The organism is Microcystis sp. Msp_OC_L_20101000_S702 (genome assembly GCF_007095705.1).
Taxonomy (GTDB): Bacteria; Cyanobacteriota; Cyanobacteriia; order Cyanobacteriales; family Microcystaceae; genus Microcystis; species Microcystis ichthyoblabe_A.
Genome location: NZ_SFBO01000135.1, coordinates 1 through 57,301, shown reverse-complemented (window position 1 = coordinate 57,301; position 57,301 = coordinate 1). Strand labels below are relative to the sequence as shown.

Here is a 57,301-nt window from a genome sequence, read left to right as displayed (position 1 = left end):
ACTAATTAGGATTTTTTGTCTTGATTTGCCAACGACTTGACAAATTTGGGCTCTAAAATGGTTGTTAGATCGGGGACTTTTTTAATAAAGCCAACTTCCCTCATAAAACCAGCCATTTTTTGAGCGGCAAAGGGCATATTTTTCATGGTTTTCCCCGGACTAAAAGCTTCTAGGTTTTCTTCTAAGGTGAAAAACTTCGTTCCCTCTTTATATAAGGCCAATTCTTCTGGGCTAATGCCGGCACGCTTGGCCATAATCTCATCGGCTTTTTGGGGATTTTTAGCCATAAACTCTCGAACATCAAACCAGGTTTTGACAAGAGCCTGAACCTGTTCTGGTTTTTCTTTGATTAATTTGGCACTGACAACTAATAAATCAGGAATAGCACCGGGAAAAGCTTTGGAACTAATTAATTCTTTAGAACCTTTTCTTTTAAGGGCTGTTGACCAAAAAGGTGGAAAAGCACCAACTGCATCTACTTTTCCCGATGCAAAAGCGGCAGCAGCAGACCCTGTTTCCATGGGGACAATTTGCACATCTTTACGGCTCATTCCTTCTTTTTCTAGAGCTAAACTGAGGAGAAAATCACCGACAACGCCTTCTTCAGCAGCAACTTTTTTGCCTTTTAAATCTTGAATCGTTTTAATCTCTTCTGTGACAATAACTTTGTCATTTCCTGACGAGTTATCATTAACTAAAACAGCAACTTGACCATTCACTGCATCTCCCGCAAAAGCGATTGTATCGTTGAGAGTTTGGCTATTTCCATCTAATTGTCCGGCAGCTAAAGCTTGCAAGGATTCAAGATAACCATCAAACCATTTCATTTGAACATTAGCCCCATTTTTAGCAAATAATCCCTCTTCTTCAGCGATCGCCCATGGCCACCAACCGGCCCAATTACTATAACCGATGACAATGGGGGCAGTATTACTCAGAGAACTACTTGCATTGGGGGTTTGCTGAGGAGCTTGATTACAACTAATGGTCAGGAGTAAGCTACTAAAAAAAACGAGAAGTAAGGAGAAAAAATTGCGCCGTTTCATAGGTAATAGCCTAATAGCCTTTAGAGGTGACAGATAGTAAGTAACGAAGATAGATTTTGCCTTTGATCCCCCCTTAATCCCCCCTTGATAAGGGGGGTGCTAATAGACGGGGGGATACCCCCTTGATAAGGGGGGAATCTGAGAATTTTTAACACCTACCTAATTAAAACAGAAATAAATCTCAAAAACTGTTACTGATTAACAATTCAAAAACCTCGGAATATTGACTTGGCTTTTTAGCCAATTTAACCAGTCTTCTAAACCTTCTCCTGTTTGAGCAGAAAGAGCGATAATCTTTACATCGGGATTCATAGAACGAACATTTGCTTCTAAACGTTGTAAATCAATCTCTAAATAAGGAGCCAGATCTAATTTGGTAATAATCAGACAATCCGCTTCTTGAAACATAATTGGATATTTGAGGGGTTTATCTTCTCCTTCAGTAATACTTAATAGAGCAACTTTAGCGTGTTCCCCTACCTCAAATTCGGCGGGACAAACTAAATTTCCCACATTTTCCACCAACAATAAATCAAACTCTTTGGGGTTATAATCTTCTTTGAAACGATGAATTCCCCCAGCTACCATTTTGGAATCTAAGTGACAGGAGCGACCCGTATTAATGGCAATCACGGGAACTCCATATTGTCTCAGGCGCTCTGCATCTAGTTCTGTAGTCATATCTCCTTCAATAACAGCCATTTTTAATTGATCTTTTAAGGCTGCGAGGGTTTTTTCCAATAATACAGTTTTACCCGCACCAGGACTACTCATCAGGTTTAAACAGGTGATGCCCCACTCGTCAAAATGTTCCCGGTTGTGATCGGCTCCTGCTTGATTGGCATGAAGTAGATTAATTTCTAGGGCCGCGTCAAAAGTTTGGTGCATTTTAGTTGAGAATGAATAATTGATCATCGAACTTGTAGAAGCGATCGCCCAACTTTGTTTAAGAATCTAAAGAATATTCAATGTGGTCAATTTTTAACTCTCGACCTGAACGAATATCCTCCATCGGCGATCGACAAGTTGGGCAGGAATATTGCTGGCCAATTTGGGGTTGATAATCCTTTTGACAGCAATGACAATAAGCAATTAGGGGAATATTTTTAATCGCTAATTCCACGCCAGCCAGAAAAGTATTGGCAGTTTGAACTTCAAAGGCAAATTGTAAACTGACCGGTTCGACACAGGTAAATTCACCAACCATGAGATGAATTTTTTCAATTTTGAGCTTTTCAGGTTGGCTATCATACCAATCTCGAACTGTCATAATTAACGCCTTGGTCATATCAGTTTCGTGCATAGGAAATTACTGCCAGGGTTCGTCAACGGCCAGATTGGCATCAGGATGAATATAATAGGGCTTTTCTTTACGCGGTAATTGACCTGAAATAACCAGATGAGCCATGGCATCACAAATAACACGGGTAGCCATCAAAGAGGTCATATCACTAATATCGTAGGGAGGGGAAACTTCCACCACTTCCATACCACAAATGGGAGCTTTTTGGATAATTTTACCCAATAAAGCTAAGGCTTCACGGGGTAATAAACCCCCCGGTTCTGGCCAACCCGTGCCGGGGACAAAACCGGCATCAATGCAATCAATATCAAAACTAATCCAAACGCAATCCGTACCATCTAAAGCTCGTTCTAAGGCAAATTCGGCGGCCGCATCAATGCCTCGTTCTACAATGTCGGTGACGGTCAAAATATTAGTGGCCCGCTCGCGGCAAACTTTAACACCTTGACGGGGAACTTGCCAACCACCAATCCCTAATTGGACGAGATTTTTAGCGGGAGCATTTTTCATATTGGTGGCATGAAACCAGGGGCAAGTGTGCATCCGTTCATCTAAATCCGTTTCCTGGGTATCCACATGGCGATCAAAGTGAATAATACCAACTTTTTTATTCCCTAAATGCCGACAAATACCCCGCACTGTCGGAAAACCAATAGAATGATCACCCCCTAAAATAATCGGCAAGGCACCGGAACTAAAGACATGGGCAACCCCTTTAGAGATTTGATCAAAGGACTTTTCATTATTAGCAGGAATGGTGAAAATATCCCCTAAATCACAGAGCGTAATTTGTTCGCGCAGATCTACCCCTAATTCAAAATTGTAGGGCGTATAAAGGGCCGAAATCCGCCGAATTCCCTGGGGTCCAAAACGAGTTCCGGGTCGGTAAGTTGTCCCCGAATCATGGGGAACACCGACGATGGCCACGTCATAATTGCCCACATTCCGCACATCTTCCAAATAGGGGGCCTTCATAAAGGTGTTAATTCCCGCATAGTGGGGTAACTCACCCCTGGAAAAGGTGGGAATACTGCGATCGCGAATACTATCGGCCGCCTCTAAACCGTAGGTTAACCCCTGAGAAACTTCCTGTTGCCAACCGGTTAGGGGCAAATGGCGTTCTTTTTCTAGGGCCTGTTCAGCTTCGGTTAAATGCGGGGTTTGAAAAGTAGATTCCTCGGACATCATTTCACCTCAAAATACAATAACCCGGGAGTCTTCAAAGACACTGCCTCAAAACAGTTACCCTTAAAGTCTCCCGGGCTTTTATCCCGCCGTGTAGCCAGCTTAGATGGAAAAAATTTTTGATCCGATCATTTAAGACTAGCTTGCTCCTCTCGGACCTGACATTTAAGGACGCTTAAATCGGAACCCTAGAAGCAATTTCCTTGAACTTAGACGATCTCAATCCCAAAAACAGTATCATAGACTACACAAAAGGGGATTTTTCCCGCTTAAATATGGTTTGCTGAATAATTAGGTGGGTATTAAAAACTTTCAGATGCCCCCCTTATTAAGGGGGGATCCCCCCGCCTTCGGCTTCCCCCCTTATCAAGGGGGGCTAGGGGGGATCGAACCTAAAATCCATTTTTAATTTAATTATAACCAGCTACTTATATAATAAAAAGTATCTCCAGAGAATGATTTTTCCTGTCTCTATGCAACACCCCTCTCTGACTCGCTTTGAACCTGCGACTACTCTTGATGAAATCCATTTAACTATATCTCCTGAACCCCTATTAACTCAGAAGGAAATAGATGCTTTTTATCGAGAAGAAATGAATAAGGTGAGAGGGGAAGATAAAATTCAGCGTCTAAAATTAGGGTTAAAACGGGTCATAGATACGCAACAATATTACAAAGCCTGTTTAATGGGACACACGGGGGTAGGCAAATCGACAGAATTAACTCGTTTAATTAATGATCATGAGATTAAACAGCATTTTGAACCCCTGCGATTTAGTGTTTTAAGTGAACTCGATGCGATTAATTTCAGTCCCCTTGATGTGTTTCTCTTTATGGTGGTGGAAATTGTTGAGAAAACCGCTAAAATTTCTCGACAACCCAGTAATGAAAATTTACAAAAGCTTTGGGATTGGTTTAGTTCTGAAGAATTCACCCGCAAGGAAACCAGAGAAAGTCAAATCAAAACGGAAGCAGGAGCGGGAGTAAAGGAAGATTCTTTCTGGAATAAAATTCTCGGACTTTTTGCCTCTCTCAAGGGAGAATTCCGGTTTGCTTCCTCGCGAGAGAAAAAAGTTGTTGAATACCGTCTTTCCCGTTCCAGAGATTTAATTAATATTGCTAATCAACTCCTGAAAGAGTGTAATCAGAACTTACAGGAAACTATGCAGAGAAGCTGGTTAATTATTGGAGAAGACTTCGATAAAGCTGGTGTTTCACAAGAAGCGGTCAGGGATTTATTTTTAAACTATTCTAACATTTTCAAAGATTTAGACATTCACATTATTTTTAATATTCCGATTGGATTGTATAATTCATCTCCTGGGATTAACCTCACTTTTGACCATAATCTCCTGATTCCCGATACTCCAGTTTTTTGCCAAAAAGATCATACTCCTAACCAAAAAGGACGGGAAGCAGTGAGAAAAGTTTTAGAAGCAAGAGTTAAATCTAATTTATTTGAAGATGGACAAATAGAGCGGGTTATTATTGCCTCTGGTGGCAATATCAGAGATTTATTTTATTTAGTTAGAGAAGCTTCTGATGAAGCAATTGTCAATAAACAAAACCTGATCATGTCTAGTCATATTAGCAGGGCAATTCGCAGTTTAAGAACAGAATATGAAAGACGTTTAGGCCAAAATCCTTATGATATCGATTCTGTTAGTTATGGGGATAAGGTAGCATTGTTAAAACGAATTTATGATGCTAATCCGGAAGCACAAATTCCCAATGAGATATTATACGCTTTATTAAATGATCGAGCGATTCAAGAAGTAGATGGAGACGGGGAAAGATGCTTTATGGTGCATCCCCTTGTGGTTGATATTTTAAATGCTCAAGGTCATATTCCTACTGGTCCCGATGGAGGTGTCCCCGGTGGTACATCAAGTTAATCAAACTAATCGATCGGAGTTAGAACCGGGTACTATTTCCCATACGGCAGCTCGTTTGCTATTATGGGGACGAAGACCATCTAGAGGTTTAGCTAGGGTGGAATTTTATGATGATTTTTCCCGTCAGCAAGTAGTTAGAGAATTAGAGAATAAACTGCAAGAACAAGGCATTATTTTTCATAAAATTGTCTTACCAAGATGGGAAAAACCCTCTTTTGTCTTGAACTTCTTGTTAACACAATTGGCAGAATTGGAGTCGGGAGTAGTATCAATTACTGGTTTTGAAACCGCTTTTTCTAATGCTTCCCTAGTAGATGCCTTGCAATTAATTAATTTCAATCGAGAAAATTTAGCTCGCTTTAATCTCCGACAAATTTGGTGGATGAATCATGATTTTACTAACAAAGTTATTCTCTATATGCCAGATTTAAATTCTTGGTTTTTCCTGCGGTTATTTTTAACAGAAAATTCAACCCAAGCTACCAACTATAATCAGCTATTTACCGATAAAAATACCGTTCATGATCCCTATAATTTACCAGGAACAGCAGTTAACTTTGTTGGTAGAGAACAGGAATTATCCCGGATTCATCAAGCTTTTCAGCAATCTTCCCCAATTGTTTTAAGTGGGATGGGAGGTTCGGGAAAAACTGAATTAGCTTTACAGTATGCTTGGCAACATAAAGGGGATTATCCTGCGGGTATTTGTTGGATAAATGTCCTTAACAGTGACCCCGGTTTGGCTATTTTATTTTTTGCCAGAGAATACCTGGGTTTAAACATCCCCAATCAGGGAACCTTAAGTGAACGAGTGCGTTACTGTTGGCAAAATTGGCCCGAGGGAAATGCTTTAATTATTTTTGATGATGTGCGTGACTACGACCAAATTACATCTTATCTACCACCGGGAAAAGAATCTCGTTTTCGGGTTTTAATTACCACTCGCTTTAGTTACTTAGGGGTATCGCTATCAACGATAAACTTAGATGTTCTCACAGCAGCGCAAGCTTTAGATTTACTGCAAACCTACTTAGGAAAAGAACGTCTAACCGCGGAGTTAGAGGCAGCCAAGCAACTTTGTCAGTGTTTAGGATATTTGCCTCTAGGATTACAATTACTAGGCAGTTTTCTGAGACAAGCAACCACTGAAACTTTAGCAAATATCAAGGAAAAATTCCCCAAAAAAGGCTTAAAATATCTCAACTCTGATAAGGAGGAAGTCCGCAGTATTAAAACAATTCTCGATCTCAGTTGGCAACTGTTAGAAACAGAAGAACAAAAATTAGCTCTTTGTCTCAGTTTATTTGCTTCGGCACCTTTTCCCAAGCACTTAATCATCAGTTTATTTTCTGATGAAGCTAAAGACGAGATAGAAAAATGGTTAACCGATAGCTTGGTTAAGCTTAATTTGCTGAAATCTTTAGGCAATGAATGGTATCAACTGCATCCCCTCATCCGTCTTTATCTACGGGAAAAATTAGAAGGTTCCGAGATAGCCAATACCGCAAAAAGTCGTTATTGTACGGTGATGACAGATACATCGAGAACAGTCCCCCAAACTCTCACTCTAGATATTATTCAAAATCTGACTCCCTTAATTCCCCATATTGAACAAGCTGTCAGGGAATATCCGGAATATATCGCTGATAAGGATTTAGTTTCGTCCTATACGGGTTTAGCTCGGTATTATGAAGGACAAGGATTGTATGCTATTGCTGAACCCTACTATCAAGATTGTTTAACCGCAACTCGAACCCACTTAGGAGACAATCATCCCGATGTGGCAGCTTCCCTCAACAATTTAGCAGCATTGTACCGTTCCCAAGGCAGGTACACAGAAGCGGAACCTCTCTATCTAGAAGCTTTAGATTTGTTAAAACGACTCTTAGGAGACAATCATCCCCATGTGGCAACTTCCCTCAACAATTTAGCAGCATTGTACCGTTCCCAAGGTAGGTACACAGAAGCGGAACCTCTCTATCTAGAAGCTTTAGATTTGAGAAAACAACTCTTAGGAGACAATCATCCCCATGTGGCAACTTCCCTCAACAATTTAGCAGCATTATACTATTCCCAAGGCAGGTACACAGAAGCGGAACCTCTCTATCTAGAAGCATTAGATTTGTATAAACGACTCTTAGGAGACAATCATCCCTCTGTGGCACTTTCCCTCAACAATTTAGCAGCATTGTACGATTCCCAAGGCAGGTACACAGAAGCGGAACCTCTCTATCGAGAAGCTTTAGATTTGGATAAACGACTCTTAGGAGACAATCATCCCCATGTGGCAAGTTCCCTCAACAATTTAGCAGGATTGTACCATTCTCAAGGCAGGTACACAGAAGCGGAACCTCTCCTTCTAGAAGCATTAGATTTGAGAAAACGACTCTTAGGAGACAATCATCCCGATGTGGCACTTTCCCTCAACAATTTAGCACACTTGTACAATTCCCAAGGCAGGTACACAGAAGCGGAACCTCTCTATCTAGAAGCGATTAAGATTGCTACCCAAGTATTAGGGAAAAATCATCCCCATACCCAAACAATTATGGAGAACTATAAAACTATGTTGTCGCAACTCCAGCAAGCAGAATCAAGATGAGTTAGAGTTTAAATGCTTGGGAAAAGAGGGTTCGTAGGCGCACGGATTTTCCATTATGAATATAGTATCATGTCAAGGGGCTTTTGTCAAGAGAAAATTTGACAACATCCAGAAAAACCTAGCCGATTGTAGGGGTAATTCATGAATTACCCCTACACCTATTACCTAGTCCAGTAACCCACCACCAATCATCGACTATGATTGAATTAATCACTGATAACTGATAACTGATAACTGATAAAGCTATGACACTCAAAGAACAACTAATTAAAGAAATCGAGCAGACACCTGACACCCTTTTGACTGAATTACTTGACTTTTTGCTCTTTATCAAAGAACGACATACTGCAATAGAAATTACAGAAGAAGAGCAAGCTAACATAATCGCTTCTGAATCAGCTTATCAAGCAGGAGACTATCTAACCCTCGAAGAATATGAGGCAACTCAAGCGTGAACTACAGAGTTATTATTCCGAAACCAGTTCAAAAACAACTAAACAACTTACCCAAACAACAACGCGAACGCTTAATTACTGCCATTAGACTACTTACCGATACACCTCGTCCTAGCGGAGTCAAGAAACTCAAAGGATATGATGAAACCTACCGAATTAGAATAGGGGATTATCGCATCATTTACAAAATTCAAGATCAAGAAATGCTTATTATCATATTGAGTAGTATTCATCGAAAAGATGCTTATTGAACCTCTCAGTAGGTGGGTGGAGTGAGAACTATAAAACTATGTTGTCGCAACTCCAGCAAGCAGAATCAGGATGAGTTAGAGTTTAAATGCTTGGGAAAATAGGGCTTGTAGGCGCACGGATTTTCCATTATGAATATAGTATCATGTCAAGGGGCTTTTGTCAAGAGAAAATTTTTTTGACCCGGAAGAAATTCAACCTAGATAAAAACTGAGGATCAGAGCCACTAAAAAACTCATTAACAGGCATAAAATTCCGAAATAAAGGACGATTTTAGGACGGAAAGCTGATAGGAGAAGGATAAAAGCTTTAATATCAATGAGGGAAGCGACCAGTAAAAAAGCTAGAGTGGAACCCACGGACAGATTAGTAATTAAAGAACCGGGGACAAAAGTGCTAAGACTGGCATTAACAGGGAGAGTGAAACCAAAAAACAACTGCACGAGAATTTGAGTAGCGGGAGTATTCCCCCAGGCAATTAATTGACTCTGAGGTAATAATAACTGAAAGATACTAGCGATCGCACAGCCAATAATTAATAATCCCCCTAATTCCAGTGCTTCATCGATAAAGTTATCGAGAAATAACTGCACAGAAATTGGCCAAGCTTGCCTATCTCTAGTTTTATACTCATAAACAAGACTGCCGACTCTTTGTAGGGGTTGACTGGCTGCTTCCTCCGGTAAAAAACTACCGGAAAGAACTAAACTCGATTCTAGGGGAATTTCGCTATCGGTGCGGGGTTTTTCCCGATAGAAACTAAAGAGAGTGCCGATAAAAATTGCCATTAACCACACCGAAAGCGATCGATAGAAGAAAATACTAGAATAGGTGAAAGTCTGCCAAGTTAGCCAAAGAGTGACGATATTTAGGGTAGGTGCAGCGGTGAGAAAGCTAAACACCACCCCTGGGGGTACCCCCTCTAATAAAAATCTTCTAGCGACGGGAATCCTGCCGTATTGTCCGACGGGTAAGATTAATCCGATTGTACTGCCAACGATCGCTCTTAACAGTCGATTACGGGGAAATATCGCCGCTAATCGCTGTTTATTGACGAAAACCAGCAAAAAACTGGAAACGGCTGTCCCCAAAAGTAAAAAGGGAAGCGAGGTCAAGACTAAACTAAGAAAAAAAGTAACGGCGATAGAAATTTGATTCATGAATAGGGTTCAAGATCGGAAGCTATCCTACAAAATAGCAGATAAGGTAAAAAGTAAGTAGTCGTGCCAAATTAATTTCTTGGTTAGGATAGGCACTCATGCAAAAGGCAAAAGGCACTCATGCAAGATGCAACAATAGGTTAGTTTGTTGAAATCAACAATTAAAAAGAACGTAAAGCGATTAATTGTGCCTCAGCTTTATGAAGGGATTCTAACCATTCTTTTTCGGGATCGCTATCGGCAACTATTCCCGCTCCCACTTGTCCCCAAACGGTGTTTAAATTCCCTTGATTAGTCATTAATAGGGTACGGATGAGAATATTCAAATCTAAATGACCCCGTAGGTCAATATAGCCACAGGAACCATAGAATAAATTGCGTCGCACCGGTTCCAATTCTTCGATAATTTCTAGACAACGAACTTTCGGACAACCGGTAATTGTTCCCCCGGGGAAAAGAGCTTTAATTAAATCAATAGCATGATACTTTTTATCTAATTTTCCTTGAACATTACTGACCAAGTGCATAACATGACTATAACGCTCGATCGTCAGTAATTCATCCACATAAACCGATCCCCATTCACAAACTCTACCTAGATCATTACGTTCTAGATCCACTAGCATAATATGCTCGGCCTGTTCTTTTTTATTAGTTAATAGTTCCTCGGCCAATTGTCGATCGAGTGCCTCGGTTTTACCCCGGGGACGGGTTCCAGCGATCGGTCTAGTGCTGGCTATTCCCCTTTCTAATTTCACCAATCTTTCGGGAGAACAACTAATCATTTCTCCCCAAGGGGTGCGCCAATAACTGGCAAAAGGAGAAGGATTAATCTGTTGTAAACTGCGATAAATTTGCCATCCTTTTGCCTTAGTTGTGCTTTGAAATCTTAGGGATAAATTTGCTTGAAAAATATCACCTTTTCTGATGTAATCTAAGGCTTTTTTAACAGCTTTTTCGTAGTCGAGTTGAGAAGTATAAAAGATTAAGGGAGAGGGTTGGGGATCGATAAACTCAAAATCGGGGTTAGTGGTTAAAGATTGTTCGTATTTATCTAAATCTTCGGGTTTAGTGGCAGCTAACCAGAGAATTTGTGCTTGGTGATCGAGAATGGCAAAACTATCCGGTTCATACCAATAAGCGACGGGAAAAGGGAGAGTATCAGCTTTCCTGTCGGGTAATTTTTCTATTTCCCAAGCTAAATCGTAGCCTAACCACCCCAACCAACCGCCATGGAAGGGAAGATGATCGGGAAGATGACCACATCGGGGTTGGGGGAGTAAACTGCTTAAAAAGGGCAAAATTTCCCCTAATGCAGGGGTCCAAAGCTGACGCGGGGAACCAGCACAAAGAGAGTAACGGGAGAGGGAATTACCCGGATAGGGACTTTCTAGTAAAGTAGCGATCGCATCTTGGGCGAATAAGCAAGCAAAAACCTCGGAACCAGTGCGCTGATGCAGAGGAAGCGATCGCCAATGCCATGCTAAAGGTTTTTGCATCTAAAATCGCGGGCCAAAATAGCTGGAAAATTGGGTATAACTAGGGTTTTGGTGTTAGTTGTGGGGGAGTTGATCTTTCCTATCTGCTAACACCTATTATCTTAGTCCTAAATGTTTGCTGCCTCGTAATTATCCCCGATAATCGAGGTCAATTTCTTTAGAACCGCCGCGCTGTAATTGGCCTAACAATTCCCCTAACTGACTCCAAACCAGACCACCGATAAAGATAGTCATCGGGAGAGAGATAGCGTAGGCAACCCAACCATTGAGAATAAATATATCTAATCCCGAGGCCAGGAAAAGACAGATTCCTACACAAATACCAATAAAAGGAATTTGTAAGGAACTGGATTTTAAAAGATTTTGATCGTCTGAACCCTTATTTTTATACCAATTGTTAACCACTTGCTTGAGACTAGCTTCAAAAGCAGCCCCGCAGGTAATACCGATAAATAAACCGGCAAAAACTAGAAAATAGGGTGGTTGGGGCAGAAAATAATAATCCATAGAAAAAGTGATTAACCGATGATGACCTTAAACACTTTAACGCGAACTGGTTTCTCGCGGAAGGACAGCGGCCACACCTTGGGACGATAATTCCCGAAAAGCGCTCATGGCCACATCCAAGAGTCGCCGCGGTTGCAATTCTCCTTGAATTAAACTCCAGAGACGTTGCACTTCGGCAGTATGGAGACGGTCATCTTCCGTTAAAGCTAATAGCAATTGACGACGCAGATAACGACCTTCTTCCGAGAGAAGAAAAGTGATGCCTAATTGCGCTGTGGGCAGTAAATCGAAGTTACTTTCCGATCGAGCCATTGTAATCATGTTTTCTAGGCGTTGCCACTGGAATTTACCGTTTTTGAACAGTACATCCAGTAAACGCCGGCGCAGTTGAGGCGATTCCCCGGTCAGGAGACGTTTAGCGACGTAGGGATAGGCCACTTGGACGATTTTGAAGTTAGGATCGAGGGTAAGGGCCACCCCTTCTTGGGTGACGAGGGAACGAATAATCAGGGCGAATTTGGCGGGAATCCGGAAGGGATATTGGTACATCAATTCGGAGAACTCATCGGTAATAGTGCGGAAATTGAAGTCACCGACCCTTTGACCGATGGCATTGCCTAAAACCCGTTCTAGAGCCGGAATAATGGGTTTTATATCCGTTTCTGGGGTTAAAAATCCCAGTTTGACAAAGTTGGCGGCCAGGTTTTCGTAGTCTTTGTTAATTAAATCGACGACGCAACTAGCGAGGGTTTCTTTAGTTTCCTCCTCTAACTGGTCCATCATGCCAAAATCAATATAGGCCATGCGACCATCAAAAGTGGCGAAAAGATTACCCGGGTGGGGATCAGCGTGGAAAAAGCCGTGTTCGAGGAGTTGCTGTAATCCGGAGGTTACGCCGATTTTAACGATACTATTGGGGTCTAATCCTAAAGCTTTGATATTCTCGGTATCGGTGAGTTTATAGCCATCAATCCATTCCAGGGTGAGGACGCGGCGACCACTATAACGCCAGTAGATACTGGGAACTTTAACTTCAGGGTTATTTTGGAAGTTGGTGGCGAATTTTTCAGCGTTGCAACCTTCGTTTTGATAGTCGATTTCCTCAAAGAGTTTGGTGCCGAATTCATCGACAATCAAGGTGAGGTCATGGCCGAGATTGAGGGGTAATAAACGACCAAATTTTTGGGCAGCCCAGCGCATTAGGTATAAATCGAGGCTTAAAAGCGCCCGCAGCCCCGGTCTTTGCACTTTAACGGCTACTTCTTCGCCGGTGGGTAGAATAGCTTTGTAAACCTGTCCTAAACTAGCGGCAGCCACGGGGGTGGGGGATATTTCTCGATAGGCTTTTTCTACAGGCATCCCCAATTCTGTCTCGATAAGGGCAAAAGCGATATCGTTATCGAAGGGGGGAAGTTGGTCCTGCAGTTTAACTAATTCGTCTAAAAAGTCTTTGCGAACGAGGTCGGGGCGGGTAGAGAGAGCTTGACCGACTTTGATGAAGGTGGGACCCAAACGGGTGAGAATTTGCCTAAGTTCGCTGGCACGCCTGTATTTATTGGCTTCTTCTTGCTTTGTCCATTTGTCCCAGAGGAGACTGAGGAGAAATAATCCTAAAGACCAAGTAATCACGAAAGCGCGACCGAACAATTGCCAAGGTTTGTAACGGTATTGTTGAGCGATCGCTTCTGCACTGTAAGGAGTGAACTGTGTTTCTTCTCGTTTCCGGTCAGTTTGACTGTCTTGATGCCGACTCACTAGCTAATCTCTATATATCTTACGCCACTTGATATTGTAGCTAAGTTCTTGACATCAGTATACAAAACTACACATTATTTAATAATTGTTATAATTCCCTGAGAAATCATAAGTATTTATTGCTGGACTGCCGGGGAAATTCTCGGCTAGTGGATGTCCTCAAGTACCTGATGGATATTTTCAACAAGCTGTTCTATAAAGGTAACGGCATCATTAACGAGATTTTCATCGATATTCCAGCGACTGCCAATGCCATAACTCGGGTCTATATCAGCTTCGTGGGCGATTTTGTTCCTTCGATCAACAATTATGCTAAGTTGGCTTTTAATATCTTTGGCTGGTTTATTTAGTTTGCTGGCCACTTCTTTCCACAATTCCTTGGCTGAAATTAGTCTAATGGCATCCGCTATCTTGTTCGGTTGTTGATAGCTTTTATATCTGAGGTTTTCTCTAATTTCAGTCTCTAGCCAATAATTACTATTAAGTTTGTTGGTGAGGAGATTTTCAATCATTGGTAGTACCTCGGTTGTGTGATAATTTTTGCTTATGGAATCGTGAAATGCTTATCGGGTAACACTTTTAGGACTATTTTGTCGAAGAAACTATCAGTATAGACCTCGTTTCCACACAGAAACCAGAAGAGCCATTGAGCGAGATTCTTGACCAAAAAAAGAACCGTAGTTTTGTTGAATTTCGTTCTCTAACCAAGAGCCAATACTAATAGCTATCAATCGTTCTTGTCGTGCGCCATTCAAGGAGACTTGAAAACGAGAAAAGGCAGATTGAGAACTGTTAGGAGTGGGAGAAGGTTCTGAACGTTGGCCTCGATAAATTTCTAGCATTCCTAGAGTAACCACTTCGTGAACATAATAATCTAAAGCGCTCACAGTCAGGACTAAAGCGGCTCTGAGGATATCCGATACATCTAGGGCGGAAGTAGCCTGAGATTTGAGGGAATTGTGGATAGCGATCAAGTCACGAACGCGGGCAATGCTAAGGCGAAATTGTTCAATGGCTAACTGCATAAATCTCGGAGGTAAGACCGATAACTTTGTCTGCTAAGTCAGAAAAAATCTTTTTAAAGTCCTCTTGTTTTTCTTGGGCTTGATCTAACACTGTACCTTGCCATCCTAATTGTTCAGCAGTTAGCGCAAAAACGGGCGTTTGATGCTCTTGAGATAAGGCAATAAGACTATTAAAATCAGGTATTTTTACTAGAGTACAGCAAGCCGGTACACCATTCTGATCGTAGATAAATTTCGGTAGCATCATGCCATTTTTCCCTAGGGCTGGAATCATTTTATCGCCAATATTTTTCTCGATTGTGTTAATCCAGTTTTGAAAAGCTTTTGTTTCTTGGCCACCTATGATTCGATATTTCTGAACAATAGTTCCCAAAAAATGTAGGTTAACTTCGGGGAAGGGATAGTTGGCTGTTTTGAGAATTGGTAAAGCACTAGCTGCCTTAGCCCATTGGTGCCACTTAGGCAATATTTTAGTTAAAGAATCGATAGCCATAACCGAGAAAAAATCCGCTGTGGTTGGCACAATAAAAAAGTTGCTGGTCATCAGTATATTTTGATTGATTGACCCCAAACTGGGACTCATATCGATTAAAATATAGTCAGCTTGAAATCTTTCGGCAGTTTTGTCTAATAAATATGTAATCGCACCGGGGAGATTTTTTAAAGCCTGAATTGACCCACTAAGTTCTTGAGCAATACCTAGGGTAACTTCATATTCAGCTAATCCCACATGACCGGGCAATAGAAATAAACGATCACGACCATCAATAGGAATACATTCCACAGCTTCGATTAATCTCGGTTGAGACTCAAAAGCAGGCGCTAAAGCTGTTTTAATATTAGAGTAAGTATTGTAGATTGCTTGTAGTCTTTCCTCCCTATCTTCACTTTCTTTAGCCAAAGCCATACCAGTTAAGTTACATTGGGGATCGGTATCGACAATAATTACTCTTTTGCCCTTCTCAGCAAGCATCCAACCAAGGTTAAAAGTGGTTGTAGTTTTGCTTACTCCACCTTTATGATTAAAAAAAGCTATTTTTTGCACCATGGCATTAATTATATTTGAAGATTGTTGCCCTTGGTCATTATTGTAACATCAGTGTGGAGATTTTGCCATGACTTCTAGGCTAGAGTCAGAGTTTCGGATTACTCGTTTTAATGCCTAGCAATTAAGAAAAAATTGCGCCATAGTTTCCACCCTAACACCCCCAAGCGGATATTTAAGCAATTTCATCGGGATTAATGCCCAATTCTCGCAGCTTTTGGGCTAATTTTTCCGCCCGTTGTTGTTCTCTTTCTTTGGCTAATCTTTCCTGTTCTTTAGCTAATCTTTCCTGTTCTTTGGCTAATCTTTCCTGTCGGGCCGACTCTTGAGGGGTGGGAACCAATTCACCTGATTCGGTGAAATAGCGCAATTTATTGGCAAAAATCCCTAAATATAATCCCAGTTGCTTACTCCATAAATAACCGTTTTCATTGGGGGTAATCGGTTGATATTGTCCCTCGATTAAAGTGAATCCTTGCCATTCTAAGGTATTGGGATCAAACCAAAAATATTCAGGAGTCCGAAAAGTATGCTGATATAGTTCCTTTTTGGCTTTTCTGTCCACATTAGCGGTGGAATCGGAGAGAATTTCAATGATTAGATTGGGATATTTACCCCCTTCTCCCCAGACAACCCAACTTTTCCGGGGACGTTTCTCTGTATCTAAAACCACGAAGAAATCTGGTCCACAAAAATCTCGCTGTTTTAGTTGTCTTTCGTTATAATAAATAGTCACATTGCCCGAAGCATAGTAATCGTTTCTATCTTGCCAGAGCCAATCAAGACAAGATAATAATAAAATAATTTGTTGTAAATGCAGATCACTTTCCAAGGGTGGTTCATCACTCCATAAATCGGTGGGAGGACAGACAATATCGGTAGCAATATCTAGGGTTGTCATCGTTTATAAACCCATTGAGTCAATTTGGGGTGATTCTAGCAACAAGCCACAATCAATACAATTATATTATAAGTCCGATCGTTTTGCTTGTATATAGGGTGTTAGGAGTCGGTTGGGGAAGTCAGAATATCATGACCTCAATCCCCTTGGTTGAAGGACTTATAAAAACCAGAAAAAAGCAACTAAAATAACGGTGAGAGTGGCGGCAAAAATGAGAGCGTATTCAATTTTTTGATTGATAATACCAATAACCATGACTAGGGTAATTGCCAGAAGAAACACACCGATATAGACTAGATTTTGAGAACCTGAATTAACTAAATTATTATTTAAAGTCGGTGTGGGTGTGGGAGTTTGTAGAATTGTTGATGAGAGACTAATCGTGGAGGTAATGAACATAAATATTTATGACTACCATAGAACTAATTTTATACAGTAAACCGGACTGTCATCTTTGCGAAGGGTTGCTAGAAAAACTAGAAAAAATCCGTCAACCGGAGTGGCAGTTAGAAATTAGGGACATTACCAGTCGAGAGGATTGGTTTAACGCTTATCAGTACGAAATCCCCGTTCTCTGTCAAAAACTGGCCACGGGGGAAAAAATCCTCCCTCGTCTTTCCCCCCGAGCAAATGCCGAACAATTAGCCCGTCTTTTAGCCAATAATTTAACCTAGGGGCTAATTACCCGGACTAGGACTAAGGACCAGACTAGGAGAGGGAGAAGACTGGGCGACTGGTTGCGGTTTGGCTGCGGGTTGAGTTTGATACCATTTAAAGTGTTGGTAGGCCGTGCGCGATATTTGTTGAATCAGAGTCCTAGCGTTACTATCATTGTGGGGACGTTTGACCATCACTGCTCCTAGATAGCGTTTCCCGTTGGGCATATCAATAATCCCCGCATCCGCTAACATTGAGCCAATATCACCGGTTTTATGGGCAATATCGGCGGATTTCTCGATACCTTGGGGCAGCAGGGTGCGAGTGCGCGTTTCCTGCATAATATTCAATAGACGATCTCGGGAACGTAAACTAAGTAATTCCCCTTGATTAACTTTTCCTAAGATTGTCACCAAATCTCTCGGACTTGTGGTATTAGTTCCTTCCAAGTCTGGTAAAGGGTTATTAATTACCGTACTGGTCAAACCCCAAGCTTGAAAACGCTGATTAAGAGCCTTTTTGCCGCCCATCCGCTTAATTAACATATTAGTAGCGGTATTATCGCTAATTACGTTCATTTTAGTGGCGGTTTCTAGGGCAGTATAGGTTTTATTCAATCCTAGATACTGCATATCCCCAGACCCACTGGCCAGGACATCCTTAGTGGCCACAAGGGTTTCATCGAGACGAATTTTCCCCGCGTCCACATCCTCAAAAAAGGCCACCAGAATCGGGATTTTAATCGTACTAGCGGCAGCAAAAATAGTATCTCCGCGAAAATTAGCGTAAGCACCGTTATCAAGGTCAATAAATAATGCTCCCGCCTGTAATTTCGGATATTTGACCGCTAAAGCCTGTAATTTCTGGTTAAGGCTGCTGAGATTTTCGTTTAAGACTAAGGTGGTCGGTTTTGGGGTGACGAGTTTGAGAGTCGGGGAATTAGTAGCGGTGGGTTTTGGGTGTAGGGGTAATTTGCTCGGATCCACCACCGTTAAAACCGTACCAGCGATCGCACCTAAACCGACACCAAGGATAGAGAAGCGAAGAACCTGAAGGAGAAAAGAAGCGATTAGGTTGGGTTTACGCTGTTTTTTTGCCTTTTTAACTGGCACAGGCCTTTTGTTATTGTTTGAGTCCACGGACCTAGGGGACTCAGGGCCAGATTGGACTTTAGTAGGACGACGAGTTACTTGACGAGTCACGGTTTTCCTCAAGGGTATCCAGATTTATTATCGGTCGCTAGGAGAATTTTTTTTCTTGCCCTTGAGACTATCAAGACCGAGAAAAAGTTGCCCGATACTTTCAATATGACCGATAATACCCCGCAGCAGGGCTAATTCCTCCACCGTGGGCCGGGCCCGATGATAAAATTGCCGGAATTTCTCCATCCTAGCAGCGGCGGTGTGGGGGTAAAGATAGCCAATTTTGAGCAAAAAGCTCTCTAAGTGCTGATAATAGCCTTCTAGAGCCTCAAAAGTGGCATTAGGGAGCATTTCTAACGGGGGTTCGAGCCTATTTTCCGTCGCCATTTGGTACAGTTCGTAGGAGCAAACCGCCACCGCTTGGGCCAGATTAAGGGAGGAATATTGAGGATTAGCGGGAATACCGACAAAACGCTGGGCGTGGTTCAGTTCGCTGTTACTTAAACCCCGGTCTTCTGGCCCGAAAATTAGGGCCGATTCTAGGTTAGGGGTGAGTAACCAGGGTAAGGCGGTCCGGGGTGTTTCGAGGGGAGTATTCAGGTGACGGGGTTTCGAGGTGGTGGCAATGATGCGATGACAACCCTGCAAAGCTTCCCCCAGGGTGGCTACCTGTGAACAGTTTTCTAGGACTTCAATTCCGTGTACTGCCATGCGTCGCGCTTCTTCTGCAAGGATATCACAGGCGGGATTGACGATAATTAAGCGACTTAAGCCCATATTCCGCATAATTCTGGCAGTGGAACCCACATTTAAGGCTCCAGCTGGTTCAACTAAAATAATTCTCAGGCGATCGAGTGGGGAACTCGGATTATTTTCATCTACACTCATAGATAAGGCGCAGTTTTTGACTTTTTAATTTTAATCATGGCACGTCAGCTCTCGAAGTCCGATCTTCCCAGTAAAATTTGTCCCGTTTGCGGTTTATCCTTTACTTGGCGCAAAAAGTGGCAAAACTGTTGGCATGAGGTCAAATACTGTTCAGAACGCTGTCGTCGTCGCAAGTCCTCGGTGAATCAGTAAAAAGCCGAGAATTTTAACTATCAAATAGGCACTCTTGCAAAAGGCAATTTTTAGCTGAGGACTTAGATGGGTAATTAATTTTGCTTAGGTACTCTATTCGCTTTTAATTTTACGGCTAATTTAGTAAGCTGATATTTGGCTAAATTAACTTTTTCTTAAGAGAATCTCAATGCACATTGCCTGGTTAGGAAAAAAATCTCCTTTTTGCGGTAACGTTACCTATGGGCGAGAAGTGACTAATTCCCTGCTCGATCGAGATTATCAAGTCAGTTTTCTGCATTTTTCTTCCGAAAAACCCACCGTAAGCGATTGGCCCGACTTTTACGACGAAATCACCCTGCCACGTCTCTATAGTTCCCAAGTCTATACTATTCCCACCCTGAAATCGAGTCGGGTTCTACAGGATAAACTCAGGGAACTGAAACCCGATCTAGTTCATGCGTCCTTACCCCTGTCTCCCCTTGATTTTCTACTACCAGAAATTTGTGAGTCTTTAGATTTGCCTCTGGTGGCGACTTTTCACCCGGCTTTTGATAGTAAAATTCGCAATCTCATCTCCAGTACCCAATTATTAACCTACCAACTACACGCCCCTTTTTTAGCTAATTACGATAAAGTAATTATTTTTTCCACCTCTCAACGGGATTTTTTAGTTAAATTGGGAGTTCCCGAAGAAAAATTAGCAATTATTCCCAATGGGGTTGATATTAATAAGTATTGTCCAGGCACCTCGAATATTAAATCTCAATATAATGCCGATTGTTTATTTATTTATCTCGGTCGGATCATGCCGGAGAAAAATGTAGAATCTTTATTGAAAGCCTGGAAAAAAACCAATTTAGGGGATAGATGCAAACTGCTCATTGTTGGAGATGGTCCGTTAACTCCTTCCCTTAAACCTTTTTATGGGGAAGAAGATGGTATTATCTGGTTAGGTTTTATCGGCGATGAAAATAAACGAATTGAAATTCTGCGCGGGGTTGACGGCTTTATTTTACCCTCTTTAGTGGAAGGTTTATCGATTTCCCTTTTGGAAGCGATGGCCTGCGGTGTTGCTTGTCTGGCTACGGATGTGGGTGCCGATGGGGAAGTGTTAAAAGGTGCGGGAATAGTTCTAGATACTAGAGGACTAATTACCCAATTAAAAACTCTCTTGCCTGTATTACGAGATCATCCCGAATTAACCACAATTTTAGGTCAAAAAGCCCGTCAAAGAGTTTTAGACTCTTACACTCTTAGCAAAAATATCGATCGCTTACAGTTAGTTTATCAAGAAGTGTTAGCTCAAAAACATTCTTCTCTTAGCTACTTTCACTAAGGAATTTATATGACGATTGCCCGGACAATTTGCTTGGGATTTATGGCGGTAATTTTAGCGGGAACTTCCCTGTTAATGTTGCCTGTTTCTACCACTAGCGGCACTTGGAATGATCCAATTGTTGCCCTCTTTACCTCCACTTCTGCTGTCTGTGTCACGGGTTTAGCAGTGGTAGATACGGGTACTTATTTTTCTTTTTGGGGTCAATTATTTATCGCTTTATTAATTCAAGTGGGTGGACTGGGATATATGACCACTACCACTTTTTTAATGTTATTAATTGGGCGAAAATTTGACCTGAGACAGAAGTTAGCAATTCAAGAATCTTTTGATCGACCTTTTCTACAAGGTAGTCAAAGTTTAATGAAATCAGTGATTGCTACTACTTTAGTTTTTGAGTTAACAGCAACTTTTGTTATGTTAACTGTCTTCGCCCAAAAGTATGATTTTAGATATGCGGTGTGGTTATCTTTATTTCATAGTATTAGTGCTTGGAATAATGCGGGTTTTGGCTTGTTTAAAGATAACTTGATGTCCTATCATTCTTCAATTATTATTAACTTATCTATCACAGGACTGATCATTTTTGGAGGTATCGGTTATCAGGTAATTATCGAGTTTTACACTTGGTTTATTTACCGCTTTCAATATAAACGAAAAGGCTTTGTTTTTTCTCTTAACTATAAAGTTGCTATCAGCACAACTATATTTTTATTAGTGATAGGAACCTTGGCTTTTTTACTTACTGAACAGGGAAATGGTGACACTTTGGCTAATTTATCACTGAAAGATAAATTGCTGGGTGCTTGGTTCCAATCGGTAACATCGAGAACAGCAGGATTTAATACCATTGATATTGGTAAAATTTCCGTAGAAGGTTTATTAATTACCATGGCTTTGATGTTTATAGGAGCCAGTCCTAGCGGTACAGGGGGAGGTATTAAAACCACAACTTTTAGGATTTTATATAACTGTACCCGCTCGGTTTTACGGGGACGTGAAGAAGTGACTCTTTATCAAAGACGCATTCCTATGCCGTTAATTTTAAAGTCAATGGCGGTGGTTTTTGGTTCAGTTATAGCGATTATTATCTCCACCCTAGCTATCTCATTTGTGGAGACAGATTTTAAAATGATTCAACTATTTTTCGAGGTAGTTTCTGCCTTTGGAACTGTCGGCTTATCTATGGGAATAACCGCCGCTTTATCACCGATTTCTAAGTTAATTATCGTTTTTATGATGTATCTTGGACGGGTAGGAGTTATACTTTTAATAGCGGCCATTATCGGCGATCCGAAACCAACAGTTATTAATTACCCCGAAGAAAACCTTTTAGTGGGATAATTAATATCAGTTATCAGTTATCAGTTATCAGTTTCTCTTGTCTCCTCACTCATTGACACTAGCATTTTAAATGCGTAACAGTTTAACTTCTTATGCAATCAATTAAATTTTTTAGTAGTATGCGTCCCCAAAATCGCCAATTTGCCGTCATCGGATTAGGCAGATTTGGGCGAGCCGTTTGTGAAACCCTACGCAAACAAGGTTATCAAGTGGTAGGGACAGATATTGACGAAGGATTAGTAGCACAAGCGTTATCTGATCGAATAGTAGATAATGCGATCGAGCTTGATTCTACCAAACCTAACGCTCTGCGAGAAGCGGGAATTTTTGAAACCGATACGGTGATTGTCGCTATTGGTAAATACGTGGAAGAAAGTATCATTACTACTCTCAATTGTAAGGAAGCAGGGGTTAATTTTGTCGCCGCTAAAGCCTCCACAGAAATCCATGGAAAATTACTCAAAAAAGTTGGCGCAGATTTAGTAGTGTTTCCCGAATACGATGCTGGTTGTGAGTTAGCGCACCGTTTAACTAGACCATCAATTTTAGAACGATTTGATCTCGATCCCGAACATAGTATTGTCGAGTTAAAAGTCCCGGAGGCTTTTCACGGTAAAACCCTAGCAGAGTTAGAAATTCGTAATCGTTATGGGTTAAATATTGTCGCTGTCGGTAATGCGGAAAAATTCAAGATTAACCCCAATCCCCAAGAAAGATTACACAAGGATTTAGCCATGGTGGTAATTGGTTCTAACCGAGATATTCAGCGTTTACCGATGTAAAATTTAGTCAAATAGATGAAGGCGATTTTTTAGCCGTCAGCCGCCAGACTTCGGCGTGAGCTTTTGTCGAACATTTTTTTCTCCTGATATCCCTGTTCACTGATAACTGATAACTGATAACTGATAACTGATAACTGATTAATTTCCTCGCCAAAAGATAATCGAATTATTGAGAGGTTGGATGGTGGTACCGGGATAATAGAAAGCGAGAATTTGTTCAGGAGACCAACCCAAACGGGCTAAATTATAGGAACCAAATTGACTTAATCCTACCCCGTGGCCGAAACCGCCACCAATAAAGTTATAACCCTGGATCTGTCGATTGGTATCGTAGATAGGATCGATGTAGAATAGGGTACTGCGAGGCGGTCCTAAGGCACTACGCACCTCATTTTTATGCAGTTCCAAAATCCCCTTATCGGTTTGAATGGTCATAGTCAGAATCCGACCGGAAGGAGAGCGTTTAGTCACTTCCATCCATTGGATTTTCTGGAAGTCGGCCAGGGGATGTTTTCGCCGTGTTAGATAGGTTTCTAGGTCTTGACTCAAATCAGCTAAAGAAGCTTGTTTTTGCCAGCGAAAAACCCGTCGTCCCGTCTCATTAAAACCATCTTTAAGATTAATAAACTGGCGAAAAGTTGTCTCATTAGCGAGGGATTGTTTCGACAGATCCCAAACTCGATTAGGGGAGTCCACCACTGCCCGGAGATAAGGTCTTTCTTCCCCATCCCACACATCACTAAAGAGGGCAGTTACTCCGCCGGTGGTGGAGGAATAAAGGGCATCCACTAACTCATTTTGGTAGGTTAAAACCAGTCCTTGGGTAGCTGCGATCGCTTGATCAGCCCGGGGATTAGTTCCCGTCAATCCATAATAAACTTGACAATGGGTATCGGCACAGAGTTCGTAATTATCGGCTTGAAAACGGCGGAGATTGCGGAGGGCGTAGGTACGGGCGATAATAGTTTGCGCTTGGGTGGCACTTTCCGGGGCATCATGACCGATTTCGTGGGGGACAACCCCACGCAGGTAGGTTTCGAGGGGAACGTTATTAACTAGGGTAAAAGTGCCGTAGGCGTTGGGCTGTAGGCGCATAGTCCCACCGTACAAACGTACCTGATCGGGGCTATGGCTGACTTGAATCAGGTTTTTTTGGCTCTCGATTTCCAATTCTTTGGGAAAATAGCGCACCCCGTTGATTTGGAAAGAAACTTGCGGCTTTTCTTTGAGTAAAACACTATTAATATAGGGTTGATTGTAGCCTTTGGCTTGCAAACTGGTCAGCAACCAATGTCGCACTAGGGGATTTTCATAAACTTCTCGCTTTGCCCAAACCTGCCAGCGTCCGGGTTGGGTGATTTCCACTTTAATGCCCATTTTTGCCCAGTTTTTGGCGCTATTTTCGGCGGTTTCAAAGGTGGCGTGGTCGCTTAAAATGACTTTTTCTTGGAGGATGGGAGAAGCAAGGGGACGGGGAATAACTTCTAATTGTAGGCGATTGGTTTGCAGGGTTTGGGATTGGCCATCTTCTCCTACCACGCGCAGGGTGAGATTATCACCACTGGTACTGCTCAGGGTTAATTTTTCCTTGGCTTCATCGCCAAAACGTTGGACAATGCCCACTCTCAGAAGTACATCCTTGGCCATAGCGGCAGGAATTAGGGTTAAACTGAGCAAGATCGCCGCAGTTATGGAACCGATGCTAATTATTGGTTTTTTTTCCTTGATTTTTAGCATAAAGTCAAGTATCTGTTAATAAGTTTTCATAAAATTTGAGGATATTCAGAGATTATAGCAGCAAGCCGTTGGGGAAATGGGGAAATGGGGAAATGGGGAATTTCAGCTAAAACCCTAAAAACCCAACACCCTAAAACCCCAACCGCCAACAAAGCACCTAACTTCCCCCATCGCTGATAATGCGTAAACGTACCGTTTTTTGCCCACCCTCATCCAGTTCTACTTCGATCACTTCACTGGTTAAACTTTCTAAACAGGTTAACATCGATCGCAGATGGGGATTACTTGCTCCTGTATCCACATAGAGGCGATCGGACAAACTACCCAAACGTTTCCAAGTAGTATAAAGTTTAGCCACAGCCTGCTCTAATTGTGTGGCTTGTTTAACCAGATCCGCCGCCGTATTTAGACAATCGACGCGCAAAGCTTCTTCTAGAGCCATTTCAATATCTAAATTACCCCGTCGGAGAGTTTGTACTTGGGCCGCCGCGTCGAGATATTTAGCTAAACTGCGTGCTTCCGAGGTGATTAATTTTACCGTGTCCACATCGGGATTAGCGGCGATTTCTTGACGGAGAGTGTCGATATGAGCATCGGGTAACTTTTCTAATTCTTTCACTAGGGGAGCGAGATGACGCGCCGGTAAACTGCCATCGCTGGCTTTTTCCTTCACTTCATCGGGTAGTAAGTCTGAACTCATCGCCGTCCATTCATCGGCCAATTGTTTCACCTCCCGACGGGTAATTCTCTCCCCTTGTCGGGCTGCATCACTGACTAATTTTTGAATTTCCGGGGCAGATTTGGCCGTTTCTACGAAGGCGCGTTTACTAAAATTATTGATACTATCGGGATCCAGTTGTCCTTCTGCTAGGAGAGTATCGGCACTATTAGCCAATTGAATCAGAGCATAAGCTTGACTTTTAGTGATTTCTCGCTGTTTTAACCAGTTTAAAAAGCCCGTACCGCGACTATCACCGCCTTGCTTCTCCCGGTCGCGAATAGCTCGTAAAATTCGCCCCCGCCAGATTTCTGTTTGCAAATCAAAGCGATCGCAGACTTTCCAAAAAGAATCCAGTTGCTGCTGAAAGTCATGATCTTGGATAGTTTCATCTTCGGGATCCGGCAGTTGAAAGTTAAACTCTAGAGGCGTTTCAAAGGCATCAATGATCGCGGAGGTGTCGGAGGAGAACGTCGCAGCATCAACCATAGGATAGACTCGGCAGTTAATCAGGCATTTTATCTTAACTCGCTCAGGCAACCCCCGACAAGCCGATTAATCTTCAGGTAAAACCCCACACCCTGTTCCCACGAACAACTTTTTGCCGCAAACCCTAGTTAGGGGAAGCATTGGGGGGACTCGGACTGGTGACAGGTGCGGGAGGTGTCGTCCCGGTTGTGGGACTCGGACCGGTGACGGGTGCGGGAGGTGTCGTCCCGGTCGTGGGACTCGGACCGGTGACGGGTGCGGGAGAAATCGATGGATTGGGAGCGGGATGACGACCCAAGAATTGCCAAGCGATCGCAGCCAGCAAACCGAGAACACCGACGGCGATCGCCGCCATCGGGGGTGAAACGCTAGTGAGCGCGGGGGGAAAAGTACGACTAGAAACCGAAGAAGATGCAGGGGAGGGAGTGGGTATTGCCGTCACCACTTCTTCTCCGGGGTCGGTGTCCCCGTTGTGATCAAAATCTTGGTCATTAAGATGGGGAATAATTCGTTCTTTGACCTCAGCATAAATTAAAGGCCTGACAGTTTCAGCCGCAGGAACTACCCGACAATAAACTAGGGCGATGGTGGAGTTATCGTGACCGTTTTTCTGGTTAGCTAGTTGTAATAAACTTTCCCCCACGGCCGTCACGGTTTTCTCTCCTCGCAAAAGAGGCAGAATTTCACTGTCCCAGTATTGTTCTACCCGATCATAATCACTTAAACCATCGGAACAGAGGAGAAAAACACAATCTTGATCAACAATCAACCTCTGAACAGTGGGATGGAGATTAGTGGCACTACCCATGCCCAAAGCTTGCACCAAAGCCCCGGCGTTGGGATACTGTATGGCATCACGATAGAGGAGATAGCCTAATTTCACTTCCCTAGAAGCGAGATCATCATCTACCGTCACTTGATGACAACCCTGGGGGGTAATCCAATAGATACGGGAATCCCCCACATGGGCTGCGTACATTTCCTGAGCATGGCCAAAGGCCATAACTAGAGTCGTACCCATGCGCCGGCGGTCTTGTCTTGACTCCTGATCGTTGCGTTGACTGATCAGATCATTGGTGACACGAATCGCCTGTTCGAGGACAAGACTGTAACTATCGGGATAGACTTCCATATCAGTGGTGGGACTGGGATTAATTTCCCTAGGCAGGGTTTCGATCGCCAATTGAGAAGCGATTTCGCCCCCTTCCTGACCGCCGATGCCATCACAGACAATCGCCAGGGGATTTTGACCATTAGACAGGGTTATGGCCTGATTAGCTGGGGGATAACAGCCATCCTCGTTGTGTTCCCGCATCGGACCGGTATCGGTGCAGGTGAAAATCTCATAGCTGCGCTCTTGACCTGCACCGTAGTGCTGTAGGGCATAATCGAGAATAGCGATCAGGGATTCTGGGCGATCGAGATCACCGGATTCTAGTTCTTGGGTTAGGGATGCGAGAAAATCTTGAATATTAGCGGCTGCCGTCGGGATCAGACTGGACCAGAAGGCCCCTAAATCTTTGAAATTGGGAGCGGTAGCCTCGTCTTTGCTTAATTCTAGCAATTGCAGCAGCTGATTATTCACTCTCGTCAGAAAAGGGTTAAGCAGACTAGAAACCACAGCTTTTTTCTGGAGGGGATGCCAGAGTTTAGCCATTTGCCATAACCAGTGAATTTGCCTTAAATCGGAAGCTTGCGACCAAACCTCGGCCAGAGTGGGCAATAGTTGTGGATAAATTAATTCTCCCGTTTCATCGAGGGGAATAGTGCCGTATTCTAACAGCCAGATGTCCATATTTAAGCGTTCGTCGGGACTGGGAATATAGCCATAGACTTGGGGAATATGGAGATGAAATGGTAACAATTTTAGGTAGAGGGAGAGCCAGCTAGGAGGTTCTTCCGGTGCTTCGGGTGCTTGAGCGGGTTTAGTATCAAGAACAATTTGTGGTTGTTTGACCAAATAACGATTATCAATTAGCTCACCAACACGATAATAGGTTCTCACCCAATCACCCATCATCCATAAATAGCGCTTAACTAAAGGAGTACCGCATTTTTCACAGAATCTATTAGTGAGAGCGTTCGAGGATAGACAAGTTAGGTTTTGACATTGGAGGGTTGTCAGGGAGTCCATGAAAACTGCTTACTCCTAAAGCGCGATTAGTATAGGTTACTAAAATAGCGTGTTTTTACCACGTTGACTGCCAGTGTATTGCAGTGTTTCCCAAATTTTAACCTTTGTCGCTTGATCGACAATAATTAGGGTTTGCGGCAAAAAGTTTTTCCTAGGGCCAGGGTGTGGGGTGTGGGGTGTGGGGAGAATAAATAAAATAATCTCCTGTCTCCTGTCTCCTGAATCCTGTCTCCTGACGACCAGCTCCTAAAAGTTTCTAAATATTTTTCCACATCAGCAAAGAGCGAGTTTGAAAGCCGAGATTTTGGTAGAGATTGAGAGCATTGTCGTTATTGATGAAGACCTGTAAACCGATGCGGGTTTGTCCGCGACTTTTTGCCCAATCCTTAGCTCGATCGATTAGTGCGCTGGCGATACCTTGGCGACGATGCTGGGGATCGACGTAAATTAGGAAAATATGACCATAGCGATCGCCTGTCACCTGATCGACGGCGCTCCCCATCCAGAGACAAGCGATCGCCGTTTGTTGTCCTTCGACGATCCACAGAGGAGTATCAAGGCAAAAAAACTGTCTGACTGTATCAGCTAGATGGGAGAGGTTTTTTTGTTCGGGAAAAAATTCTTGATAGCTGCGGGTGAGAAAATTAATGAGTAGATAGCGATCGCCCATTTTGCCCAGTCGCAGCCGATAATCTTCGGGAAGGTTAGCCATGCCAAGGATAAGAGAAAATTATGCCCAGGGATGGCTCGATCGGAGCGGGTGCCGCTAAATCTGCCGGCAAAAAAATCCGGATGCCAGTGGCAACCAGAGCCACTAAAAACACTAAGATAGTCAGGAGCGGGGCGATATATTGTCGGAAAAAAGCCATAATTATTTGATCTCTAAACTGCTGTTCCTTCTATTTTAGGGATTGCCAGTGGAGATATCGGCAATTTTTTTCCTAAAAATTCGCCTAAAAAAAAGTGATCGGCATACCGATCACTACAAACCGACAACTAGACTATGACTAAACACCGATTAAATCTAACGAAGGTGCAAATAGGCCGCCTCTGCTTCTAATTGACGCACTAAAGCTTCATTTCCCTGCGCTCTAGCTACTTCCAGTCGGTGTTGCAAATTTCTGCGGAGTGTTTCTCTATGAGCGACGGTGGCCTGTGTTAGGACTTGCTGACGATTTTTGTTCATGATGGACAGACTTTTGAGCGACTTAACTTACCTTATATCTAAATCATAACATTCTCCTTGGAGAACTGTATCTTTAGCTACTGAATTTCCCATTAAGATTTATTAACGCTGTTGGCCAACCTAGGGACAAGTCGATGAAGGAACAGGCACTAATAACCCTTACTAGCGATTTTGGACTACAGGACGGTTATGTGGGCATTATCAAGGGAGTAATCGCAGGAATTGCCCCCCATGCTCGCACGATCGATCTGAATCATCAAATTTCGCCCCAAGACCTCTACGCTGGTCGTTTTATCCTCCTGAATGCCTATCAATATTTTCCCCAAGGCACTATTCATCTGGCAGTTATAGATCCGGGGGTGGGAAGCAAAAGACGCGGGGTAGGGATTCGTTTTGCTGGTGGTTATTTAGTCGGGCCAGATAATGGTTTATTTAGTGGCATTTTAAGCCAATCTCCCGCTATATCTGCCGTTAATCTCAATAATTCTTCCTATTGGCGCACCCCTAACCCTAGCACTACTTTTCACGGTCGTGATATTTTTGCTGCTGTGGCCGCTTATTTGGCCCAGGGAGTACCCCTAGAAATATTAGGTGAGATTATTGATCCCGATAGCTTGCAACAGTTAGCGATCGCTGTTCCGCAAATCGAGGAAGATAAAATGAGGGGACAAATCCAATATATTGACATTTTCGGCAATTTAATCAGTAATATTCCCGATTATCTCCTAGAGGGAAAAAATTGGTCAGTGCAGTTGGGTCCAAAAATTATCCCCACAAAAAACACCTACAGTGATGTTCCTTCGGGGGAAATAGTCGCTTTTATCGGTAGTCACGGGGGGTTAGAAATTGCCGTCAATAGTGGCAGCGCCCAAAAGCAATTACACTTAAATATTGGCGATGCGATCGAGGTTAGAATAGATAGGAGTCAGTGATCAAAACTGATAACTGACAACTGATAACTGATATAGCCTTTTAATCAATTTTCATACTAATATCTAACCAAGTAGAACGGGTAACTGGGGCGCTAGTGGAAATATAATCTACTCCTGTTTCGGCCACGTTGCGAATGCGATCGAGGGTAATATTTCCCGATGCTTCTATTTTGGTTTTACTATTAAAATTGCGGATCATCTCCACAGCAGTTTGCATCATCTCTAAATCCATATTATCTAACATAATGATCTCTACCTGCTGCTGCAGAGCTTGATTCACTTCTTCTAATTGACTGGTTTCCACCTCAATTGTGAGAGGATAGGGCATATTTTGCCGTACACGAAGCACTGCTTCCTCAATGCTGCCGGCTGCTTGAATATGATTATCTTTAATCATAATTGCATCATCTAACCCCAAACGGTGGTTAATAGCGCCACCGATACCGGAGGCATATTTTTCTAAAATTCGCAATCCGGGGGTAGTTTTGCGAGTATCCACCAATCTTGTCGATAAATCGGCAATTTTCTCCACATATTTGCGAGTTTCACTAGCAATCCCACTCAAGCGCATGGCAAGATTTAAAGCGACTCTTTCCCCGATTAACAGCGCATCGAAGGAACCCTCTATCTCGGCAATAACTTTAGATTTGGGGCAGAATTCCCCCTCGGCAACGGTGGGGGTAAAGTGAATAGTGGGGTTAAGCAGTTGAAAAACTCTTTCAGCTACGGGTAAACCGGCAATAACTCCCGCTTCCTTGGCAATCCAACTAGCTTGACCGATTTTAGCATGACCGAAGAAAATTGCTTGGGTGGTGCGATCGCCTCTACCGAGATCTTCTCGTAACCAGTTTTCTAACAAGGGATCAAGAACTAATAGGGGCGGTAACATAGAATTTATCGAAACAATCGGGACGTATTTATTTTAATTCTAGGAAGGTTTGACCTGTTTGTAAACTTTCTTTAATCGAAACTTATCCCTTCATAGATTAACTCGATCGCACAGTGAAAATCGAGACTAGATAGAATAATTTCTTCCCCTTGACTATAAGCGCAGTAAAACCAAATTTTATCTTCACCGCGACGATAAACCTCAACACTGATCGATTCAGGATCGACTAAAACGTATTCTTGTAAACTAGGAATCTGACGATAATATTGTAACTTTTTAGTGCGATCATAGTTTCCTGTGCTAGGGGAAAGCACTTCAATAATCACTTGTGGATGTTGAATAAAATTACGAGATTGTCTATCCCTAAAATCGCAACTAATCACCAAATCGGGATAAAAATAACGACTATTATTAGCTTGTACTTTCGCATCAGATACATTGACTCGACAGCCTCGCGGACGGAGATGAAATCTTAAAGCAGTGTAAAAATTCAAGGTAATATCATTATGGGGCAGACTACCCCCAGTCATGGCGATAATTTCCCCATCAATATATTCATGGCGCAATTCCTGTGTAGCTTCCCATTCTAGATACTCTTCCGGGGTCATTCTTGCTGGGTATTGAGGTTGAGCGATCATTTTTCTTTTTCCTTGTCAACTAACTAAATTAATATCCCATTTCCTTTTTATGTTATACCATTTTCTCAGCCGAAGATTGAAGAATAGTCATAATTAAGCGGCGACTGATTACCCTAATGATAAGATAGAGAGAGAAAGCATTATTGTCGCAGGTCGCTAAGATGACGAAAACAGTTGCCGATATCATGACTCCCAATCCCATCACCGTCACCGCTAACACTTCTCTGTCTGAAGCAGTGAAGATTTTGGCCGAAAAGCGGTTTAGTGGTTTACCCGTGGTGGATGACAATATACGACTGATTGGGGTTATCTCCGAAACTGACCTTATGTGGCAGGAAACGGGAGTAGAAGCTCCTCCTTACATTATGCTCCTCGATAGCGTCATCTATCTACAAAATCCTAGCCGTCACGAGAAATTACTCCATAAAGCTCTCGGTCAAACCGTGGGGGAAGTAATGACCGATAAACCTATTAGTATCACGGCTGATCGCCCTTTGAAAGAAGCGGCCTCGTTAATGTATGATCGTCATGTGCGTCGTTTACCGGTGATTGAGGAAGAAACCCACAAAGTAATTGGTATTGTCACTCGCGGCGATATCATTCGCGATATGGCAAAATCGGAAGCATAATGGCTTTTCTAGGGCAACAATTAACTAAAAAGTCTTGAACAAATGAATCAATCTCAGGAAACGGTTACTTATTCCCTAGAAACTATCTTGATGCGGATTGAGGGAAAAATCGATTCGTTACAAAAAGATGTGAGGGATTTAAAGGTAGGACAAGCGGTGTTAACGGGAAAAGTTGAGGGAATAGAAAATCGACTAAACTCATTAGAAGGAAACCAAAAATATCAGGTTTGGGCATTAATTGTCCTCTTAGCCGGGGTAATTGTGAAAAATTTTTTTCTGAGCAGTAATCCCTAAATTCTTGCTTCCCTTGCAATTTCTCGGCTCTTCTAGGTTCTGTGTGATAAGTTTAACTTACATAGTAGGATAGATCGATCTTTGTGTCCTTTGTGTCTTTGTGGTTCGTTCCACCCCCTTGCTAGGAGCAATGTATCTTAGAATACATTTTACCCACCAAATCCAAGAGAGCCATTTCTCTAACAACTATCAGGATGAAGCGCCGTCAATTTCTCACTACTACTGCCCTAACTGCTCTTAGTTTTTCCCTAATTCCTAAAAAAGTTGTTAGTAATAATTTTCCTCTAATTAAACCGCCACATCTACAACCGGGGGACGGAGTGGGTATTATTAGTCCGGCGGGGGCAACTTTTAAAGAAGATGATTTGAATATAGTCATTGAGGCTGTTAAAGCTTTAAAATTAGTCCCAAAAGTTGGTCAACACGCTTTAAATCGTTATGGTTATTTAGCTGGTAAAGATAGGGAGCGAGCGTCGGATATAAATCAATTTTTTGCTGATGATAATATTGCCCTAATTTTACCAATTCGCGGCGGTTGGGGTAGCACTCGTTTATTACCTTATCTCGACTACGATTTAATTCGTCGTCATCCGAAAATCATCTGTGGTTTTAGTGATATAACTTCCTTATTATTGGCTATTTATGCCAAAACTGGTTTAGTTACTTTCCATGCTCCCAATGCCTTTTCTAGTTGGCGCACCGCTCAAACTGAAAGCTTTCGACAGGTTTTATTTTCTGGGGAAAAGTTGACTTTTAGAAATCTTCCCGATCCCGATGATGCTAATCGTTTAATGCAGGTAAAAAACCGCATTCAAACTATTACTAAAGGTCAGGCAAAAGGTCAATTAATCGGCGGTAATTTAACCACTTTAGCCTCAATAGTTGGCTCTCCCTATCTACCAAATTTTACCGGAGCTATCCTATTTTTGGAAGATATTGGTGAAGATGTTTATGAAATTGATCGACTATTCAATCAATTAAAATTAGCGGGAATTTTCGATAATTTAGCTGGATTTATCTTCGGTCAATGTAGCAATTGTAGTGCCAATAGTGAGTATGGTTCCTTAACTTTAGAAGAAGTAATCAGAGAATATATCCAACCCTTAAAAATTCCCGCTTGTCTAGGATTAACTATCGGACATTTAGAAATTATTGAAACTATTCCCATCGGTATTGCAGTAGAATTTGATGCTAATCAGGGAACGATTACTATGTTAGAATCGGCGGTTAGTAAACCCTAAAATAGCTGACTGTTGCTATTCGCTTTTTTAACTGATAAAGGAATATTTAGACCAGCGAATTCGGCTCCATCTTATTATTAGACTAAATCCTTGGCTCTTCTCGACTTTGTGTGATAAGTTTAACTTATATAGTAGCGATCGATCTTTGTGTCCTCTGTGTCTGGAGTGGTTCCTTCCACTCCCTCGCCCGCAAGACTGTATCTTAGAATACATTTTACCCACCAAACCTGGGAGAGCCCCTTTGAGTATAGGCTAGTTATCAGGAGAGGCACTCATGCAAGAGGCAAAAGCTTCAGAAGCTGATTACTGATTACTGAAAAAAGCTGATCACTGTCGTGGTTGTACGGGGAAACCTTGACGCTGCAACACTTCCGCCGCATCTTGGCCCGGTTGATAGTTGATACCGAGGGTAGAGGTGGCCGTATCTTCGATGATTTTGGGAGTGAGGAGAATAATCACCTCACTGCGACTATTAGTATTCTTCCGACTGCGGAATAAAGCCCCTAAAATAGGAATATCCCCTAAAATCGGCACTTTTGTCTCAGAACTTTGTTGGCGCTCTTGTATAATCCCGGAAAGAATTAAACTCTGTCCATCCCGGAGACGAATTAAACCCGATAATAATTCCCGGGTAATCAAAGGAGTCAATTGGTTGATTGTCGCCCCACCGCTATTAAATGGAATCTGGGGACCTGGTTGGGCAATTGTAGGCGCAACATTTAAACTGATGTAACCATTATCATCAATTTGATTCACATCGACGGTTAAGGTCAGTCCAGCATCACCAAACACAGGAGTTGTAGTTCTCACATTGCCATTGCTATTGGTATCAATTGTTGTTTCAACACTGACCAGCACTTTCTGGGTCAGCTTCACGGTGGCCTGTTGACCTTCCTGCACCACCAGCGAGGGATCGGTGAGAATCTTGGCATTTCCTGTCTGAATTGAGGCTTGCAGGGTCATCAGGAATTTTTGGGGATATTGAAATAGGGTCGGCGGTTTGTATTCATACTCTATTATTCCCGTCTCTGGGTCAATATTAACATCACTCAAACCGGGTTGGAAGGGGTTAACAGTGCGACCAAAACTGGGACGAGCATAGGGTGTTGTGCCACCTACAAAGTCATTCGGTCCCTGGTTAACACGGCCAAAGGAAGCGCCATTCTGAACATCAAAAAAAGGTGCTATTTCCTGGTCCGCGTTTGTACTCCCCGATATGATATCGAAAATCGGCACAACAGGCTGTGCAAAAGCCCCCGGTCTGCCTACAGTCTCACTACCGGGTGGGTTCATATTACCAAAGTTCAGCACTGCCGCCCCTCCATCTTGAACGAAGAAACCATCGTTAAACCCGAAGGAAAAACTACTGCGAAATTCGTCCGTATTGAGCAGATTGACATCGATAACTTTGACGTTAACCACCACCTGACGGCGACGGGCATCCAGTTGGGTTAATAAGGAGGTGGCGATCTGGACTTGTCGGGGTTCGCCGATTAAATTGATAGAATTAAGGCGCTCGTCGGCGGCAATTCTTAAACCAGTTAAAAGTAGGGCAGCTTTTGAGCCTTCTGTGTTTTGGGGTTTCAGGGGCTCTAGGGTGGGAGGAACATCCCGGCGACCGACGACCCGTTGGGTGAGGGGATCGACGATATCCTCGGTTTGGGTAACTAAACGCTGGTATTCTGCCCCTTGGGTGGCGAGGAAAGTGGCGGCGGCGACGGCTTTAACTTGGTTGAGGCGCAGGGTGCGGCTAATCAGATTACGAGCGCCCTGGGGTAATTGCGCCCCGACAAAGATGGTCTTACCCTGACGGTTGGCCTGGAGTCCAGAAACTAACAACACGGCGTTAAAAATGTTTTCCACCGATTCGTTAGTAAATTCCAAGGAAACTGTCTGAGAAGTGGCGTTAGCTTCCCCCTGGGCGCTGGTGAAAACGACGTTATAACCGGCAATGTTAGCAAGGGTCATTAACACTTCTCTAGCGGAAGCTTCCCGCAGTAAAACACGAGGTACGATGATATTGCGATCAAATTTGATCTTTTCGGCACTAGCATCGATATTAGAGATGGCAATATCTCCCACTGGTGGGGCGACGGCCCGGGGTAGGGTGGGAGCGCCGGGGGCTTGAGGTATGCCTTGAATGATAATTTCCGGATTGGGGACAAGGGGCGCACTTTGGGCAAGTAGTTTTTCACTGTCTAAAATGCGATCGCTGATTTCCTTTTCTACGGCCGCGCTGGAAGGGACAAGCTGATTTAGCGATTTTTGTAAAGTTTCTTGACTAAACTCTTGCGAAAATTCAATTTTTGATGTAGCAGATTTTAACTCTGAACCATGGAAGGAAATGGCGGTTTCGGCCAAGACGCTCAGGGGAGCCATCAATAAAAACGAGGCAATTGGGGGGATAAACAGAGCATAACGGGACGGATTCACTTTAACTTCACTCCTCAACGATTACGGGATTCAACGGACAAAAAACGCAATACTCACACCGGATTGAAGACTATTATTGGCGCGGACTGGCGGAGGGTTGACCTTCGGCGGGGGGTTGACCTTCAGGAGGTGGGGGTAGTGCTAACTTGGCTAATTCGGCGGCACTGAGAGGAATAATTACATTGAGAAGAAAAGTCGTGGTCACGGGTCGATCGCCTTGGGGAACGATAGTGGCCTTATTGTTGCCAGTACTAACTACTTTAAACGTCGATCCTTGCTTTTCCATCTGGGTATTGAGACTGTTGAGCAAAATGAGCGGCTGTAATCTTTCTAAATCCCGAATAACCTCTTGAGTGTTAACATAGTTTCCTTGAATCTTGACGTTAAAAGTTTGACGTTTGAGCTTATTATTAACCTCACTACCAAGGGAACCATCGGAGACTACCACCGGTTCTAGTCCTTGGGGTTGAAAACTAACCAGCTTAACATCGCCAGACTTAAAGATATTACTAACATCTAAGAGAATAGTGCTTAAGTCCCTTTCTCTAGCAAAAAGCGAGAGTATTTGCTGTTTCATAGCTTTTTGTTGTTGTAACTGACTCTCGATTTTTTGGAATTCTGAAAATTCGAGACGGCTTTTTTGTTGATCTAGCAGTTGTTGTTTGTCGGCGGCATCGGTTTGCAGTTGCTGCAAGGTATCATAAGCGGGCATCACCCAGTTAAAAAGCAGATAGAGAGAGCCAAGTAAACCTAGCATAGCGGCAGCGATGCCACTATTACGGGGAGTAAAATTTATCCCGAAAGCGATAGGATACTCCTGAAATTCCTCTAATTTCAGCTTCTCAAATTCTTCGTTAAAGGTCATGGTTGAATCGCTCCTTGGCTTTTGAGAGTATTAATCCTAGTGATAACTCCGATCGCTCCATTCCTGACCAGATTGGGCAGTTGTTGAGTGGTGGGAGTATCACTTAATTGGGCGGTGATCACAAATTGAACCACTTGGGGGAAAGTAATATTAATATTTTTATACTGATTGTCCACCTCTACGGGTAAATCGGCCAGGGCAGCACTTTCGATCACCGTTTGCTTACCCTGCAAAAAAGGAGAAGCTTGTAGAGTTAAGAGATAATCATTGACTGCTTCGTAATTACTGGCAAAACCACTGATTTTTAAGCGAGTAGCCGAATTGGGTTGCCCTTGATTGGGGTTCGCGGGAACCTCCACCTGTTGCACACTATTTAACTGCACCCTAGGAGGAGTTTGTTGGCGAATTTCTTGGAGAATGGCTGACCAAGAACTAATCTGATTGAATACACCCACCAGAGCTTGATTTTCTGCTTCTACCGCCTTTAGTTCCCCTCTGATGTCTTCTAGTTTTTTACTTTGGACTTGTACTTGACCTAATTCCCCGTCCAATTGCTGAATTTCGGCCTGAGCTTCGCCAGTTTTCCAACCGACGGCTAAACCGAGTAATCCCGTCAGTGCCAATAATCCGGCCCCAACTCCCACACCGATGAACAGGGGTATTTGTTTACTTCGGTCAATAACGGTGGAAACCTCGAAGTTAGAGGCTGTTTGGTTAAGATGGCGATCTTTAAGAAAATTAACGTCAAGACTATACATAATTTCTGTTTATACCGATACTTTTTTGCTAACATTGATTAAGCTAAGACGTATTTTAATCGCTTATTCTTGGATTAGCCGAATTTCCCCCAATCCCTTTACTTTTGCCTCTTGCCTCGTTTCAACAAGCAATTTGAATTAGGAACAGCTTAACATTTCTGTTAATGGGTTAACAATGCACGCTCAAAGAGTCTTTGAACGAGGGTGTATCTACCAGAGCAAGAAGGAAGAACCCCCGTACTCCCTTAGGATACCTGTCCATCTGTCGCCCATCAATTTCTGATTTAATTACTTTTTTTCCACCCAAATTATCGATTAATTCACCAGTCCGGCTACCTGTCTTTGACCTATAAGCTTCACAACAATTTATAACGGTTTTTTCGTACTCAAATGCCTTAGATCTTAAGAATATTTTAAACTGATACTGTGACCAAGTTAACATCTGTCTAACAGACTTTGATTGGATTTTTCTTCCAGACCTTAAGACCATTTCTGATACTTCAAATGTCGGCAATAAAATCCCATCGAAGTTTTCTACTAAGAATCTAGCTACTTTGTGATGTAGTTCATCAACTAGGTTTCTAATTCTTAATCTTAGTCGGTTACAGGTGTTATGATGGCATTTACAGGTTTTGGCTTTAACTTTAGTGGAACGAAAACTTAAGTCATCTAAATGATAGCACAAACGAAGACTTCTAATCACTTTAAAATGAGCGGTAATGTCTTCACTCATTGACAGTCTTGCCCCTTTGAGAGCCAGTTTCAGATCAGACCTATCCATAATATTATCTTAATACTAAAAGTTTTTCTAGTTAAGGAATCTAACCAAGTAAAAATGATTTTAATTGTCTCATATTTTTTCAGTGCAATTGAATTAGCAACGATAGATATACATTTCAGCCATATAAATAGTCAGTTAGTACACAAGCTAAAAGCAAGCTGTGATTGGGTTATAATTTTTGAAGATATCTATTGTCGATAATATCATCGGGTAATTTTGAGAGGGTGTTCGGTGAGCTCAGTCGAGCCGTTGGCCAGGGTTCTTTTTTTGACTTGATCTCCTTCTTGATAGGAATCTGGTCGAAGAACAGCGGGAGGGTAATTACGATTAGGAACTTTTTCTATATACATGACCTCTATTCTAGCAAATGGAGAGAATTCTTGTCCATTAATAAATGTTACAAATTACATGGCTCCATCAAGAAAAGTTAATGGGTGTATCCATTGATGGATAAAGGTTTTCGGCTATTATAGTAGATATGTATGGGGGAAGTTCAGTAATAAGTCTATGACCAATTGATCTCTAATAACCCCGGTGGTGGCGCAATCTCGATGCGTGCCGCTTTCAGATCCACCAGTGGAACAATTTCTTTGACAAAGGGAACCAGGGCCGTGGCTTTTGAGTCGGAGGAAGGGCTTTTTTTCTTAACAGAGGCGAGATTTGCTTCTAGTTGCACTGCTAAAATGTCATTACCCGCCCACAAAATATCTACTACAACCCCGATTTTTTCTCCTGTCAGGTGATGATAAACCTCCAAGTTTACTAGCTCACTAACATGATATTCATCCGCTTTTAGGCGAGGTTTTTCCAGTTTATTCGCCCATAATTTATATCCGCGCAAAGCTTCGGCCTGTTCCCGATTTTCAACCCCCTCTAACTTGATAACATAAACATTTTTGCCCGGTAGCTCACGTCCCCTGAGCAGCGTAATTTCTCGGATTTCTCCCCCTTGGGTCTCTTGTATTCCCCTAATACCTCGCTTCTGAAAACGTTCGGGAAAATCTGATACCGATAAAACTCGCAATTCTCCCTCCAGTCCCTGGGGTGCTACTATTGTCCCAATTTCTAGCCAATTTTCTTCCATTGTCTCGATATGTTTTGCTATAGCTTTCCCTAGTATATAGCCTTTTTTGTCTCGCTCCTAGATTTTTAAAGTCTTGGTAAGGTAAAATTTTTAGTTGACCTCTACTCCTGACCATTTTTTGACTTTTTACTGGTGGCTTTTGACTGAATTATGACTATTTGGCAAGCGGATTTTTATAAATCTTCATCTTCTTCACCTCTTGAGACAGTCTGGCAATTGCTAATTTTCGATCCTCTCGGTCATCTTATTTATGAAAATTCCTGTCCCCAATCCCAAGCTAATAGCGACTGGTTAACCCAACAGTTAGAGCAAGCTTGTCAAGTCTCCCCCCCAGAAATTATCCAAGTTTTTCGCCCCCAATGCGCCAATTTATTTCTCCTCGCTGGTCAGAATTTACAGATCAAAATTGAGTTAACCCGTCACGTTAACGCTCTGAAAAAACAGCTAGAATTACGGCAAATCCCCATCAATATCGACTCTCCTCCACCGCAACCCCTACCCGACCAATTTTTAGGTCAAGAGTGGCGTTTTGCTCGTTTTCCCGCCGTTGATTTAGTTAACTTTTTTGGCGATCGCAGAATACCGATTCTTTCCCTACCAGAGGCCTTTTCTCCCTTAAAATTAGGTTTAGCCTCCACTCTCATGATCCCCGGCGTGGTTATTACCGGTGGTAAAAAATCTCTGGCGATCGCTAGTTGGTTAGAGGAAATTAACCCGGTATTTATCGATCATATTCCCACAGAAACGGGGCGATCGGGCGGTTTAGTCTTGGAATCGGGTCTAAATGAGCGTTGGATTTTTCTGACCTACGAGGATGAAGAAGTGGCCCGGGCAGCCAATATTTATCAAGCAACCAAAGAGGAAAGCCAAGGTTTGCACTTTCTTCTCATACAACCGGATGATTCTGGTCGCACTTTTACCGGCTTTTGGTTACTGAAGCAGGTTTAACCCCCAAGCTGTCCCCAAGAGGCAAAGAATACCCGCTAAACCCGCTAAAGGTTGGTTATAGATACCTTTAACCCAAACTAACCCAGAATCGCTGTAAGACATCAATTCGGCACTGTCTAGCAAAGCTAATCCCCACACCCAACCGCTATGAAGTCCCCAAGCTAATCCTAAACTACCATGATCGATCGCCCGCGCCCAGACCAGAACCATCCCCATCAGAAATAAACCGGGTAGTTGCGGCAGCGTTTGCTGACGTTCCCAAAGCAAGTGCAGCAGGGCAAAAATTAGGCTAGAAATGGCTCCCGCCACCCCAAAACCGTATTCTTGGCTTAATTGGCTCAAAAAGATGCCCCTAAAGATTAATTCCTCGGTAATACCCACCCAGAGAGCTACTATCAACAGGGGTAAACTCAAGGCAAAAGCACGAGTTAGGTTTTTGGGCTGCCAATGTACCCAGGCCAAAATCCCCTCCAGAAAAAAAATTATCCCTAATCCCACCACTGCCAAGATTAATCCTTTGGTTAGGGAGATAAATAGGGAAAATGACGAAATTAATCCGTAATTATGGAGGCTGCTCCCCTCTATCTTCAATAATCCCCAGATAACTAAGGGAGCCAAGGCGTAAAGAGAGGCCACTAGTGGCAATTTCTGGTCAGGTTTTGTCCCTTGCAGCGGTTGCCATCCCAAACGACTCCCTAAACTAATGGCAATCGGCAGCCAGAGAATTAACCAGGCTAACAGGAAAATAATAATTTTTATTAAGGCAGCCATGTTCATTGTCAATTAGGTGTCAGAGAAGTGGGGTGTGGGGTGTGGGGTGTGGGAAGAATAAACAAAAATAATCTCCTGAATACTAACTCGGAGTCTCCTGTCTCCTAACACCCATAAAACGGCTCTTCGGGACTTGGTATGGTTCGATATGGGGGCATATAATTGATTAGTTCGCTCTAGATCGCAAACAATTGACAAAAATCGCGGTAATGTCTGTCTCTATAAGGGTTTCATTCCTTATAACCCCCATCCATTGCATAACACAAACCGAAGAGCCCATAAAACAAACCCCCTAGGCATAGGACAACTGTGGAACTCTGCTCTGGTAAAGCCTAGCTCCAACAAAAATCCATCCCTAGGGGGTTGCGAAAAAGAAGAAAAAGTGCTTAGAGAAAACCCCTCAAGTTGATAAAAGAGGCGGTCAGGGGTTAGAATTAGGGGTAAGAATCTATATTGTCTTCTTAGTCGGTCTTGTCAAAACTAGCCCTTTTGACTGCCGATTTTTTTTGTCCTTATCCCTACTCCGTAACCTATTTAAGCTTCTACCGGTTCTTCTGATTCCGTTTGTTTGAGGTGGATGTGCTTGTAGCCAAGTTTGATTTCAAACTCATCGCCGGGCTGCAAGTTCATTTGTTCGGTATAGGTGGAACCGATGACGATTTGACCATTTTTATGGACACTAACCCGGAAAGTGGGTTCGCGGCCGCGGCCATCTTTAGTGCCTTCGGGATCGAGAGGAACCCCTTTTGCACCTAAAACAGCATCGTAAAAGTCGGTTAAATTGACCCGAACCTGGCCATCTTTACTTTGAGAGTAGTAACCACAACGTTTTGCCGTTTCGCGACGGGGTAAGTGGGATAACTCTTTGACTTTTTGAAGTAGAGCTTTCCCGGTTAGGGGAGTAGGAGAGATGTCACTCATGGTACTTTTTAATGTTCCTTGATTTTTGACTGACTGTCAATTAAGTTTACACTGACAAATTGATCATACCAAAAATCTTGCCAAAAATGTCTAGAGGGGAATAATAAATTTTTTAAAACTGATGGTTCGGTGATGACAATCGTGCTAAGAAGACCCCAGACTAGGTAGTAAGTATAAACCTTGTGGGGGAGAGGAAATTTTTGGCCAAGACTCTGGCAATTTTTGGTCGGGTGCGGGGAAAACAGGGGGGAGAAAGTGAGGACATAAAACCGTTTAAGCTATACCTAGCAAGGAATTGAGAAACTATACTTGTGGTTGGAGTTGGCAAAAAACTAATGACCCAGAGCAGTAAATCCGGGGGGATTAAACTGTTTTCGAGCGACTTCCCCATCTATCATTAGACCTAGATACCCACCCCTTGGCTCAACCGACCGGGGAAAATCTTAAGGATTAATTACCATTACTAGCTCCCCCTTGGCCCGTTAACATCGATTATCCTGAGTATTAGGAGTCCCTCATCCCCGTGCCGAGTATGGAAGTTTCTTTTAAAATTCTGCGTCAACGACCCAACGACACCCCCTACCTAGAAAATTTTACCCTAGAGGTGGAGGCGGGAAATACAATTCTCGACTGCCTTAATCGCATCAAATGGGAACTTGATGGAACTTTGGCCTTTCGTAAAAATTGCCGCAATACAATTTGTGGCAGCTGTGCGATGAAAATTAACGGTCGTTCGGCCTTGGCTTGTCAAAAAAATATCGCCAGTGAATTAAACCATTGTAGCCAAAAAGATGCCGGAGAAATTCCCGAAATCACGATCGCACCCCTGGGTAATTTACCAATTATCCGGGATTTAATCGTCAATATGCAACCGTTTTGGGACGATTTAGAAAAGGTTGAACCTTATATTAGTAGTCAAGCACGCACCATTCCCGAACGAGAATTTCTGCAAACTCCGGAAGAAAGAGCCAATCTCAATCAGATGGGTAACTGCATTATGTGCGGGGCCTGTTATTCGGAATGTAATGCCAAGCAAGTGAATCCTGATTTTGTCGGTCCCCACGCTTTAGCAAAAGCGCAGCGCACCCTAGCAGATTCCCGCGATGGTAATCAAGAAGGTCGCCTAGAACTTTATAATCAAGGCACCGCCGGGGTTTGGGGGTGTACGCGTTGCTATTTCTGTAATGCGGTTTGTCCCATGGAAGTGGCTCCCATGGATCAAATCGGTAAAATTAAACAGGAAATACTCGCTCGCAAGTCGGACGATAGTAGTCGTCCCATTCGTCACCGGAAAGTTTTAGTGGAATTAGTCAAAGCAGGGGGATGGGTTGATGAACGCAAATTCGGCCTCTATGTGCTGGGCAATTATTGGCGCGATTTACAGGGTTTATTAAGTATTGCCCCCTTGGGATTGCGGATGATTGCTAAGGGTAAATTTCCCACTTCCTTTGAAGCTTCCGAGGGAACTGAGGAAGTGAGAGGTTTAATTACTGCCATTCAAAATTCTTCCTCTTGATCACTCTCGATGGTTAGAGTAATTCTGAGATGATTATGATCTATATTCTATTTGACTGGAGAACCCCTTATCATGTTCGATCGAGATAGTATCCGTGGTTTTTCTGCCCTAATCACCCTTGTGGGAGTCGCTTCTAGTTTGGGTTTTAGCTTCAACGCACCAGCTTTCTCCCAGGCTATCTCTAACAATTTACCGTTACTCTTAGCCCAAAAAAGCGAAAAGGTGCGAGTAGCGGTTTTAGACTTCGATTATAGCGGTCTCAGTAATCCCCAGTGGTTAACATTTTTCAATGGTGGGGCCAGTGGTGTCAGTGATATTCTCGTCAATAAATTGGTGGAAAGTGGTCGCTATACAGTCATTGAGCGCAGTCGCATTGATGCCGTCCTCAGAGAACAAAATTTTGGGGCTTCGGGACGGGTAGATGCCGCTACCGCTGCTCAAATCGGGCAAATTTTGGGGGTAGATGTGGTGATTATCGGTTCGATTACCCAATTCGATTTACAAAAAAAACAATCCGGTGGCTCGTTTATTATTTTTAGCACCGCTAAGACAGAAACCGATGCTTTTGTCAAGTTAAATGTCCGAGCAATTAATACTACCACGGCCGAAATTATTACCACCGCTCAGGGAGATGGTACTGCCAATCAATCCGATGGTTCAACCGTGGTTTTAGGGGTTGGGGGTGGTTCCCAAACCTCCAACGAAGGGAAATTACTCAGTATTGCCACCGATAAGGCAGTGGCGCAGGTGGTGGATAATCTCAATGATAAAGCCGACCAAATCGCCGCTACACCTCGCTCGCTCCCGACTGTCACCGCTTTAGTGGCTGCCGTGGCGGGAAATCAGGTAATTCTCAATAAAGGTACGGGAGAAGGCTATCGTGTCGGTTTACGCATTTCCATCGAAAGGACGACCCAAACGGTCAAGGATCCGCAAACGGGTAAGGTTATCCGTCAGATTACTCAACCGATTGGCACTCTCGAAATTGTCGAAGCTGATGGTCAATCTAGCGTCGGTCGCATCATTACTGGTAATGGTTTCAAAATCGGTGATTTAGCTAAACCCATTCGTTAGTTATGAATTATGAATTGGGGAAGTGGGGAAGTGGGGTGTGGGGAGCGGGGAGATCGGTAAACTTAAAACTCAAATCTGATAACTGATAACTGATAACTGATAACTGATAAGTGAACACTCAGGAAAATTTGAAGTTATGTAAAGGGAACCTGGGGGTCAGGTAAGACAACCGATAAAATTTATGATTGGAATCCCTTGGATATTCCCTAGACCAGAGCGATTAACGAAAACTATCAAAAAATGGTACAAGATCAAAAACCCACGGTGATCATTACTGGGACAACTTCTGGAGTCGGTCTCTACGCCGCTAAATCCCTTGCTCAAAGAGGTTGGTTTGTGGTTATGGCCTGTCGGGATATCCCGAAAATGGAACAGGCTGCCAAGGAATTAAACATTCCCCGGGATAACTACTCTATTGAATTTATCGACCTCGGTTCCCTCGATAGCGTCCGGCGCTTCGTTAAAAATTTCCGGGCCTTGGGCCGCTCTCTAACCGCTTTAGTCTGCAATGCCGCTATCTATCTGCCTTTGCTCAAAGAACCCTTAAGAAGTCCCGACGGTTATGAATTGAGCATGGCCACCAATCATTTAGGTCATTTCCTGCTCTCGAATTTGCTCTTGGAAGATCTAAAAAATTCCCCTTCTCCCGACCGCCGTTTAGTCATTCTCGGCACTGTCACCCATAATCCCGATGAATTAGGCGGTAAAATTCCTCCTCGTCCCGATTTGGGCGATTTGGAAGGGTTTGCCAAGGGTTTCAAAGAGCCGATTACTATGGCCGACGGCAAAAAATTTGAATCGGTCAAAGCCTACAAAGATAGTAAGGTGTGTAATGTTCTCACCATGCGGGAACTGCACAAACGCTATCACGAATCCACCGGAATCACTTTTACTTCCCTCTATCCGGGTTGTGTGGCCGATACACCCCTTTTCCGCAATCATTACCCCTTTTTCCAGCAGTTTTTCCCTTGGTTCCAGAAAAATATCACTGGTGGCTATGTTTCCCAAGAATTAGCTGGGGAAAGAGTGACCATGGTGGTGGCTGACCCCCAATACCGTCAATCTGGTGCTTACTGGAGTTGGGGCAACCGTCAGAAAAAAGAGGGTAAATCTTTTGTACAAAGGGTTTCTCCTCAAGCTCGCGACGAGGAAAGAGGCGAAAAAATGTGGGAATACAGCGCTAAATTAGTCGGATTAGCTTAAATTCCGATTTTGAACCTAAAAAAGGACACAAGTTAACTTGTGTCCTTGTGGAAACGGGGAGCGCTGGGACAGGGAGAAACAGTCCATAACTGGGTTTTTAAAGTTTGATTGGCAGTTAATGATATTATCAAAAACCGATTTGGTATTAGGCTCTCTTGGATTTGGTGGGTAAAATGTATTCTAAGATACATTCCTCCTAGCGAGGGGCTAGACTAACCACAAAGACACAAAGAACACAAAGATTGATCGATCATATTGTAAGTTAAACTTATCACACAGAACCTAGAAGAGCCATTGTCCAATTGACGAAACGCTCGGCAACCCCAAAGATAGCCTGATCTCTATGCTGTTGCCAGATTTTGTTTAGCTTTCCCGTTTTTTGACTAGAATAACAACGCAACCGATCACCAACAATCCTGCTAGGGTTGAGGGTTCGGGTACAGTTTCGACGCTAAAGGCGAGAAATTGAGTAAATTGGAACTGGGTAAAGTTATTGTCGCTGACAAGAATTATTGAGCGCTTGCCGTTCGGTAAATAGGGGCCGAAGGTAATCCCCTCCACGTTATCGATGGGGATATTTAACAAGGTCAAATCGAATAATAGGGTTTTCTGGGCGGCCACGATACCCGAAACCCCATTAATACTGGGAAAGGCACTAATATCGGTGGCCCCCTCCAGGGAAACCTCGTAGATTTTCACAGTATAGCCCGTATTCCCTGGTGTTCCCGTCGTTATGGAGAAAGAACGTTCTAGGGAGAGAAAGCGTTTGCCACTATTATCAAGTGCCAGTAAATCGACGAGTCCGTTGACATCGACTGGGCTTGGAATAGTCGGGGGAAGGGCGATTGGATCGGTATTGTAGAGGAATTGAGCGATCGGCTGTCCATTAGCGAGATCGTACTGCAATATCCGTGAGGGAGAACCGTTCGTTGGCGTCGCAGCCGGCCCATCCTGCACAAGCGCGTTCTCGGAGGCCGTGAACAGGAATCGCTGATCTGGGGTGGTGGTCAGACTTTCTAGAGCCAGATTATTGCGAACCCCGCTCGTGGTGGGAATCGAGTTCGGCGCGGGGATAAACTGGTTTGGAATCGGTAAAGTATCGTTCTGTTGACCGTTGGCCAGCGCGAATCGATTGACAAAGGGATTGAGAATCTGATTGTTAGAGACCTCCCCTTCGGAGGAAATATACAGATTAGAACCCACGAGCGCGATCCCTTCTGGATCGAGACTCAGCGCGGGGAAAGTTTGCCCGTTAGTCTGTAAAAGTGGCGTAACACCGGTAAAGGTAACGCCGCTATTCGTCCCATTAACATTAAATAGCGTCGGATTGATCGTTGCGGTGTAGAAACGCGCCGGGCCGTTCTGAGAGCGATCATCCGAGATGATGTAAAAGTTATTAGCCGCCGGATCGTAGGTAATGCCCGATAATCCCCCGACCGGAACGGAGACACCGTTCACGGTTCCCGCTGGGCCTGAGGGAATAAACCCCGTGGGAACAATCGATTGACCGAGAAATTGTAAATTTAAAGGCGAAGCTTGAACCGACGAGGTAGCGAGGAAACCGACCGTTATGGTTCCGGCGATCCCGATGAAAAAACGAGAGGGGGATTTCATGATTTCTATCCAAAAAAACATTAGAACTCTTGCAAATTAATTATATGTTACAATCATGTGTTAACTAATTTTTTTGGGAAAATTAGTCGCTTAGTAAACTCGTACTAAATAGGAGCCTGAAGTTTAACTTTTAACCCAAAAATATTTAGATATGCTTTAATCTCTTCGGGTCTAATTCCCCGCCGCTCGCAGGGTATAATAGAAAAATGAGTGAATACATCCATAAGAGCCATAATGTAAGTGTTTTGGGTTCTTCGTTACTTGGTATGATTCGATAGGGGGGCATAAATCGACTAAATCCTTATCTGGCAAGAGACTTAATTGATTAGTTTGCTCTAGAGCAAAAACAATTGACAAAAATCGCTAAATGCCTTTCTATATAGGGGTTCCATCCCTTATAACCCCCGTCCATTGCATAACACAAACCGAAGAGCCATAATTACTTGATCGATAAAAATTTTTAAGTCAGAAAATTCAAAAATTGCTGGATGATAAAAGCATTAAACAAATCAATAAAAAATGCCCCCACCAAAGGAACAATAATAAATGCCTGGGGAGAAGCCCCAAAATGTTCCGTCACCGCTGTCATATTGGCAATCGCTGTGGGAGTTGCCCCTAGAGTTAAACCCAAATAACCGGCGCAAACTACTGAAGCATGATAGTTTTTTCCCATTAAGGGAAAGACCAGTAAAACAGTATAAATAATACTGAGTGAGAACTGCACTAATAACAGGATAGCAATCGGTCCGGCCAAATCGATCAATGTCCATAATTGTAAACTCATCAAGGACATAGATAGGAATAAACCGAGACTAACATCAGAAATTAAGGCTAAAGAGGGCGTATTAGCGGGCCAAGGAAAGCGTTTCAACACCAAAGGTACGGTATTAGTCAGGATAATTCCTGCCAATAAACAGGTGACAAAATCCGGTAATTTTAAACCAAGGGGAGTCACCCAGTAGTTAATCTGATTACCTAAACCGATAGTTAAACCAATCACTAAGATTGAATGGAGCATTGTATTGTAATCGATATTGACATTCCTCTGGCTTTGTTTAATTCCCACCGTTAAATCTTGATCTTGATTATTGGCTCGCAGTCGATTTCTCGTAATTAACCATTTAGCCACCGGTCCGCCAATAATTCCCCCTAAAACTAGCCCAAAAGTAGCACTAGCTACACCGATTTCTGATGCTTTGGCGATGCCATAATTATCACGAAAAATAGAAGCCCAAGCAATGGCAGTCCCGTGACCCCCACTCAAAGAAACGGAACCAGCAATCAAACCGATGGGTAAATCTAATCCCATCACTTTTGCCACTCCTAACCCAGCTAAATTTTGTAGAATGAGATAAACCACGGCGGTTATTAATAAAATTAGCAAGGGTTTCCCCCCTTGCAGCAGGGTTTTTAGTTTTGAGGACAGCCCGATAGTAGTAAAAAAAACGATTAACAGGGCATCCCGAACATTAAGGGTAAATTCAATTTGCCATTTAAAAACAGCAAAAAATAGACCGAAAAACAAGGAAGCCAAGACACCACCAGCAACGGCATCAGGAATGTTATAATCTTGCAGAAATTTGATATTTTTGGTTAAATACTTACCGAGATAGAGGACTAGAATAGCCATAATAATTGTCTGGCGTTGGCTAAATTGGTAAATTTCCATTTTCTTAATCTTAGTCCTCCAAGATGGTTCACTTAAGTTTAGTCCTAATTTTCGGTGACAGCCTTATCTTTAAGAAAGCCGCAAGGAAAAAAGGACACAAGTTAACTTGTGTCCTTCCCGAAGCTAAGAACTTAATTTTTATTTAGCGTCGGAGAATTCCGCATCGATGACATCATCGCCACCACCAGCACCACCAGAGGGGCCATTGTCATTATTGCCACCGGGGGGATTGCTAGGGGCTCCTTGCTGATACATACTACTACCGATCGCGTAGAGGGCTTGTTGTAATTCCGGTAGGATGGTTTTGATCTTACCATCATCGTCTTGAGCGATCGCTTCTTTCAGGTCTTTAATCAACCCTTGGGCTTTATTTTTCTCAGATGGAGGAACCTTATCGCCTAACTCTTCCAACTGCTTCTCAGCTTGATAAACCAAGGAATCAGCTTGATTTTTGCGTTCAATGCGTTCACGACGTTCCTTATCCACCGAGGCGTTCGATTCTGCCTCATTAACCATGCGTTCCACTTCATTTTGGGGCAAGGTAGAAGCGCCGGTGATGCTGATCGATTGTTCTTTTCCTGTACCTTTATCCTTAGCGGTGACATTGAGAATACCGTTAGCATCGATGTCGAAAACCACTTCGATTTGAGGCACACCACGAGGAGCGGGAGGGATACCATCGAGTCGGAAAGTTCCCAAACTCTTGTTATCTTTGGCCATTTCCCGTTCCCCTTGCAGGACGTGGATTTCCACGTTAGTTTGTCCATCTACTGCCGTGGAGAAAACTTCCGATTTTTTGGTGGGGATAGTGGTGTTGCGGGTAATAATCCGCGTCATCACACCGCCGAGGGTTTCCACACCCAAAGACAGGGGCGAAACATCAAGCAGAAGAATATCTTTGACTTCACCGGCGAGAACACCACCTTGAATAGCGGCGCCGACGGCTACCACTTCATCGGGGTTAACGCTTTGGTTAGGATCTTTGCCCAGAACTTTTTTAACTAATTCCTGGACGGCGGGAATCCGGGTTGAACCACCGACGAGAACCACTTCATCGAGGGCAGATTTATCGATTTTGGCATCACGGATGGCATTTTCGACGGGAATCCGACAGCGATCAATTAAATCGGCGCAAATTTCTTCAAATTTAGCTCTAGTTAGGGTAGTATCTAGGTGTTTTGGTCCTTCGGCGGTAGCGGTGATGAAGGGCAGGTTAATTTCCGCTTGGGTAACGCTAGAAAGCTCAATTTTGGCTTTTTCTGCCGCTTCTGTGAGACGTTGCAGGGCTTGTTTATCTTGACGGAGATCTATTCCTTCAACTTTTTTGAATTCTCCGGCTAGATAATCAACGATTTTTTTATCGAAGTCATCACCACCGAGATGAGTATCTCCAGAGGTAGCGAGAACTTCAAAGACACCATCACCCACTTCTAGAACCGATACGTCAAAGGTTCCCCCACCCAAGTCAAAAACGAGAATGGTTTCGTTAGCTTTTTTGTCTAATCCGTAGGCAAGAGAGGCGGCGGTGGGTTCGTTGATAATGCGGAGAACTTCAACCCCAGCAATTCTCCCGGCATCTTTGGTGGCTTGACGTTGGGAGTCGTTAAAATAAGCGGGTACGGTGATGACTGCTTGGGTAACGGTTTCGCCGAGGTATTTACTGGCATCTTCCACCAGTTTCCGCAGTACCTGGGCGGAAATTTCTTCGGGGGCGAATTGTTTGCCCTGGGCGGGACAGTCTAATTTAACGTTGCCGTTGCCGTCCTGGAGAGTTTTGTAGGATACTTCTGTGGCTTCGTTGGTAACTTCGTTGAATTTCCGGCCGATGAAGCGTTTGACGGAATAAAAAGTATTTTGCGGGTTCATTACCGCTTGACGTTTGGCGATTTGTCCTACTAGGCGATCGCCACTTTTGGCGTAGGCGACGACTGAGGGCGTGGTTCTAAACCCTTCGGCGTTGGCGATAACGGTGGGTTTACCCCCTTCCATAACCGCGACGCAGGAGTTAGTCGTCCCTAAGTCAATTCCAACTACTTTTCCCATAATCTTTGTGCTGCTCCGATACAAATTATAGTGACTTCTAGAATCGGAACTGTACTCGGTTTTTAGGCGATACCCACCCCTATCAGTTCCTTTGTTATCTCTATAGTGCAAAATAACCCCGCTTTCTCGATAGTGTAGGTATCCGAACCTTTTTGGTAGTATTGCAGTAGTCGGTAAACCTGCGGTGAAAGTCAAAAATTTTCCCAGGGGGCAGTCTGAGCGGGTAATTTAGATAGTCAACAGCTTATCCTCTGTGTTAAAACACGATCGCCGATAACAATTTATCTAATTCATCGCAGAATCTCAATTGCCTTATTGTCTTAGTTGCATCCGCCTTTTATCTGATTATTTCATAAAAACTATGGCTTACGAAACTCTGAAACTTTCCACCCCGACACCGATTTTATCTTGGGCGGGCCATGAATTGGGACCCCAAGAAACCCAAATGGCCAAAAATGTTGCCTCCCTACCTTTTGTTTATAAACACATTTCTTTAATGCCCGATGTTCACTTGGGTAAAGGTGCTTTAGTCGGTTCGGTGATTGCCACCAAAGATGCCGTAATTCCCGCCGCCGTCGGAGTCGATATCGGTTGCGGCATGGCTGCCCTAAAAATGCCTTTTACTGGTGAACAATTGCAGGGAAAACTTAAAAAAATTCGCCTCGATGTAGAGGCGAATATTCCCGTCGGTTTTGCGGAAAATAAAGAAGTGGATCGGGAAGTGACTAAATGGTCAAAATGGGGGGAATTTAAACAGATTCATCGAGGTGTACAAAACCTAGAGAAAAAAGCCCTTAAACAAATGGGTTCTCTGGGGGGTGGTAATCACTTTATCGAAATTTGTTTAGATACAGATAATCAAGTTTGGTTAATGCTCCATTCCGGTTCTAGAGGTATTGGTAATCAACTGGCCCAATGTCATATTGATACTGCCAAAGAGTTAGCCAAACTAGCAGAATGTAAATTACCCGACCTCGATTTGGCCTACTTTGTCGCCGGTACAGAAGAATTTACCGCCTACTGGCATGACCTACAATGGACCCAGGAATATGCCCGTTATAATCGGGAAATTATGATGGCTAGATTTAAACGGATTGTTGAAAAACATCTAGCGGGAGGCAAACCAACTAAACCCCTCTTAGTGGTTAATTGTCATCACAATTATGCCGAAAAAGAAATTCATTTTGGGGAGGAGGTTTATGTCACCCGCAAAGGAGCCGTCCGCGCTAGAGAAACCGATTATGGCATTATCCCCGGTTCCATGGGAGCGCAATCTTATATTGTTAAAGGTAAAGGAGAACATAATAGCTTCTGTTCCTGTTCCCACGGGGCCGGGCGCTTGATGTCGAGAAATCTGGCTAAAAAAACCTTTACTCTTGATGATTTAATCGCCCAAACCCAAGGGGTTGAATGCCGCAAGGATGAGGACGTTATTGATGAGATTCCGGGGGCCTATAAACCGATCCAACAGGTGATGAATCAACAAGCTGATCTAGTGGAAATTGTCGCCACTCTCAAGCAGGTGCTGTGTGTCAAAGGTTAAAAATCATGGCCAGAGCGATCGATTTTTACGGAACCCGAATTTTTACGCGATTTTGGGGACAGATTATCTCTTGATCAGGCCCAGAATCAGTGAGCAGTCTAGGAATTTAGGATCACAGATCCCCTAACATCAATTCCTCGACTAAATCAAAATTAGCTGTCACCGATTGCACATCATCGAGGGATTCTAGGGTGTCGATTAACTTGAATAAAAAACTGGCCTGGTCTCGATCGCTCACTTCTAGGGTATTAGTGGGAATCCAGCGTAATTCTGCTTCTTTGACCTTAAATTCCGCTGCTTGCAGAACCTTATTCAATCTCTCCAGGTTAGACACCTCAGTAAAAACTTCTACCCCTTGACCTTCCTCCTCACTGTCAAAAAACTCGTAGGATTGGGCCTGGCCCTCTAGGGAAGCTTCTAAAAGCTTATCCTCATCAATAGTTCCCTCAAGGCGAATTACCCCCTTATGGTCAAACATCCAGCCCACACAGCCCGTTTCACCTAAATTACCGCCATTTTTGCTAAAAGCCGCCCGCAGATCCGCCGCTGTGCGATTGCGATTATCGGTCAGTGCTTCGATCAGGATCGCCACACCCCCCGGACCATAACCCTCGTAGCGAATTTCCTCAAAAGCTGAGTCATTTTCCCAAGTTCCCGCCCCTTTAGCGATCGCTCTTTCGATATTGTCATTAGGAATACCGGCCGCCTTGGCTTTTTCGATCGCCGTGCGTAGCTGAAAATTGCCCGCCGGATCGGGAACACCGTTACGCGTAGCCACGATAATGGCCCGGGATAACTGGGTGAAAGTTTGCCCTTTTTTGGCATCAACCCGCGCTTTTTGTCGTTTAATATTTGCCCATTTACTATGACCAGCCATATCTATCTAAGATATCCAACATCAAAAATCTAGCAGATCGATCGCCCTTGGTAAATCCGGGGATAATTGTCAACGAGTGCCGGGTAATAGACCTCTTGTGAAAACTAAAAATTGTTGTTAGGGTTAGGAGTCAGTAGCCAGTAGCCAGGAGCCGGTCGTCAGGAGAATTAAGAATGAATAATAATTAAATAAATGGTCTATTTACAGATTTTAGGCAGTTTAATTCTTATTTTTGCCGTTTTTGAACCATCAAAAATTAATTATGCAAGAGGTCTAATGATAATAAATCGTGTTGAGAAACTATAGAGGGGCGGCCAGTTCGAGCATTTGTACTACAATTCCCGATAGGCGGTTTAAATCCAGTACAGCTTATTATAGAAAAGGTTGATTGATCAGGTGGCAATATGGCGCAATTTTCTCGCAAAACTCTACTAATCTTGTTTGCTAGTATATTAGTATTATTATTCTCCTTAGCTCCGGCCCAAGCGCTAAGTTACAATAACCGCAATTTGACCGATAATGACTTTGGGGGGCAGGATTTGCGCGATTCCACCTTCGATCACTCTAATCTGCGCGGTAGTAACTTCAGTCATGCCAATCTGGAAGGAGTACGCTTTTTTTCTGCCAACTTGGAGGGGGCCGACTTTAGCGATGCCAATATGAGAAATGTGGATTTAGAATCGGCCCGTTTAACCAGAGCCAACTTTACCAATGCCGTTCTCGAAGGAGCTTTTGCCACTAACATTTTAATCAAAGGTGCAATTATCGACGGAGCCGATTTTACCGATGCAATTATTCGCTCCGATGTGGAAAAGTATCTTTGTGAGATAGCCACAGGAACTAACCCCATAACTGGCAGAAATACCCGCGATACCCTGTTTTGTCCCTGATATCTAACTATGCTGCTCCTAATCCCCCTGCCATGGCCGATCGAATCTAGAGCCAGATCGGCCATAATTGCTGTAAGCTAGTATTCGATTTTTTAACAAAACCTATAGAATAGACTTTCAAGCCAGTTCGATCGATCAGTCCCCTCTTGGAAAAAGGAAATTGTAACCATCGTGTCCACCAGTACCCTCGGCAATCAAGACAAAGAGCAGCAGTCCAGTAGTTCCCCCGATAGCTTTCTTCAGGGAGTCTCTAGAGTCGCAGGGGGAACCGCTCTCGGCCTGTTGATGGTATCCACGGCCGTGGTGACGGGGGCTGTGGTAGGATTAGCGATCAGTTACCGCAATCTACCCGATGTGAGGATTTTACAGGGCTATGTCCCCACGGAAACCAGTTATATCTATGATGTTAAAGGCAGACCCCTGACCAGCTTACACGGAGAAGCACATCGGGAAGTGGTGGAACTCGATCAAATTTCCCCCAATCTGAAACGCGCCGTGATGGCGATCGAAGATAGCCATTTTTATCACCATCGTGGTATTAATCCTAATAGTATCGGTCGGGCAGTGATCGCTAACTGGAAAAGTGGCGGTGTGGTGGAAGGTGCATCTACCCTTACCATGCAGTTAGTCAAAAATATCTTTCTTTCCCATCAGCGCACCGTTAGCCGTAAATTAGCTGAAGCAGTCCTAGCAATACGAGTAGAACAGGTTTTTAGCAAAAATGACATTCTGGAAATGTACCTCAATAATATCTATTGGGGTCATAATAATTACGGAGTTCAAACCGCCGCTAAAAGTTATTTTAATAAACCCGCCTCCGAGTTAAATTTAGCAGAATCGGCGATGATGGCCGGATTAATCCAAGCACCGGAAGTTTATAGTCCTTTTAATAATTATAAAACCGCCAAGGAAAGACAGGCACTGGTTCTCAGTCGGATGCGTAGCTTAGGTTGGATTACCCCCGCACAGGAAGAGGCCGCTTTAAAGGAACCTCTGAAACTGGGTAAACCCACCGCTTGGCAAGAAAGTAAATTACCCTACGTTACCGATGCAGTGGTGGCAGAATTGCGGCAAAAATTTGGCAAAGAAACCCTAACTAAAGGGGGAATGCGGATTCAAACTACGATCGATCTTGACTTTCAAAACATGGCCGAGTCCACCATTCAACGGGCCTATAATGGCTTGCGTGGTCGCGGTATTCGTACCAAAGACCTACAAATTTCTCTAGTTGCGGTGGATCCCCGCACCCATTTCGTCAAGGCGCTCGTCGGTGGCGTTGATTACAATAAAAGTCAATTAAACCGGGCCATTCAATCCCGTCGTCAACCGGGGTCAGCTTTTAAACCTTTCGTCTATTATACTGCCTTCGCTAGTGGTCGTTTTACCCCCGAAACCGTGGTTAATGATGCTCCCGTCCGTTTTCGCGAGGCCGGCGGCTTCTATAGCCCAAAAAACTACGGTGGCGGCTTTTCTGGTCCGGTTTCCCTGCGTAGCGCTCTGATGCAGTCTCTGAATATTCCCGCAGTTATTCTCGGTCGTCGTGTCGGGTTGAATAAAGTCATTGAAGTCTGTCGTCTGCTGGGTTTCGAGAGTCCTTTAATTGCCGTGACCTCTTTACCTTTGGGATCCGTGGATGTGACTCCTCTGGAAATGGCGGGAGCTTACGCTACTTTTGCCAGTAATGGCTGGCATTCTGAGCCGACCTTTATCATGCGTGTTACCGATAGCCGGGGTAACGTCATGCTCGATAATACACCCAAACCGAAGCTAGTTTTAGACCCCTGGGCCACCGCTTCCCTCAATTCTGTCCTACAGGGAGTTATTCAAGGAGGAACAGCAACTTCGGCCCAAATCGGTCGTCCGGCAGCGGGAAAAACCGGTACTACCGATAACGAGAAAAATGTCTGGTTTGTCGGTTATGTTCCCCAATTAGCCACGGCGGTGTGGATTGGAGATGACCAAAATCGCACTTTAGGTAAAGGTATCACCGGTGGTGGTTTTGCCGCTCCCATTTGGCGCGATTTTATGGCACAAGCGCTTAAAAATGAACGAGTAGAATATTTTCCCTCTCCCTCCAAATTCCGCAAACCAACAGTTAAGTAGATGGTTAATCTAATTGGTTTGATCGTAATTTATCGATCGAGTAAAGGTGGCTATGTTAAAAATGAAACCCACGCTTTGAGCCTTCAGGTTTCCTACGATTAATAGGTAAGTTACCATGAGTACCATCCAAGTTCAAATTCCCGACTCATTACAGAAAAGTTTAGATGATCTAGCGGCTCGTGATGGAATTTCGATCGATCAATTTATCTCTACTGCGATCGCTGAGAAACTTTCAGCGTTGATGACAGAAAATTACCTATACTTTAGACGTTCATAATCTGAGATTTATTAAACTTCTGAAATCGTAGAGTCAGCAAGGAATCCAGTTCTTTTTTATGTTTCAGATGGGCATCATTCAGACATTCATAAAT

54 protein-coding genes, 3 pseudogenes and 1 riboswitch are annotated in these 57,301 nt (G+C 43.4%); of the genes and pseudogenes, 21 read left to right on the top strand and 36 right to left on the bottom strand.

Annotation, left to right across the window (positions count from 1 at the left end; all coding sequences use genetic code 11):
• Window positions 1-5: 5 nt before the first annotated feature.
• The 4 genes from EWV60_RS14730 to EWV60_RS14715 form a co-directional block, all read right to left on the bottom strand.
• A complete protein-coding gene (locus EWV60_RS14730) occupies window positions 6-1,046 on the bottom strand; it encodes an ABC transporter substrate-binding protein (protein ID WP_287233037.1) in 1,041 nt (346 codons plus the stop codon).
• Window positions 1,047-1,244: 198 nt separating this feature from the next.
• The gene (gene hypB / locus EWV60_RS14725) at window positions 1,245-1,934 is read right to left on the bottom strand and encodes a hydrogenase nickel incorporation protein HypB (protein WP_002734828.1); all 690 of its coding nucleotides are present in this window, start codon (window positions 1,932-1,934) and stop codon (window positions 1,245-1,247) included.
• A 58-nt stretch (window positions 1,935-1,992) separates the two neighbouring features.
• Window positions 1,993-2,349, bottom strand: a complete 357-nt coding sequence (hypA, locus tag EWV60_RS14720) for a hydrogenase maturation nickel metallochaperone HypA (RefSeq protein WP_002760929.1) — start codon at window positions 2,347-2,349, stop codon at window positions 1,993-1,995.
• 6 nt (window positions 2,350-2,355) lie between these two features.
• Window positions 2,356-3,534, bottom strand: coding sequence for an agmatinase family protein (locus EWV60_RS14715; RefSeq protein WP_287233034.1), 1,179 nt, complete (start codon window positions 3,532-3,534; stop codon window positions 2,356-2,358).
• Window positions 3,535-3,602: 68 nt separating this feature from the next.
• Window positions 3,603-3,737: riboswitch (guanidine-I (ykkC/yxkD leader) on the bottom strand.
• 270 nt (window positions 3,738-4,007) lie between these two features.
• Here EWV60_RS14715 and EWV60_RS14710 point away from each other — a divergent pair.
• The 4 genes from EWV60_RS14710 (at window position 4,008) to EWV60_RS14695 (ending at window position 8,737) form a co-directional block, all read left to right on the top strand.
• The gene (locus EWV60_RS14710; protein ID WP_287233033.1) at window positions 4,008-5,429 is read left to right on the top strand and encodes a hypothetical protein; all 1,422 of its coding nucleotides are present in this window, start codon (window positions 4,008-4,010) and stop codon (window positions 5,427-5,429) included.
• On the top strand, window positions 5,398-8,031 hold the full coding sequence (locus EWV60_RS14705; RefSeq protein ID WP_287233043.1) for a tetratricopeptide repeat protein: 2,634 nt from the start codon (window positions 5,398-5,400) through the stop codon (window positions 8,029-8,031). Before EWV60_RS14710 ends, EWV60_RS14705 begins: the two co-directional genes overlap by 32 nt.
• A gap of 245 nt (window positions 8,032-8,276) precedes the next feature.
• Window positions 8,277-8,486 (top strand): hypothetical protein, encoded by a 210-nt coding sequence (locus tag EWV60_RS14700; RefSeq protein ID WP_002760925.1) that lies wholly within the window; start codon window positions 8,277-8,279, stop codon window positions 8,484-8,486.
• A complete protein-coding gene (locus EWV60_RS14695) occupies window positions 8,483-8,737 on the top strand; it encodes a type II toxin-antitoxin system RelE family toxin (protein WP_002746390.1) in 255 nt (84 codons plus the stop codon). The genes EWV60_RS14700 and EWV60_RS14695 overlap by 4 nt, the downstream gene beginning before the upstream one ends.
• A gap of 192 nt (window positions 8,738-8,929) precedes the next feature.
• Here the strand turns inward: EWV60_RS14695 and EWV60_RS14690 are convergent, their stop codons facing one another.
• From EWV60_RS14690 to EWV60_RS14650, 9 genes are all read right to left on the bottom strand, one after another.
• Window positions 8,930-9,895 (bottom strand): permease, encoded by a 966-nt coding sequence (locus EWV60_RS14690; protein WP_287233030.1) that lies wholly within the window; start codon window positions 9,893-9,895, stop codon window positions 8,930-8,932.
• Window positions 9,896-10,056: 161 nt separating this feature from the next.
• Complete coding sequence (locus tag EWV60_RS14685; protein WP_287233028.1) at window positions 10,057-11,394, bottom strand: anthranilate synthase component I; 1,338 nt, start codon at window positions 11,392-11,394, stop codon at window positions 10,057-10,059.
• Window positions 11,395-11,523: 129 nt separating this feature from the next.
• Window positions 11,524-11,901 carry a hypothetical protein gene (locus EWV60_RS14680; RefSeq protein WP_002734118.1) on the bottom strand — a complete coding sequence of 126 codons (378 nt, stop codon included), beginning with the start codon at window positions 11,899-11,901 and terminating at the stop codon, window positions 11,524-11,526.
• Between the two features lie 36 nt (window positions 11,902-11,937).
• Entirely contained in the window at window positions 11,938-13,656 is a 1,719-nt protein-coding gene (locus EWV60_RS14675; RefSeq protein ID WP_016516864.1) for an ABC1 kinase family protein, read from the bottom strand.
• 146 nt (window positions 13,657-13,802) lie between these two features.
• The gene (locus EWV60_RS14670) at window positions 13,803-14,168 is read right to left on the bottom strand and encodes a HEPN domain-containing protein (protein ID WP_287233025.1); all 366 of its coding nucleotides are present in this window, start codon (window positions 14,166-14,168) and stop codon (window positions 13,803-13,805) included.
• Window positions 14,169-14,261: 93 nt separating this feature from the next.
• Complete coding sequence (locus EWV60_RS14665) at window positions 14,262-14,681, bottom strand: hypothetical protein (protein WP_287233023.1); 420 nt, start codon at window positions 14,679-14,681, stop codon at window positions 14,262-14,264.
• A complete protein-coding gene (locus tag EWV60_RS14660; protein ID WP_287233021.1) occupies window positions 14,665-15,729 on the bottom strand; it encodes a ParA family protein in 1,065 nt (354 codons plus the stop codon). Before EWV60_RS14660 ends, EWV60_RS14665 begins: the two co-directional genes overlap by 17 nt.
• 172 nt (window positions 15,730-15,901) lie before the next feature.
• Window positions 15,902-16,627: a Uma2 family endonuclease gene (locus EWV60_RS14655; protein ID WP_287233019.1), complete on the bottom strand. Its 726-nt coding sequence runs from the start codon at window positions 16,625-16,627 to the stop codon at window positions 15,902-15,904.
• Between the two features lie 159 nt (window positions 16,628-16,786).
• On the bottom strand, window positions 16,787-17,026 hold the full coding sequence (locus EWV60_RS14650; RefSeq protein WP_002750530.1) for a hypothetical protein: 240 nt from the start codon (window positions 17,024-17,026) through the stop codon (window positions 16,787-16,789).
• A gap of 8 nt (window positions 17,027-17,034) precedes the next feature.
• On the opposite strand from EWV60_RS14650, the gene EWV60_RS14645 reads away from it, so the two are divergent.
• Window positions 17,035-17,301 (top strand): glutaredoxin family protein, encoded by a 267-nt coding sequence (locus EWV60_RS14645; RefSeq protein ID WP_002750529.1) that lies wholly within the window; start codon window positions 17,035-17,037, stop codon window positions 17,299-17,301.
• A 3-nt stretch (window positions 17,302-17,304) separates the two neighbouring features.
• Here the strand turns inward: EWV60_RS14645 and EWV60_RS14640 are convergent, their stop codons facing one another.
• Window positions 17,305-18,486 carry a serine hydrolase gene (locus EWV60_RS14640; protein WP_287233017.1) on the bottom strand — a complete coding sequence of 394 codons (1,182 nt, stop codon included), beginning with the start codon at window positions 18,484-18,486 and terminating at the stop codon, window positions 17,305-17,307.
• Between the two features lie 27 nt (window positions 18,487-18,513).
• Complete coding sequence (locus EWV60_RS14635) at window positions 18,514-19,314, bottom strand: RNA methyltransferase (RefSeq protein ID WP_002746411.1); 801 nt, start codon at window positions 19,312-19,314, stop codon at window positions 18,514-18,516.
• A gap of 36 nt (window positions 19,315-19,350) precedes the next feature.
• Here EWV60_RS14635 and EWV60_RS14630 point away from each other — a divergent pair, with 36 nt between their 5' ends.
• From EWV60_RS14630 to EWV60_RS14615, 4 genes are all read left to right on the top strand, one after another.
• Window positions 19,351-19,506: a DUF2256 domain-containing protein gene (locus EWV60_RS14630; RefSeq protein ID WP_002777610.1), complete on the top strand. Its 156-nt coding sequence runs from the start codon at window positions 19,351-19,353 to the stop codon at window positions 19,504-19,506.
• A gap of 169 nt (window positions 19,507-19,675) precedes the next feature.
• Window positions 19,676-20,824: a glycosyltransferase family 4 protein gene (locus tag EWV60_RS14625; protein ID WP_287233014.1), complete on the top strand. Its 1,149-nt coding sequence runs from the start codon at window positions 19,676-19,678 to the stop codon at window positions 20,822-20,824.
• A gap of 9 nt (window positions 20,825-20,833) precedes the next feature.
• Window positions 20,834-22,168 (top strand): TrkH family potassium uptake protein, encoded by a 1,335-nt coding sequence (locus EWV60_RS14620; RefSeq protein WP_002733049.1) that lies wholly within the window; start codon window positions 20,834-20,836, stop codon window positions 22,166-22,168.
• 92 nt (window positions 22,169-22,260) lie between these two features.
• Window positions 22,261-22,950, top strand: coding sequence for a potassium channel family protein (locus EWV60_RS14615; protein ID WP_002732601.1), 690 nt, complete (start codon window positions 22,261-22,263; stop codon window positions 22,948-22,950).
• Window positions 22,951-23,088: 138 nt separating this feature from the next.
• On the opposite strand, the gene EWV60_RS14610 is transcribed toward EWV60_RS14615, so the two are convergent.
• The 6 genes from EWV60_RS14610 to pirA form a co-directional block, all read right to left on the bottom strand.
• Window positions 23,089-24,687 carry a SpoIID/LytB domain-containing protein gene (locus tag EWV60_RS14610; RefSeq protein ID WP_272104102.1) on the bottom strand — a complete coding sequence of 533 codons (1,599 nt, stop codon included), beginning with the start codon at window positions 24,685-24,687 and terminating at the stop codon, window positions 23,089-23,091.
• Between the two features lie 157 nt (window positions 24,688-24,844).
• Window positions 24,845-25,894, bottom strand: coding sequence for a hypothetical protein (locus EWV60_RS14605; protein ID WP_002777616.1), 1,050 nt, complete (start codon window positions 25,892-25,894; stop codon window positions 24,845-24,847).
• Between the two features lie 124 nt (window positions 25,895-26,018).
• The gene (locus tag EWV60_RS14600; protein WP_287233010.1) at window positions 26,019-28,028 is read right to left on the bottom strand and encodes a PP2C family protein-serine/threonine phosphatase; all 2,010 of its coding nucleotides are present in this window, start codon (window positions 28,026-28,028) and stop codon (window positions 26,019-26,021) included.
• A gap of 256 nt (window positions 28,029-28,284) precedes the next feature.
• A complete protein-coding gene (locus EWV60_RS14595; RefSeq protein ID WP_002732819.1) occupies window positions 28,285-28,740 on the bottom strand; it encodes a GNAT family N-acetyltransferase in 456 nt (151 codons plus the stop codon).
• The gene (locus EWV60_RS14590) at window positions 28,733-28,897 is read right to left on the bottom strand and encodes a DUF8624 family small hydrophobic protein (protein ID WP_002732944.1); all 165 of its coding nucleotides are present in this window, start codon (window positions 28,895-28,897) and stop codon (window positions 28,733-28,735) included. The genes EWV60_RS14595 and EWV60_RS14590 overlap by 8 nt, the downstream gene beginning before the upstream one ends.
• A gap of 155 nt (window positions 28,898-29,052) precedes the next feature.
• Window positions 29,053-29,214: an arginine synthesis PII-interacting regulator PirA gene (gene pirA / locus EWV60_RS14585; protein ID WP_002733724.1), complete on the bottom strand. Its 162-nt coding sequence runs from the start codon at window positions 29,212-29,214 to the stop codon at window positions 29,053-29,055.
• A gap of 134 nt (window positions 29,215-29,348) precedes the next feature.
• Between pirA and EWV60_RS14580 the strand changes: the two genes are divergently transcribed.
• Window positions 29,349-30,146, top strand: a complete 798-nt coding sequence (locus EWV60_RS14580) for an SAM hydrolase/SAM-dependent halogenase family protein (RefSeq protein ID WP_002750510.1) — start codon at window positions 29,349-29,351, stop codon at window positions 30,144-30,146.
• Between the two features lie 40 nt (window positions 30,147-30,186).
• Here EWV60_RS14580 and nadC read toward each other — a convergent pair whose 3' ends face one another.
• Both nadC and EWV60_RS14570 read right to left on the bottom strand, forming a co-directional pair.
• Window positions 30,187-31,035 carry a carboxylating nicotinate-nucleotide diphosphorylase gene (gene nadC, locus EWV60_RS14575; protein ID WP_002750509.1) on the bottom strand — a complete coding sequence of 283 codons (849 nt, stop codon included), beginning with the start codon at window positions 31,033-31,035 and terminating at the stop codon, window positions 30,187-30,189.
• A gap of 71 nt (window positions 31,036-31,106) precedes the next feature.
• Window positions 31,107-31,673: a Uma2 family endonuclease gene (locus EWV60_RS14570; RefSeq protein WP_002732108.1), complete on the bottom strand. Its 567-nt coding sequence runs from the start codon at window positions 31,671-31,673 to the stop codon at window positions 31,107-31,109.
• A 161-nt stretch (window positions 31,674-31,834) separates the two neighbouring features.
• Between EWV60_RS14570 and EWV60_RS14565 the strand changes: the two genes are divergently transcribed.
• The 3 genes from EWV60_RS14565 to EWV60_RS14555 all read left to right on the top strand — a co-directional run bounded on the left by EWV60_RS14565 (window position 31,835) and on the right by EWV60_RS14555 (window position 33,837).
• Window positions 31,835-32,302 carry a CBS domain-containing protein gene (locus tag EWV60_RS14565; protein ID WP_002750505.1) on the top strand — a complete coding sequence of 156 codons (468 nt, stop codon included), beginning with the start codon at window positions 31,835-31,837 and terminating at the stop codon, window positions 32,300-32,302.
• Between the two features lie 42 nt (window positions 32,303-32,344).
• The gene (locus EWV60_RS14560) at window positions 32,345-32,596 is read left to right on the top strand and encodes a hemolysin XhlA family protein (RefSeq protein WP_287233006.1); all 252 of its coding nucleotides are present in this window, start codon (window positions 32,345-32,347) and stop codon (window positions 32,594-32,596) included.
• A 194-nt stretch (window positions 32,597-32,790) separates the two neighbouring features.
• Entirely contained in the window at window positions 32,791-33,837 is a 1,047-nt protein-coding gene (locus EWV60_RS14555; RefSeq protein WP_287233005.1) for a S66 peptidase family protein, read from the top strand.
• Window positions 33,838-34,164: 327 nt separating this feature from the next.
• On the opposite strand, the gene EWV60_RS14545 is transcribed toward EWV60_RS14555, so the two are convergent.
• The 5 genes from EWV60_RS14545 to rimM form a co-directional block, all read right to left on the bottom strand.
• Complete coding sequence (locus EWV60_RS14545; RefSeq protein WP_287233003.1) at window positions 34,165-36,270, bottom strand: secretin GspD/PilQ domain-containing protein; 2,106 nt, start codon at window positions 36,268-36,270, stop codon at window positions 34,165-34,167.
• 73 nt (window positions 36,271-36,343) lie between these two features.
• Window positions 36,344-37,135 (bottom strand): pilus assembly protein, encoded by a 792-nt coding sequence (locus EWV60_RS14540; protein WP_287233001.1) that lies wholly within the window; start codon window positions 37,133-37,135, stop codon window positions 36,344-36,346.
• The gene (locus EWV60_RS14535; RefSeq protein ID WP_287233000.1) at window positions 37,132-37,893 is read right to left on the bottom strand and encodes a PilN domain-containing protein; all 762 of its coding nucleotides are present in this window, start codon (window positions 37,891-37,893) and stop codon (window positions 37,132-37,134) included. Before EWV60_RS14535 ends, EWV60_RS14540 begins: the two co-directional genes overlap by 4 nt.
• A gap of 169 nt (window positions 37,894-38,062) precedes the next feature.
• Window positions 38,063-38,674 (bottom strand): transposase, encoded by a 612-nt coding sequence (locus EWV60_RS14530; protein WP_287232998.1) that lies wholly within the window; start codon window positions 38,672-38,674, stop codon window positions 38,063-38,065.
• A 505-nt stretch (window positions 38,675-39,179) separates the two neighbouring features.
• On the bottom strand, window positions 39,180-39,758 hold the full coding sequence (gene rimM / locus EWV60_RS14525; protein ID WP_103111275.1) for a ribosome maturation factor RimM: 579 nt from the start codon (window positions 39,756-39,758) through the stop codon (window positions 39,180-39,182).
• 150 nt (window positions 39,759-39,908) lie between these two features.
• Between rimM and EWV60_RS14520 the strand changes: the two genes are divergently transcribed.
• Complete coding sequence (locus tag EWV60_RS14520) at window positions 39,909-40,706, top strand: Tab2/Atab2 family RNA-binding protein (RefSeq protein ID WP_287232996.1); 798 nt, start codon at window positions 39,909-39,911, stop codon at window positions 40,704-40,706.
• Here EWV60_RS14520 and EWV60_RS14515 read toward each other — a convergent pair.
• Window positions 40,689-41,483, bottom strand: a complete 795-nt coding sequence (locus tag EWV60_RS14515; RefSeq protein WP_287232994.1) for a CPBP family intramembrane glutamic endopeptidase — start codon at window positions 41,481-41,483, stop codon at window positions 40,689-40,691. The two genes, EWV60_RS14520 and EWV60_RS14515, sit on opposite strands and share 18 nt — an antisense overlap.
• Before the next feature lie 528 nt (window positions 41,484-42,011).
• Complete coding sequence (locus EWV60_RS14510; RefSeq protein ID WP_002734386.1) at window positions 42,012-42,398, bottom strand: AbrB family transcriptional regulator; 387 nt, start codon at window positions 42,396-42,398, stop codon at window positions 42,012-42,014.
• A gap of 532 nt (window positions 42,399-42,930) precedes the next feature.
• Here EWV60_RS14510 and EWV60_RS14505 point away from each other — a divergent pair.
• From EWV60_RS14505 to EWV60_RS14495, 3 genes are all read left to right on the top strand, one after another.
• Window positions 42,931-43,914 carry a succinate dehydrogenase/fumarate reductase iron-sulfur subunit gene (locus EWV60_RS14505; RefSeq protein WP_002732817.1) on the top strand — a complete coding sequence of 328 codons (984 nt, stop codon included), beginning with the start codon at window positions 42,931-42,933 and terminating at the stop codon, window positions 43,912-43,914.
• A 72-nt stretch (window positions 43,915-43,986) separates the two neighbouring features.
• Window positions 43,987-44,988 carry a CsgG/HfaB family protein gene (locus EWV60_RS14500; protein WP_287232992.1) on the top strand — a complete coding sequence of 334 codons (1,002 nt, stop codon included), beginning with the start codon at window positions 43,987-43,989 and terminating at the stop codon, window positions 44,986-44,988.
• A gap of 240 nt (window positions 44,989-45,228) precedes the next feature.
• Complete coding sequence (locus EWV60_RS14495) at window positions 45,229-46,191, top strand: protochlorophyllide reductase (RefSeq protein WP_287232990.1); 963 nt, start codon at window positions 45,229-45,231, stop codon at window positions 46,189-46,191.
• Window positions 46,192-46,554: 363 nt separating this feature from the next.
• On the opposite strand, the gene EWV60_RS14490 is transcribed toward EWV60_RS14495, so the two are convergent.
• From EWV60_RS14490 to dnaK, 4 genes and pseudogenes are all read right to left on the bottom strand, one after another.
• Window positions 46,555-47,826 (bottom strand): esterase-like activity of phytase family protein, encoded by a 1,272-nt coding sequence (locus EWV60_RS14490; RefSeq protein ID WP_103111279.1) that lies wholly within the window; start codon window positions 47,824-47,826, stop codon window positions 46,555-46,557.
• Window positions 47,827-47,976: 150 nt separating this feature from the next.
• Window positions 47,977-48,168, bottom strand: a pseudogene (locus EWV60_RS14485) (hypothetical protein); the annotation flags it as partial.
• A gap of 97 nt (window positions 48,169-48,265) precedes the next feature.
• On the bottom strand, window positions 48,266-49,474 hold the full coding sequence (gltS, locus tag EWV60_RS14480; protein WP_004162253.1) for a sodium/glutamate symporter: 1,209 nt from the start codon (window positions 49,472-49,474) through the stop codon (window positions 48,266-48,268).
• 138 nt (window positions 49,475-49,612) lie between these two features.
• Window positions 49,613-51,517 carry a molecular chaperone DnaK gene (gene dnaK, locus EWV60_RS14475; RefSeq protein WP_002750478.1) on the bottom strand — a complete coding sequence of 635 codons (1,905 nt, stop codon included), beginning with the start codon at window positions 51,515-51,517 and terminating at the stop codon, window positions 49,613-49,615.
• A gap of 361 nt (window positions 51,518-51,878) precedes the next feature.
• Between dnaK and EWV60_RS14470 the strand changes: the two genes are divergently transcribed.
• Window positions 51,879-53,060 carry an RtcB family protein gene (locus tag EWV60_RS14470; RefSeq protein ID WP_287232986.1) on the top strand — a complete coding sequence of 394 codons (1,182 nt, stop codon included), beginning with the start codon at window positions 51,879-51,881 and terminating at the stop codon, window positions 53,058-53,060.
• A gap of 112 nt (window positions 53,061-53,172) precedes the next feature.
• Here the strand turns inward: EWV60_RS14470 and EWV60_RS14465 are convergent, their stop codons facing one another.
• Window positions 53,173-53,937 carry a YebC/PmpR family DNA-binding transcriptional regulator gene (locus EWV60_RS14465; RefSeq protein ID WP_287232984.1) on the bottom strand — a complete coding sequence of 255 codons (765 nt, stop codon included), beginning with the start codon at window positions 53,935-53,937 and terminating at the stop codon, window positions 53,173-53,175.
• Window positions 53,938-54,341: 404 nt separating this feature from the next.
• Between EWV60_RS14465 and EWV60_RS14460 the strand changes: the two genes are divergently transcribed.
• The 3 genes and pseudogenes from EWV60_RS14460 to EWV60_RS14450 form a co-directional block, all read left to right on the top strand.
• A complete protein-coding gene (locus tag EWV60_RS14460; RefSeq protein WP_002734112.1) occupies window positions 54,342-54,827 on the top strand; it encodes a pentapeptide repeat-containing protein in 486 nt (161 codons plus the stop codon).
• A gap of 171 nt (window positions 54,828-54,998) precedes the next feature.
• Window positions 54,999-56,930 carry a transglycosylase domain-containing protein gene (locus EWV60_RS14455; RefSeq protein ID WP_287232982.1) on the top strand — a complete coding sequence of 644 codons (1,932 nt, stop codon included), beginning with the start codon at window positions 54,999-55,001 and terminating at the stop codon, window positions 56,928-56,930.
• Window positions 56,931-57,045: 115 nt separating this feature from the next.
• Window positions 57,046-57,189, top strand: a pseudogene (locus EWV60_RS14450) (YlcI/YnfO family protein); the annotation flags it as partial.
• Window positions 57,190-57,193: 4 nt separating this feature from the next.
• Here EWV60_RS14450 and EWV60_RS14445 read toward each other — a convergent pair.
• Window positions 57,194-57,301 (bottom strand): annotated as a pseudogene (locus EWV60_RS14445) (IS630 family transposase); the annotation flags it as partial.

Excerpts from the sequence above, each read along its gene's own strand:
- EWV60_RS14595 (WP_002732819.1), bottom strand. The coding sequence starts at position 28,740 with ATGGCTAACCTTCCCGAAGATTATCGGCTGCGACTGGGCAAAATGGGC.
- EWV60_RS14555 (WP_287233005.1), top strand. The coding sequence starts at position 32,791 with ATGAAGCGCCGTCAATTTCTCACTACTACTGCCCTAACTGCTCTTAGT.
- EWV60_RS14665 (WP_287233023.1), bottom strand. The coding sequence starts at position 14,681 with ATGCAGTTAGCCATTGAACAATTTCGCCTTAGCATTGCCCGCGTTCGT.
- EWV60_RS14655 (WP_287233019.1), bottom strand. The coding sequence starts at position 16,627 with ATGACAACCCTAGATATTGCTACCGATATTGTCTGTCCTCCCACCGAT.
- EWV60_RS14470 (WP_287232986.1), top strand. The coding sequence starts at position 51,879 with ATGGCTTACGAAACTCTGAAACTTTCCACCCCGACACCGATTTTATCT.
- EWV60_RS14700 (WP_002760925.1), top strand. The coding sequence starts at position 8,277 with ATGACACTCAAAGAACAACTAATTAAAGAAATCGAGCAGACACCTGAC.
- EWV60_RS14570 (WP_002732108.1), bottom strand. The coding sequence starts at position 31,673 with ATGATCGCTCAACCTCAATACCCAGCAAGAATGACCCCGGAAGAGTAT.
- hypA (WP_002760929.1), bottom strand. The coding sequence starts at position 2,349 with ATGCACGAAACTGATATGACCAAGGCGTTAATTATGACAGTTCGAGAT.
- EWV60_RS14500 (WP_287232992.1), top strand. The coding sequence starts at position 43,987 with ATGTTCGATCGAGATAGTATCCGTGGTTTTTCTGCCCTAATCACCCTT.
- pirA (WP_002733724.1), bottom strand. The coding sequence starts at position 29,214 with ATGAACAAAAATCGTCAGCAAGTCCTAACACAGGCCACCGTCGCTCAT.
- EWV60_RS14730 (WP_287233037.1), bottom strand. The coding sequence starts at position 1,046 with ATGAAACGGCGCAATTTTTTCTCCTTACTTCTCGTTTTTTTTAGTAGC.
- EWV60_RS14645 (WP_002750529.1), top strand. The coding sequence starts at position 17,035 with ATGACTACCATAGAACTAATTTTATACAGTAAACCGGACTGTCATCTT.
- EWV60_RS14540 (WP_287233001.1), bottom strand. The coding sequence starts at position 37,135 with ATGACCTTTAACGAAGAATTTGAGAAGCTGAAATTAGAGGAATTTCAG.
- EWV60_RS14715 (WP_287233034.1), bottom strand. The coding sequence starts at position 3,534 with ATGTCCGAGGAATCTACTTTTCAAACCCCGCATTTAACCGAAGCTGAA.
- EWV60_RS14680 (WP_002734118.1), bottom strand. The coding sequence starts at position 11,901 with ATGGATTATTATTTTCTGCCCCAACCACCCTATTTTCTAGTTTTTGCC.
- EWV60_RS14625 (WP_287233014.1), top strand. The coding sequence starts at position 19,676 with ATGCACATTGCCTGGTTAGGAAAAAAATCTCCTTTTTGCGGTAACGTT.
- EWV60_RS14530 (WP_287232998.1), bottom strand. The coding sequence starts at position 38,674 with ATGGATAGGTCTGATCTGAAACTGGCTCTCAAAGGGGCAAGACTGTCA.
- hypB (WP_002734828.1), bottom strand. The coding sequence starts at position 1,934 with ATGCACCAAACTTTTGACGCGGCCCTAGAAATTAATCTACTTCATGCC.
- EWV60_RS14495 (WP_287232990.1), top strand. The coding sequence starts at position 45,229 with ATGGTACAAGATCAAAAACCCACGGTGATCATTACTGGGACAACTTCT.
- gltS (WP_004162253.1), bottom strand. The coding sequence starts at position 49,474 with ATGGAAATTTACCAATTTAGCCAACGCCAGACAATTATTATGGCTATT.
- EWV60_RS14580 (WP_002750510.1), top strand. The coding sequence starts at position 29,349 with ATGAAGGAACAGGCACTAATAACCCTTACTAGCGATTTTGGACTACAG.
- EWV60_RS14685 (WP_287233028.1), bottom strand. The coding sequence starts at position 11,394 with ATGCAAAAACCTTTAGCATGGCATTGGCGATCGCTTCCTCTGCATCAG.
- EWV60_RS14590 (WP_002732944.1), bottom strand. The coding sequence starts at position 28,897 with ATGGCTTTTTTCCGACAATATATCGCCCCGCTCCTGACTATCTTAGTG.
- EWV60_RS14520 (WP_287232996.1), top strand. The coding sequence starts at position 39,909 with ATGACTATTTGGCAAGCGGATTTTTATAAATCTTCATCTTCTTCACCT.
- EWV60_RS14535 (WP_287233000.1), bottom strand. The coding sequence starts at position 37,893 with ATGTATAGTCTTGACGTTAATTTTCTTAAAGATCGCCATCTTAACCAA.
- EWV60_RS14490 (WP_103111279.1), bottom strand. The coding sequence starts at position 47,826 with ATGTTTTTTTGGATAGAAATCATGAAATCCCCCTCTCGTTTTTTCATC.
- EWV60_RS14605 (WP_002777616.1), bottom strand. The coding sequence starts at position 25,894 with ATGGTTGATGCTGCGACGTTCTCCTCCGACACCTCCGCGATCATTGAT.
- EWV60_RS14690 (WP_287233030.1), bottom strand. The coding sequence starts at position 9,895 with ATGAATCAAATTTCTATCGCCGTTACTTTTTTTCTTAGTTTAGTCTTG.
- EWV60_RS14620 (WP_002733049.1), top strand. The coding sequence starts at position 20,834 with ATGACGATTGCCCGGACAATTTGCTTGGGATTTATGGCGGTAATTTTA.
- EWV60_RS14615 (WP_002732601.1), top strand. The coding sequence starts at position 22,261 with ATGCAATCAATTAAATTTTTTAGTAGTATGCGTCCCCAAAATCGCCAA.
- EWV60_RS14465 (WP_287232984.1), bottom strand. The coding sequence starts at position 53,937 with ATGGCTGGTCATAGTAAATGGGCAAATATTAAACGACAAAAAGCGCGG.
- EWV60_RS14510 (WP_002734386.1), bottom strand. The coding sequence starts at position 42,398 with ATGAGTGACATCTCTCCTACTCCCCTAACCGGGAAAGCTCTACTTCAA.
- EWV60_RS14560 (WP_287233006.1), top strand. The coding sequence starts at position 32,345 with ATGAATCAATCTCAGGAAACGGTTACTTATTCCCTAGAAACTATCTTG.
- EWV60_RS14710 (WP_287233033.1), top strand. The coding sequence starts at position 4,008 with ATGCAACACCCCTCTCTGACTCGCTTTGAACCTGCGACTACTCTTGAT.
- nadC (WP_002750509.1), bottom strand. The coding sequence starts at position 31,035 with ATGTTACCGCCCCTATTAGTTCTTGATCCCTTGTTAGAAAACTGGTTA.
- EWV60_RS14670 (WP_287233025.1), bottom strand. The coding sequence starts at position 14,168 with ATGATTGAAAATCTCCTCACCAACAAACTTAATAGTAATTATTGGCTA.
- EWV60_RS14705 (WP_287233043.1), top strand. The coding sequence starts at position 5,398 with ATGGAGGTGTCCCCGGTGGTACATCAAGTTAATCAAACTAATCGATCG.
- rimM (WP_103111275.1), bottom strand. The coding sequence starts at position 39,758 with ATGGAAGAAAATTGGCTAGAAATTGGGACAATAGTAGCACCCCAGGGA.
- EWV60_RS14515 (WP_287232994.1), bottom strand. The coding sequence starts at position 41,483 with ATGAACATGGCTGCCTTAATAAAAATTATTATTTTCCTGTTAGCCTGG.
- EWV60_RS14505 (WP_002732817.1), top strand. The coding sequence starts at position 42,931 with ATGGAAGTTTCTTTTAAAATTCTGCGTCAACGACCCAACGACACCCCC.
- EWV60_RS14635 (WP_002746411.1), bottom strand. The coding sequence starts at position 19,314 with ATGAGTGTAGATGAAAATAATCCGAGTTCCCCACTCGATCGCCTGAGA.
- EWV60_RS14650 (WP_002750530.1), bottom strand. The coding sequence starts at position 17,026 with ATGTTCATTACCTCCACGATTAGTCTCTCATCAACAATTCTACAAACT.
- dnaK (WP_002750478.1), bottom strand. The coding sequence starts at position 51,517 with ATGGGAAAAGTAGTTGGAATTGACTTAGGGACGACTAACTCCTGCGTC.
- EWV60_RS14460 (WP_002734112.1), top strand. The coding sequence starts at position 54,342 with ATGGCGCAATTTTCTCGCAAAACTCTACTAATCTTGTTTGCTAGTATA.
- EWV60_RS14600 (WP_287233010.1), bottom strand. The coding sequence starts at position 28,028 with ATGGACTCCCTGACAACCCTCCAATGTCAAAACCTAACTTGTCTATCC.
- EWV60_RS14630 (WP_002777610.1), top strand. The coding sequence starts at position 19,351 with ATGGCACGTCAGCTCTCGAAGTCCGATCTTCCCAGTAAAATTTGTCCC.
- EWV60_RS14565 (WP_002750505.1), top strand. The coding sequence starts at position 31,835 with ATGACGAAAACAGTTGCCGATATCATGACTCCCAATCCCATCACCGTC.
- EWV60_RS14660 (WP_287233021.1), bottom strand. The coding sequence starts at position 15,729 with ATGGTGCAAAAAATAGCTTTTTTTAATCATAAAGGTGGAGTAAGCAAA.
- EWV60_RS14610 (WP_272104102.1), bottom strand. The coding sequence starts at position 24,687 with ATGCTAAAAATCAAGGAAAAAAAACCAATAATTAGCATCGGTTCCATA.